The sequence below is a fragment of the Streptomyces sp. NPDC048001 genome (genome assembly GCF_043203115.1).
In the GTDB taxonomy this organism is placed as follows: domain Bacteria; phylum Actinomycetota; class Actinomycetes; order Streptomycetales; family Streptomycetaceae; genus Streptomyces; species Streptomyces sanyensis.
This window is the reverse complement of record NZ_JBIDBN010000012.1, coordinates 56,923-114,010: the sequence shown is the minus strand read 5'-3', so window position 1 is coordinate 114,010 and position 57,088 is coordinate 56,923. Positions and strand designations below refer to the sequence as shown.

Genomic DNA, 57,088 nt, shown 5'->3' with positions numbered 1-57,088 from the left:
ACCCGACGGACGGAGCGGTACCGCGGCCGGCTCCCCCGGAGCCCGGGCGCCCCGCCCCACGGGCGGACCGGTCCGGTCCGGCGGCGGTGCGGCACGGTGGGCGGGCGTACGGGCCGGGGCGGCGGCCGGTCGCCCCGCGGCGGGTGGTGCGGAGCCGAGGCGGCGGAGCTCCTCGGCGGGGGTACCGCACCCGGCGCAGGCCAGAGCTCCGTTGAGGTGCCGTCCGCACGGGTGGCAGTAGTCCATGGCCCTCGGAGACTAGGCGGACCCCCGGAGCGAAACGGCGGGACCGCGGTGAGGATCCTGTGTGGAATCCGGGCCTTTCTGCGCAGCCCCGCGGCCCGCTGGATCCCCGCGTCCGCCTCCGGCGTCCGGCCACGGCCGGGCAGGATGTCGTGCATGGACCACAGCGCCCCCTTCGGACCGCTCGACTTCCAGCTCGTCCTGCTGCGCCGCATGGCCGACCACCGGCCGGAGCTGGTCGAGGAGGCCCGCCGCGCGCTCGGCGCGGACGCCGCGCGGATGCGCGAGGCCAACCGCCGCTGGCAGGCCATGGCCCGCTCTCCCCGCGGCCGCGGCACCCTGGCCCGCTACCGCTCGGCGCTGGGACCGCCGCCGGAGGTGGAGCCGCGCCGCATCGGCGACCTCGCCTGCGAGGCCCTGCGCTGGCCGGTGCCGCTCTGGCCCGGCCTCCGTTTCGAGGTGCTCGCCTCCGCGGGCGGCGGGCCGGGCGGCAGGGCGGTGTGGAACGAGTGGCTGGTACGCGCCCCCGGTGAACCCGGCCCGGTACTGGACGGCGCCGCGGACCTCACGCCCTGGTCGGCGACGGTCGACGAGGTGGCCCGCGCCTTCGCGCCCGCCAGGCCCCTTCCGGGCACGGCACCGAGCAGGATGCGCCTGGCCTTCACCGACCCCGCCGACGGCGCGGAGCGCGTCGCCGACTTCACCTGGGGGCTGCTCCAGCAGGTGGACTGACGGCAGCGCCGGGCGGGGGCGGCAGACCGGGGAAGGGAGACCGCGGCGGGGACGGGAGACCGGAGGGAGGAGGGAAGGGCCGCCCGGGGCCGCGCGAGCCCGGCGCGGGCCGCGCGCCGTCTCCTCGGCCCCGCGACACCGCGGCCCGCGCCGGGTTCCGGATAGTGGATCGACCACCCGGTTTCGGGCAAGGTGTGCACAACTGTCCCCCACCGTCCCCCGGAGTCCGTGCGCCCCGGCAGGGCCTCCCGGCCCCGACCGCGCCCGTCCGCCGAGCGCCGGACGGGTCCACAGCACTGGAGTCGATGGTGCAGCCGCGTGCGACGTTCTGCGGCGTCTACGGCCTGGTGCAGGCCACCGTCCTGCTGGCGGCCCTGCACTCCGAGGGAGAGGTGTACACGCCCTTCGCCGACGCGGCGTGGATCCTGGTCACGGCCCTCGCCTCGGTGCTGGCCCACGGCTACGCACACCACATGGCCGCCCAGAGGGAGCGGGGTGACGCGGTGTCCGACCTCTGGCGGGGGCTGGGCGTCGCGGTCAGGGGGGAGTGGCCCATGGCCGCGGCGTGCCTCCCCACGGTGCTCCTGCTGGTCCTGGCGGGACTCGGCGACTGGCCGGAGCCGGTCACCACGGCCACGGGGCTGGGCATGAACACCCTGATCCTCTTCGCCTGGGGCGCCCGGACCGCGCTCTCCGTGGGGTACCGCCGCACCTCCGCCCTGCTCGCGGGCGCGGGCGACGCCGCCATCGGCGTGCTGATCGCCCTCGCCAACGCGGTGCTCAAGTAGCGGACCCGTCCGGGGCGACGGCACCCCGCGGGGCCCGCCCGGCCCGCGCCCGGGTGGCTCAAGCGGGCGCCCGCCCGGCTCAGCCCAGCGCGCGCGCGGCCGCCCGCGGCCGGACGATGCCAGGAGGTACCGCACTCGGGAGGACTCGCCATGACCGTCAGCCTTGAGCAGCTGCGCCGCTGCCATGTGGCCGTCGACCTCGGAGCCGCGCGCACGCGCGTGTTCGTCAAGGGCGCCGGACTCGTCGTCGACGAGCCGAGCGTCGCCGCCGTGAACACCCGGACCGGCGCGCTCATCGCCGTCGGCGCACTGGCCGAGCAGATGACCGGCCGCACGCCCGACTACATCCGGGTCGCCCGCCCCGTCTCCGGGGGCACCGTCGTGGACATCGAGATGGCCCAGCGGATGCTGCGCCATCTGCTCGGCGAGAAGCTCCGCCGCCAGCTGCGCCGGAAGCCCCGGCTCCGGGCAGCCGCCAGCACCCCGCACGACAGCGATCCGCTCGCCCAGCGGGCCACCGTGGAGACGCTGGTGGGGCTCGGGGCCCGCCGGGTCGAGCTGGTCGACACCCTGATCGCGGCGGCCGTGGGCTGCGGACTGCCGGTCGAGCAGCCGACCGCGACCATGATCATGGTGTGCGGTGCGGCGACCACGCAGATCGCCGTCCTCTCCCTCGGGTCCATCGTCACCGCCGAGCGCATCCCGATCGGCGGCAACGCCATCGACTACGCCGTCATCCAGCACCTGCGCCACCAGCACGAGCTGCTGCTGCCCAGCCAGTCGGTGCGCCCCCTGCAACTGGCCCTGCGGGGCAACGGCCTGAACGCCCAGGGCCCGGACGTGACCGAGATCCACGGCCGCGACGTGGCGACCGGGCTGGCCCGCTCGGTGCGGGTGGACACGGCCGCCGTCCGGGACGCGATCCACACCCCGCTGACCTCCGTCATGGACGGCATCGGCAAGGTGCTGCGGGTCTGCCCGCCCGACCTGGTCGCGGACCTGGTGGACCGCGGGATCATGATGGTCGGCGGGAGCGCCCTGCTGCCGGGGCTCGACCAGATGCTCCGCGACGCCACCGGGATGCCGGTGCAGATCGCCGAACGCCCGGACGCCTGCACGATCCTGGGGCTCGGGGCGATGCTGGAGGGCCGCATCCGCCCGATGACCCTGGACCCGCTCGCCGACTCGATCCCGGACACGGAGCCGGGCGCCCGCTCCGCGTTCCCCGCCGACGCCGGCGGAGAGGTGCCGCTGCCCGCGGCCGCCGACGCGGACGCCGAGGTCCGCTGAACTCCGGCGGGCCCCTCGGAGGCCCCTCCTCTCCGGACGACGGCGCCGGGTCCGGCGCGCCGCCGTCCGAAGCGGCGGGCCTGCTCCGGGCGATGGTCACCGCCGGGAACGCCCCCTCGCTCGGGCCCGCCCTCAGCCGCCTCGCGGACGCCGCCGCCGAACTGGTCGGGGCGCGCTACGCCGTGCTGAGCGTCGTCGACCCCGAGCGGGGGCTGGTCGACGCCCTGTTCACGGCGGGGCCGGGCGCGGAGGAGCTCCGGCGGGCCGCCCGGCGGCCCGCGGCGGGGGCGGGCCTGGCGGGCCAGCTGCTGCGCAATCCCCGCCCCCTGGTCCTCCGTGAGCCGACCGACGACCCCCGGATCTGCGGCCTGCGGGCGGACGCCCCGCGGCCGGGCGGGTTCCTGGGCCTCCCGCTGCGGGTGGCCGAGGAGGTGTTCGGGAACCTGTACCTCGCGCGGACCGAGGGGGGTGCCTTCAGCGGGGACGAGGTGCGGCTGCTGACCGTCCTCGCCGCGCAGGCGGGCATCGCGATCGGCAACGCGCGGCTTCAGGAGACCGCACGGCTGCGGGAGCGGTGGATCGAGGGCGCGGCGGCCGTGACCAACACCCTGCTCGCCGAACGCAGCGCGGCCGATGCGCTGACCACCGTCGCGGAGCAGGCCCGGGTGCTGGCCGACGCGGCCGCGGGGGTGGTGCTGACCCCCACGGGGGACGGCGGCATGGAGATCACCGCCGCGTCCGCCCCCCGGGACCCGGAGGGGCTGGTGGGCACCACGATCCTGCCCGGCTCACCGGTCCTGGTCCAGCTCCTGGGCGGGGAGCCGGTGTTCATCGAGGACTCGGCGACGGACCCGAGGATGACGACGGCGGTGCGCACCCGGTTCGGGCCCTCGATGATGCTGCCGCTGCAGAGCGGCGGGCGGCTGGTCGGCACCCTCGCCCTGCCTCGGCGCCGCTACGGCCGTCCCTACACGGAGCTGGAGCGGCAGTTGGCGGCCCGGTTCGCCTCGCAGGCCGCGCTGGCGCTGGTACTGGCCGGGGCGCGGGCCGATCGCGAGCGGCTCGCCGTCTTCGAGGACCGCGACCGCATCGCCCGGGACCTGCACGACCTGGTCGTCCAGCGGCTGTTCGCGACGGAGATGATGCTGGAGTCCACCCGGCGGCGGGCCACCGAACCGGTCGCCGACGAGCTGCTGGCCCGCGCGGTCGACGAGCTGGACTCCACCGTCCAGGAGGTGCGTACGGCGATCTTCGCGCTCCAGCAGCCTCCCGCCGACGCCTCGGCCACCTTCCGCGGGCGGGTGCTGCGGGAGACCGCCGGTGCCGCGGCGCTGCTGGGCTTCTCGCCCTCCGTCCGCTTCACCGGTGCCGTCGACGCGCTGGTCGGACCCGAGTCGGAGGAGCTGCTTCTCTCCGGGCTGCGCGGCGCACTGGCCGCCGCCCACCGCAGGCCGGGGGTGTCGCGCATCGAGGTGGAGGTCGACGCGACGGCCGCGCTGCCCTCCGGCGGGGCCGGGGTGCGGCTGCGGGTGTACGACGACGGGCTGCGCGAGGACGGCACCCGGGGCACGGAGTCGCTGACGCAGGCACCCCGCGCGGAGCCGCCCGACGGCGTCTGACCCCCGGCCCGGCCCTGTCCCGGCGGGAGGCGCGGGGGCGATGATGCCCCGGGGCCGCGCGGTGGGCGCGGCCCGGTGGCGCCGCCGTGACGCGGCGCACGCGACGCCCGGAGGTCGACCCGTGAGTTCGCTCTTTCCCGCGCTGGCACCGGCCGGCGGCCGCCTCGACCGGACCGCCCTGCGCTTCGGTGACCGGTCCCTGACCTACCGGCGGCTCGCCGGTGCGGCGGGCGCCCTCGCCGGGGAGCTCGCCGGGGAGCTCGCCGGGGAGGCGCCCGGGGCCGAGGGGCCCCGTCCGGTGGCGGTCTGGGCCGTGCCGTCACCGGAGACGGTGGTCGGCACGGTGGCCGGGCTGCTGGCGGGGCGCCCGGTGGTGCCGCTCAACCCCAAGGCGGGGAGCCGGGAGCTGGCGCACGTCCTCGGTGACAGCGACCCGTCGGCCGTGCTGACCGCCCCCGGCGAGGCACTGCCCGGTCCGGCGGACGGACTCCGGCGGACGGACGTCCGCCTCGACGCCGAGGGCCCGCTCCCCGCGCGGGAGCCGGAGCCCGGCGCGGCGGCGCTGATCGTGTACACCTCGGGGACCACCGGGCCGCCGAAGGGGGCTGTGCTCCCGCGCCGGGCGCTCGCCGCCACCCTGGACGCACTGGCGGACGCCTGGGCGTGGACCGACGCGGACGTCCTGGTGCACGGCCTGCCGCTGTTCCATGTGCACGGCCTCGTGCTCGGCGCGCTCGGCCCGCTGCGCCGCGGGGGCGAGCTGCGGCACCTGGGCCGTTTCACACCCGAGGGCGTGGCGCGCGGGCTCGGCGGCGGGGGGACCATGCTCTTCGGGGTGCCGACGATGTACCACCGGCTGGCCGAGTCCCTGGAGACGGAGCCGGGGCTGGTCGGGGCGCTGGCCGGTGCGCGGCTGCTGGTCTCGGGCTCGGCGGCCCTGCCGCTGCCCGTCCACCGGCGGATCGAGGCCGCCACCGGGCGGCGGGTCGTCGAGCGGTACGGCATGACCGAGACGCTGATGAACACCAGCGTGCGGGCCGACGCGACCGGTGGGCCGGGCACCGTGGGAGTACCGCTGCACGGGGTGGACCTGAGGCTCGTCGGGGAGGACGGCGGGGTGCTCACCGGCCGGGACGGCGAGACGATCGGTGAGGTCCAGGTCCGGGGGGAGAACCTGTTCAGCGGCTATCTGAACCGTCCGGACGCCACGGCCGCCGCCTTCGACGGCGACTGGTTCCGCACCGGCGACATGGCGGTACGCGAGCCGGACGGCCGGGTGCGGCTGGTCGGGCGCAGGGCCACCGACCTGATCAAGAGCGGCGGCTACCGCATCGGGGCGGGCGAGGTCGAGAACGCGCTGCTGGACCATCCGCGGGTCCGCGAGGCGGCGGTGACCGGTGAGCCGGACACCGCGCTCGGGGAGCGGGTCGTGGCCTGGGTGGTGGCCGCGGACCCGGCGGCGCCGCCGTCCGCGGCGGAGCTCGCGGACCATGTGGCCCGGGTGCTGTCCCCGCACAAGCGGCCCCGCCGGGTGCGGTTCCTGGACGCCCTGCCGCGCAACGACATGGGCAAGGTGGTGAAGCGGGCGCTGGGCACCGGGTGACGCTCCGAGCCTCCCCGGCGGACCGCCGGGGAGGCTCGCGGCCCCGGGGGCCGGTGCCCCCCGGGGCGGGGGCACCGGCCGTCAGGGTGCGTGGTGTACGGGGCGGAGCGCGGCGGCGCGGTCGGTGCGGCCGAGCGCCGTCGAGCCGGAGTGGGGCGCGGTGGTCGCCCAGGCCTGGCCGGGCGAGTCGTCGCGGACCTTGACCACCAGCGGCGAGCCCGGGTCGGTGGCGGCGGGCAGGACGGCCAGGTTCTCGTTCCAGCGCGGGACGAGCTGCCCCTGGATGGTCAGGTCGTACCGGGTGTCGGGGCCCTCGGGGGCCGTGCGGGCCGTGCAGTTGGTCGCGACAACGATGCCATCGAGCCCGCGGGAGTTCAGGCACAGTCCCGGAGCCTGCGCGCTGCGCAGGCGGCCGTCGGTCTCGTACACCCAGCGCTGGCTGGGCGTGGACGAGCAGGCCGCCATCAGCACGTCCGCGTCGGCGGTGGCCCGGCCTCCGGCGAAGTCGACGCAGAGCTCGGCCTCGACGCCGCGCAGGACGATGGTCAGGGGGCCGGTCTGGCGGCCCGCGGAGGTGGCCGAGGGCCGGGGTTCAGCGGTCCCGGGCGCGGTGGCGGGCGGCTCACCGCCGGGGGCGGCGGAGCCGCCGTGCTCGGAGTCGTCGGAGGACAGCACGGCCACCAGGGCGGCGGCCAGCACCGCGGTGACGGCGACGAGTCCGAGCACCGTGGCACCGGTGCGCTCCACGGCGGCGCGGCGGCCCCGGTCCACCAGGCCGGGCACGGCGGCGCGGGCGCGGCCGGAGCGCGAGTGGCGCCCGCGGGGGGCGCTCGGGGGTGCCGCTCCGCCGTCCGCCGCGTCGCCCCGGAGCCTGGCCTGGCGCCGCCGCCCGGGCCGGGAGGCGAGGTAGGGGCCGGCCGCCCCGCCCAGCAGGGCCTCGGCGAGGAGGGGGCCGAGGCGTCCGTCGGACTGGCGCAGTTGCTCGGCGGCGTACCGGCAGTAGGCGCACTCGGAAAGGTGCACCTGGATGTCGGGTATCAGGGTTTCGCCGCGCCGCAGGGATATGTCGAGAAGTCGGTTGTAGTGGCGGCAATCCGCGGTGGGCGCGTGCTCGCGGTGAGTGCGGACGCAGGTCTGCCGGAACTGTTCGCGCGCCTGAACGAGTCGGGCGGACGCTTCCCGGGGATCGGCCCCGAGCAGGGCCGCCGGTACGGATATGCCTTCGGCTTCGGTCTCGACGTGCCAGAGCAGGACCTGGTCCTCGACGGGCATGGCCTGGAACGCCCAGGAGGCCAGCTGCCTTTCCTCGGAGGGTGGTTCGGGGGCCGACAGGCCGGGGACCAGGGCGGCGGCACGGGGGTCGCTCGACCACGCGCCGGCGAGGTGGCGGGCCGCCACGAGCAGGTGGGGGCGGACCGCTCCCGCGGCTCCGCCCCGCGCGAGGCGGTCCGTGAGCTGGGCGAAGGCCGCCGTGGCCAGCATCGACGCCGCCTGCGCGGAGGGTGCGCACAGGGCCGCGTAGTCGAAGAGCGGCTGCCAGTGCCGGGACAGCAGTGCGGCGACGGGATAGGTCGCCGGCCGGTCGGCGGCTGCCGTCTGCAGGGCTGCGGCAAGCTCGGCGTCGGAGGGTCCCGACGCGCTTCCCGCCTGCTCGTGGGGCACGCTCACGGGCGTGCTGGGGTGCTGCATAGACGTCTTTCCATCCATGGCATTGCGGGTGGGGGGTTACTGACGGGCCATCGGCTCCGTTCGGCAGAGCCGGCCGCCGACGGAAAGGTGCGCGACTATTGGTACACACCTTTCTGCGGGCGACGCCGGTCCCCTTGTGGAGGGCTTCACCCGAAATTCGAACGATTGATCAGCTTGCATCTGTTCGGTAACGAGGAGCCTCACCCTGGCACAACTGGCCTGCCATGAACAAGAGTTCCGGAACCCGCACCATTGACAGGGTCCAGGTCAAGCCATGCCATGATCGGGAAAGCGCTTACTGCAGCACGAGTAAGAACAACAATGCGAAGTCATCGGAAGCGGACTCCTTGACGCTCGCCCGAAAGGCCTTCACCCGCCGCCGGGTTACCGCGCGAAACCTGCGCACCGAATACCCCCGCCTCCGGGAGCACACGACAGGGGGGCGCACCACACGCGCCCCGCCCCCCTCCGGAGGCCGGACCGCCCCCTTCCGGGGAACCCGGCACGAGGGCACCCCTCCACCCTCCGGGGCACCGCATCCGGCCGCCGCATCCGGCACCGCACGCCGGTCCACCGGGAACCGCCGAGCAGACCGTAAGGTGCAATTCCGGCATATCTCGCGAAAGGAACCTGTGGTGGCCACTCGGCTCAACCCGTACCTCAGCTTCGACGGCGACGCGAAGCAGGCGATGGAGTTCTACCGCGACGTCTTCGGCGGCACCCTGGCCACTCACACCTACGGCGAGTACGGGGCCGACCAGGACGGCGCGCACGCCGACCGGATCATGCACGCCCTGCTGGAGACACGCGCGGGCCTCACACTCATGGGCGCCGACGCCCGACCGGGCACGGAGCACGCCCCGGGGAACGCCTACGCGGTCAGCCTCAGCGGGGACGACGACACCGAACTGCGCGGCTACTGGGAGAAGCTGTCCTCCGGCAGCACCGTGGAGGTGCCGCTGGAGAAGCAGATGTGGGGCGATGTCTTCGGGATGTGCCGGGACCGCTTCGGCGTCTCGTGGATGGTCAACATCACGGCGCCGCAGAACTGAGCGGGCCGCCGCGGCGCCCGGCGACACGGCGGCCGGGTGCCGCCCCGCGGCGGCACCCGGCACCCCCGCTCGCTCACACGGCAGCCACGGCGTCCAGCCGTCCGGCCTTCGCCTCCTCGACCAGGGAGGCGAACTGGTCGGCGCTCATCTCGACCTTCTGGCCGAAGTCGTCGGTGATCACGACCCTGCGCTCGGCGGGGGCGCTCTCGTCGACGAAGAGCTGCGGGCATCCGCAGTCGCACTTGCCGCAGAAGGTCGCCAGGGGTTCGAGGGAACCGGGAACGGTCATCGCATTCACTCTCCTGAGAGTTGGCCCTGCGGGCCGGTCCGGTCTCCGGCCCGACGCCTTCGGTCTGCCCCGCCCGCCCCCATCGCAAGCACCCGGGGCGCCGCCCCCTGGCGCAGGGGTCGGCCCGCACGTGCACCCGATGCCCCCGGACGCGGCCGGCACACGGGAACCCCCGGCACCCCCCGGACGACGGCGGGGCGGGCGGCAGGCGCACCGGGCAGGGACTCCGCCGGCGGAATTCCGTTCACGGCCCCGGCATCGCACGGCATGGTTTTCCGCCACTTTTCTCGGTGTTGCCGAGACACCGCAGGCAGACCGTTCCCGGGGCACCACGCCCTTTCCCTCTGCAATTCCCGGATCCGCGCCCCGTCCGCCCGCCGTGCGCCGGTCGCCCCTGCCGGCCGGCCCGGGTGCGGCGCCCCCGGGCACCGCCCCGCACCGTCGGGGCCGCCCCTCCCCCACCGTCCCCTTCCGGCACCGTCCCCTTCCGGCAGCGAACATGACGGCACCGCAGCTTCGGGCGGAGCCTCGCTCACGGCGCGGTGATCACACCCGGTAGGCTCACCGTGCGCTGTCGGCCTGCCTGACCCTGCGGACTCACGCCGAGCGCCACACCGTTCACACCGTGAGATCGCCTGCGTGGATTCGGCCGGCCGGGGGGCACCGACATTGACGGGTTCAACCGATTTCCGCTGTCGGCTCCGCGTACCCCTGTGGCTCCTTCCCTTCCTGTGGACCGTTGCGCTCGGCCTGTGGGGGCTTTCGCGTGAGGACAGCGTCTGGCGGGACGAGGCGGCGACCTGGCAGGTCGCCCTCCGGTCCACCGGCGACATCACGCGCATGCTGGAGAACGTCGACGTCGTCCACGCCCTCTACTACCTGTTCGTGCACGCGTTGTTCGAGTGCTTCGGTCCCTCGACCACCGTGCTGCGGCTGCCGTCGGTCCTCGCGACCGCCGTGGGGGCGGCATGTGTGGCGGAGCTCGGCCGGCGGCTCTGCGGGACGTCGGCGGCCCTGGGCGGGGGGTTCGCGTTCGGGCTGCTGCCCGCGGTGCAGTTCTACCTTCAGGAGGGCCGTCCCTACGCCCTGGTCGCGGCGGGCTCCGGACTCTCGACGCTCGTGCTCGTGGCACTGCTGCAGGGGCGGCGGAAGCGGTGGGCGTACTGGACGGCCTACGGCTGCACGGTCCTCGTATGCGGCCTCCTGAACTGGCTCTCGCTGCTGATACTGCCCGCGCACCTGGCGACCCTGGTGTGGGCGGGAGCCGAGCGCGGGACATGGGCTCGCTGGGCCGCGGTGTCCACCGCGGCCGCAGCAGGCGCGGCGCCGCTGGTCCTCTTCAGCAGCGCCCAGTCGGGTCAGGTGTCCTGGATACCGCCACTGGCCTGGCACATGCTGATCGGACCGGCGGTCCTGCTCGTGATAGCGGGCATCGGGACCCTGGTGGAACCTCCCCCCGCGGGGCGCCTCCCGGCCGCGGCGGTCGGGCTGCCGCTGCTCGCGGTGCCGCAACTCGCCCTTCTCGGCATCTCGCTGGTCAAGCCCCTCTTCGTCGACCGGTACGTGCTGTTCAGCCTGCTCGGTGAGGCCCTGCTGATCGGTGTGCTCCTCAGCGCCTTCGCGAGGGCCGTGCGCCGGCGGTCGTGGAGGGCCGCCCGCTGGGTCCTTCCCGTCGCCGTCCTCCTCGCCTCGGTCGCCCTGGCACCGCAGGCGCTCGCGAAGCGCTCGCCGGGGAGCCGCGTGGACGACGTCATGGCAGCCGCGGCGCAGGTGGAGCGGGTGACGCACTCGGGAGACGCCGTGCTGTTCGTCCCGGCGGCGCGGCGGGACACCAGGCTGGTCTCGCCCCACGCCTTCACGGGCCTGCGGGACATCGCGCTCAGGGAGTCCCCGGAATCCTCCGGCACCCTGAAGGGCGTGGAATGGCATGCCGCGCGGATACGGGCCGAGTTGCTCGCCCTGGACCGCGTCGTGCTCGTCACCGACGCGGGGGAGGTGTCCAGGCCCTTGCGTTCGGCGCGGGACCGGACCAAGATCTCCACGCTTCGGGAGCACTTCCGCCCGGTGGCCGACGCACAGCTCCGCGGCCGGAGGGTGACCGTGTACGAGAGGCGACCGCCGGGTCGGCCGTCGCGGCCCCCGGCCCCGGGGCCCGGCGGCCTCCTCGCGGCCCCGCCCGTGCGGCAGGATGCCGCTGCACGGGACGTCGCGGTTCCGCGGACCGCACCGCGCCCGCGCCACGGCGCGCACCATCCGGGTGGTGCCCGGTGTGTCGCTGCGGAACCCCGGTTCGGCCCGGGTGCATCGTGGGGCAGTCGAAAGCCCGCGGGTGCGGGGCGTTCCTCCCTGCTGCCACGGGCTGTTGTGGGGCGGGTGGGACTCGAACCCACGGCCGACGGATTATGAGTCCGCTGCTCTAACCGGCTGAGCTACCGCCCCTCACGGCGCGTCGCGCACATATGTGCGCGCCGTCTGCCGCAGCATAGCCGGTCATACGATCTCCCGCCTCGCCTGGTCGGCAACGCCTGACCATGAGGACTCCGCTGGTCGCCGCATGGTTCCGCCTCCGTGCAGAACGCACGAAATGTCGCACGGCACACGCGAAGAGGGCCCCCGCCGGGGGCCCTCTTCGCTCTGCTCCCCCGGCTGGACTCGAACCAGCAACCCTCCGGTTAACAGCCGAATGCTCTGCCAATTGAGCTACAGGGGACTGCGCTCCCCCGACTGGACTCGAACCAGTAACCTGCCGGTTAACAGCCGGCTGCTCTGCCAATTGAGCTACAGGGGATTGCTGCATGTGCACCGAACGTACCTACCGAGGGCTCCCCGGAGGGCGTGTGCTCGCTGCGACACATACATTAGCGCAAGCAGGGGGGTGCTCCGCCAATCGGTTCGGTGCCGGGTGATCACGCCACCCGGAGGGTAGGCGGGCAGCACCGACGCAACGGAAGGTGACACCCATGCGGTACAAGCTCACGTTCGTCGCCGGGCTGGCCCTCGGCTTCGTGCTCGGCGCACGGGCCGGGCGCGAGCGGTACGAGCAGCTCAAGAAGTCGGCACGCGAGATCTCGCAGAACCCCGCGGTGCGCAACGCGGCGGAGTCCGCCGCGCACAACGGACGGGAGGCCGCCGGCAAGGCGTTCCACGCCGTGAGCGACAGGATGGGAGAGCACGTGCCGGACTCGGTCGCCGAACGGGTCCGGGCCCTGCGCGAGCGCGGTCCCGCGGTGGAGGACGACTGGGGAACCAGCAACACCTGACGCGGCCCCCGTGCCCGTGCGGCAGAATTCCGGGCATGGGGATTGTCGCCGGATTGGACAGCTCGTCCGAGTACACACGCATCGTCGTCTGCGACGCCGACACGGGCGCGGTGCTGCGCCAGGGCTATGCGCAGCATCCCGTCGAGCCGAAGGCCACCGAGGTGGACCCGCAGTCCTGGCTGCTGTCCCTCGGCGAGGCCGCCGGTTCGGGCCTGCTGGAGGGCGTGGAGGCCATCGGCGTGTCCGCGCAGCCCCACGGGATGATCCCGCTCGACGCCCAGGGCGGGCTGGTGCGCCCGGCCCTGGTCGGCAACGACAGGCGCGCCCAGGTGGCGGCGGCGGACCTGGTGGACGCGCTCGGCGGGCGCCAGGCGTGGGCCGAGGCGGTCGGCTCGGTGCCGGGGGCCGCGCAGCCCGTCGCGAAGCTGCGGTGGCTCGCCCGGAGCGAACCCGAGGCCGCGCAGCAGGTGGCCGCCGTGCTCCAGCCGCACGACTGGCTGGTGTGGCAGCTCCTCGGACGGCCCGCCCGCCGCACGACGGACCGGGGTGCGGCCTCCGCCACCGGCTACTGGTCCGCCGCCACCGGCACCTACCGGCCCGACCTCGTGGAGATCGCCCTCGGTCACCGCTGCGCCCTGCCGGAGGTGCTCGGCCCGGCCGAGGCCGCCGGCACCACTCCCGAGGGGCTGCTGATCTCGGCCGGTACCGGGGAGACGATGGCCGCCGCCTTCGGCCTCGGGGTCGGCGTCGGGGACGCCGTGGTCTCGCTCGGGGCGTCCGGCTCGGTGATGGCGGTCCACCACGAGGCGCTGGCCGACCCGAGCGGGATGATCACCTCGTTCGCCGACGCCACCGGGATGCACCTGCCGGTGGTGCACACCCTCAACGCCGTCCGGGCGCTGCGCGGCACGGCCGAGATGCTGGGCGCCGGGGAGCTCGCGGAGCTCTCGGCGCTCGCCCTGGCGTCGACGCCCGGCGCCTCCGGACTGGTGCTCCTCCCCTATCTGGAGGGTGAGCGCACCCCCATGCTCCCGCACACCGCCGGCACCCTCAGCGGGCTGCGCCGCGAGTCGATGAAGCCCGAGCACCTGGCGCGGGCCGCCTTCGAGGGGATGCTCTGCTCCCTGGCCGACGCGCTCGACGTGCTGCGCGGGCGGGGCGTGTCCGTCGGGCGGGTCTTCCTGCTGGGGGCGGCCGCGGAGCTGCCCGCCGTGCAGGCGATCGCTCCCTCCGTCTTCGGGGCGCAGGTCGTGGTGCCGCAGCCCGCCGACTACGCGGCGCTCGGCGCCGCCCGGCAGGCGGCCTGGGCGCTGGGGGCCGCCCGGGGCACCCACTCCCCCGCGGCACCGCCCCGCTGGCAGGGCGCGGCGGCCCAGGTGTTCGAGGCGGGTGAGGAGGCGGCCGTCGGCAGCGCGGTGCGCCAGCAGTACGCGGCGACCCGCGAGCAGGTGCACCCGGGGGCCTTCCCGCCGGTGTCCTGAGTGCGGGCCCCGGCCGGGGCCGGCACCGGGCCGGGCCGCCGCCGCGGGGCGGCGGGGGCGCTCCGGTCCGGCCGTGTGCACCGGTGCGTGCGCACTCTTGACCCGGGCTTGGGAAAACCCTTGGGTGTCCGGTCCCCCGGTGGCGCAAGATGAGGTGACCCCCGATCTTCGCCGACCCCGAGAGACCGCACGTGCTGATACGACTGCTCCGGACCTATCTGGGCCCGTACAGACGCCCCATCGCCCTGCTGGTGGTGCTGCAACTGCTGCAGACCAGCGCCACCCTCTACCTGCCGAACCTGAACGCGGACATCATCGACCACGGTGTCGTGAAGGGTGACACGGGCTACATCCTCTCCCTCGGGGCGCTGATGATCGGCATCAGCGTCGTGCAGGTGCTCGGCAACATCGGCGCCGTGTACTACGGGGCGCGCACCGCCTCGGCCGTCGCAAGGGACATCCGTGCCGACGTCTTCGCCGGGGTCCAGGGCTTCTCGGCCCGCGAGCTCGGGCAGTTCGGCGCCCCCTCGCTGATCACCCGGACGACCAACGACGTCCAGCAGGTCCAGATGCTGGTGCTGATGGCCTTCACCCTGATGGTCTCCGCCCCGATCATGTGCGTCGGCGGCATCGTGATGGCGCTCGGCCAGGACGTGCCGCTGTCCGGGGTGCTGCTGGCCGTGGTGCCCGTGCTGGGCATCTCCGTGTCGCTGATCGTGAAGCGGATGCGGCCGCTGTTCCGCACGATGCAGGAGCGTCTGGACACGGTCAACCGGGTGCTGCGCGAGCAGATCACCGGCAACCGCGTGATCCGCGCCTTCGTCCGCGACGGCCACGAGCGGGAGCGCTTCCGGACGGCGAACCGGGAGCTCACCGACGTCTCCCTGGCCACGGGACGGCTGATGGCGCTGATGTTCCCCACCGTGATGACGGTGGTGAACGTCTCCTCGATCGCCGTGGTGTGGTTCGGCGCCCGGCGGATCGACAGCGGCGACATCGAGATCGGCGCCCTGACCGCCTTCCTCGCCTATCTGATGCAGATCGTGATGGCCGTGATGATGGCCACCTTCATGTTCATGATGGTGCCGCGGGCCGAGGTGTGCGCGGAGCGCATCCAGGAGGTGCTGGACACCGAGTCCAGCGTCCCCCCGCCCGACGCCCCCGTGCGGGAGCTGGGCGGGCGGGGCGTGCTGGAGATCCGGGAGGCGGACTTCCGCTACCCCGGCGCGGAGGAGCCGGTGCTGCGCGGGGTCTCGCTCACGGCGCTGCCGGGCCGGACCACGGCGGTCATCGGCTCGACGGGCAGCGGCAAGTCGACCCTGCTCGGGCTGGTCCCGCGGCTGTTCGACGTCACCGGCGGGCAGGTGCTGGTGAACGGCGTGGACGTGCGCGAGCTGGACCCGGCGGTGTCGGCCCGCACGGTGGGGCTGGTGCCGCAGAAGCCCTACCTGTTCGCGGGCACCGTGGCGAGCAACCTGCGCTACGGCAACCCGGAGGCGTCCGACGAGGAGCTGTGGCGGGCCCTGGAGGTGGCGCAGGCCGCCGACTTCGTCCGCGGCCTGGACGCCGGGCTGGAGGCGCCGATCTCCCAGGGCGGCACCAACGTCTCGGGCGGGCAGCGCCAGCGGCTGGCGATCGCCCGCACCCTGGTGCAGCGCCCGGAGGTCTACCTCTTCGACGACTCCTTCTCCGCCCTGGACTACGCGACCGACGCGGCGCTTCGGTCCGCCCTGGCCGAGGAGACCTCCGAGGCGACTGTGGTCATCGTCGCCCAGCGGGTCTCCACCATCCGCGACGCGGACCGGATCGTGGTCCTGGACGAGGGCCGGGTGGTGGGAGCGGGCACCCATGACGAACTGATGGCCGGCAACGGAACCTACCGGGAGATCGTGCTCTCCCAGCTGACGGAGGCTGAGGCGGCGTGAGCGGGCCGGGTGTCGGTGGACGGATGGCGGGCGGGGCCCCCACGGACCGTTCGATGGATTTCACGGGGTCGGGCAGGCGCCTGCTGCGCCGGCTCGCCCCGGAGCGGGCCGCGCTGTGGCCGATGCTGGCGGCCGCGGTGCTGAGCGTCGGGCTGTCGGTCGTCGGGCCGAAGATCCTGGGCATGGCGACCGACCTGGTCTTCGCCGGGGTGGTCGGCCGGCAGACGGCGGAGGGGGCCTCCAAGGAGCAGGTCGTCGCCTCGCTGCGCGAGCAGGGCGACGGCGGGCTCGCGGACATGCTCGCGGGCGTGGACTTCATCCCCGGTCAGGGGATCGATTTCACGGCGGTGGGCCGGGTGCTGCTCGCGGCCCTGGCGGTCTACGTGGGCGCGGGGCTGCTGATGCTGGTCGCCACGCGCCTGTCGACCGTGGTGATCAACCGGACCGTGTACCGGATGCGCGAGGACGTCCAGGGCAAGCTGGCCCGGCTGCCGCTGTCCTACTTCGACAGGGCGCAGCGCGGCGAGGTGCTCAGCCGGGCCACCAACGACCTCGACAACATCTCGCAGACCCTCCAGCAGACGATGGGGCAGCTGATCAACTCGCTGCTGACCATCGTGGGAGTGCTGGCGATGATGTTCTGGATCTCCCCGCTGCTGGCGCTGGTCGCGCTGGTGACGGTGCCGCTGTCGGTGGTCGTGGCGGCGAGGGTCGGCAAGCGCTCGCAGCCGCACTTCGTCCGGCAGTGGGCGTCGACGGGTTCGCTCAACGCCCATGTCGAGGAGATGTACACCGGCCACACGCTGGTGAGGGTCTTCGGGCGGCAGGAGGAGTCCGCGCGGCAGTTCGCCGAGCACAACGAGGCCCTGTACGAGGCGGGGTTCCGGGCGCAGTTCACCAGCGGCATGATGCAGCCGCTGATGTTCTTCGTCTCCAACCTGAACTACGTGCTGGTGGCGGTCGTCGGCGGGCTCCGGGTCGCCTCGGGCTCGCTGTCGATCGGCGACGTGCAGGCGTTCATCCAGTACTCCCGGCAGTTCTCGATGCCGCTGACGCAGGTGGCGTCGATGGCGAACCTGCTGCAGTCCGGCGTCGCCTCGGCGGAGCGGGTCTTCGAGCTGCTCGACGCCGAGGAGCAGGAGCCGGACGCGCCCCGGCAGGAGGGCCGGACGGCGGCCGGGCGGCCGGCGGGCCGGGTGGACCTGGAGAAGGTGTCCTTCCGCTACGAGCCGGACAGGCCGCTGATCGAGGGCCTGTCGCTGTCCGTCGAGCCGGGCCACACGGTCGCGATCGTGGGCCCGACGGGCGCGGGCAAGACCACGCTGGTGAACCTGCTGATGCGGTTCTACGAGGTGACCGGCGGGCGGATCACCCTGGACGGGACGGACATCGCCTCGATGCCGCGCGACGAACTGCGCGCGGACATCGGCATGGTGCTCCAGGACACCTGGCTGTTCGGCGGCACGATCGCGGACAACATCGCCTACGGTGCCGCGCGGGAGGTCAGCCGCGAGGAGGTCGAGGAGGCGGCGCGGGCCGCGCACGCCGACCGCTTCATCCGCACCCTGCCCGAGGGCTACGACACGGTGATCGACGACGAGGGCTCGGGCGTCAGTGCGGGGGAGAAGCAGCTGATCACCATCGCGCGGGCGTTCCTGTCCGACCCGGTGATCCTGGTCCTCGACGAGGCCACCAGCTCGGTCGACACCCGGACCGAGGTGCTGATCCAGCAGGCCATGGCCCGCCTGTCCCACGGCCGGACGAGCTTCGTCATCGCGCACCGGCTCTCCACCATCCGGGACGCCGACGTGATCCTGGTCATGGAGGACGGCGCGATCGTGGAGCAGGGCACCCACACCGAGCTGCTCGGGGCCCGGGGGGCGTACGCGCGGCTGTACGACGCGCAGTTCGCCCAGGCGGCGGTCGAGGTGGAGTGACCGCCTTCCGGGGGTGCCGCCCGGCGCGGCGCCCCCGGGGGCGAGCCCGCTCAGTCCAGGTAGCCGCGGAGCTGGTCGGCGAAGGCGTGGTCGCGGAGCCTGCCGAGGGTCTTGGACTCGATCTGGCGGATCCGCTCCCGGGTCACGCCGAAGAGCCTGCCGATCTCCTCCAGGGTGCGGGGTCTGCCGTCGACCAGTCCGTACCGCAGCTGGACCACCTTGCGCTCCCGCTCCCCGAGCGTGGACAGCACGGCCTCCAGGTGCTCGCGCAGCAGCAGGAAGGCCGCCGACTCCACGGGGGAGGCCGCGTCGCCGTCCTCGATGAGGTCGCCGAGGGCCACGTCCTCCTCCTCGCCGACGGGGGTGTGCAGCGAGATGGGCTCCTGGGCGAGCCGCAGCACCTCGCCCACGCGCTCGACCGGCAGGTCCAGCCGGGCCGCGACCTCCTCGGGCGTGGGCTCGTAGCCCAGCTCCTGGAGCATGCCCCGCTGGACGCGGACGACCCGGTTGATCAGCTCGACCACATGGACGGGCACCCGGATGGTGCGGGCCTGGTCCGCCAGCGCGCGGGACATCGCCTGGCGTATCCACCACGTGGCGTAGGTGGAGAACTTGTAGCCGCGGGCGTAGTCGAACTTCTCCACCGCCCGGATCAGCCCGAGGTTGCCCTCCTGGACGAGGTCGAGCATGGTCAGGCCGCGGCCCACGTAGCGCTTGGCCACGGAGACCACGAGCCGGAGGTTGGCCTCGATCAGGCGCCGCTTGGCGAGGCGGCCCATGACGACCAGGCGGTCCAGGTCCGCGGCGAGGCGGGAGTCGGGGTCGGTGCGGGCCAGCCGCTCCTCGGCGAACAGGCCCGCCTCGACCCGCCGGGCGAGCTCGACCTCCTCCTCCGCGCTGAGCAGCGGTATGCGGCCTATCTCGCGCAGGTACTGGCGGAACAGGTCGGACGAGGGGCCGGAGGGCTCGACCCTGCGGGGCGGCCCGGGCGGGCCGGCCTCCTCCGGCGGCCCGCCGGGGAGCGGTTCCGGCAGCACCTCGGGGTGGCCGGTGGGCGGCCCCTGGCCGGGCACCTGTCCGACCGGGGCGACGGCGAGGGCCGTCGCTGACGTGTTCGCGGTCTCGGTCAGGGTCCGGGTCTGCACGAGGGCGACCTCCAGGGTGATCGCTGCCGGTCGGGGGCGTTCGGCAACTCCGAGGGCTCAGGCACCGCCCCCCAGTGTGGGGTACGGCACATCGCCGCCACGAGGGGCGTGCGGGCACTTTCTGGAACCCGTTGTGACCGGACGGTTACGCGGATGCCCCCTTGTGTGCCGGTCTGGCGGGGTCGGCACAGGAGTCCGGAGCGGGTGGTGGAGCCGGCGGTCCCGCGGGGCGGCGACCGGGCCAGGGCCCCTCCGGCACAGGGCGTCGTTCGCCCGGAGGGCGGCCCGGCCGGGAGCGGCAGGGAGCGGCCGGACAGCCCTCAGAGGGCCGCGGCGCCCTGGTTGCGCAGGGCCTGGCCGTACTGCTGGAGCACCCAGAGGTCGCCCGCGACGGCCGCGTAGTGCTCCGGGTCCGCGGTGGTGCCGAGGCGGGACAGCTGGCCCTGGATGTCGCGCACCCGGCGGTCGACGGCGCGCAGGCGGACCGCCACCAGCTGCTCGCCCGCATAGATCTCGTCGACCGTCCGGCGCAGGATGGCCTCGACCGCGAGTTCGGTGACCATGGCGCGCACCCGGTCGTCGGGGGCGGCCTCGCGGACGGCGACCAGGTACGCCTGGGGGTCGGCGACGCCGCGCTCGGCACCGCCCGCCTCCATGATCGCCTGGCGGACGGCGGCGTAGGGGGCGGCGGTGAACTCGTCCGCGCCGTAGGCGTCGAAGGCCGGGGAGACCAGTTCGGGGTGCTGGAGGGCCAGCTTCAGCAGCTCGCGCTCGGTGGTGTGCACGGGGTTGCGCAGATGGAGCGCCGCGCCGCCGGAGCGGGGGGCGGCCGGGGCGTACTCCTCGCGGCCGGGTGCGCGGGGCGGCCCGGACGGCGGGCCGCCGCCCTGCCGTCCGCGCTCACGGGCCCAGCGGGCCAGCTGCGCCACCCGCTTGACGACGAACTGGGTGTCCAGGATGCCCAGGATGCCCGCGAGCTGGACGGCGGACTCGTGCTGGATGGCCACGTTCTTGATGCCCGCGACGATGGGGGCGGCCTCGTCGAGCGCGGCCGCGCGCCCGGCCGGGGTCTCCAGGTTGTGGCGGGCGACCGTGTGCCGGAGGGCGAACTCGAAGAGCGGGGTGCGCGTGTCGACCAGCTTCTGCACCGCCGCGTCGCCCTCGGCCAGGCGCAGCTCGCACGGGTCCATGCCGCCGGGGGTGATCGCGATGGAGGTCTCGGCGGCGAACTTCTGGTCGTCCTCGAAGGCCCGCAGGGCGGCCTTCTGGCCCGCCGCGTCGCCGTCGAAGGTGAAGATCACCTCCGCGGTGGCGTTGTCCATCAGCAGGCGGCGGAGGATCTTGATGTGGTCGCCGCCGAAGGCGGTGCCGCAGGTCGCGATGGCGGTGGTGACCCCGGCGAGATGGCAGGCCATGACGTCGGTGTACCCCTCGACCACGACGGCGCGGCTGGTGCGGGCGATCTCCTTCTTGGCGAGGTCGATCCCGTAGAGCACCTGCGACTTCCGGTAGATCGCGGTCTCGGGGGTGTTGAGGTACTTGGGGCCGTTGTCGTCCTCGCGGAGCTTGCGGGCGCCGAAGCCGACGACCTCGCCGGTGATGTCCCGGATCGGCCACATCAGACGGCCGCGGAAGCGGTCGATCGGGCCCCGGCGGCCCTCCTGGGACAGGCCGGAGAGGAGCAGTTCCTTGTCGGTGAAGCCCTTCCCGCGCAGGTAACGGGTGAGGTGGTCCCAGCCGGCCGGGCTGTAGCCGATGCCGAAGTGCTCGGCGGCGGACTGGGCGAAGCCGCGCTCGGCCAGGAACCTGCGGCCGATCTCCGCCTCCGGGGAGTCGAGCTGCTCCGTGTAGAAGGCGGCGGCGACGCGGTGCGCCTCGACCAGCCGGATCCGCTCCCCGCGCTGGTGGGCCGGGTTGTAGCCGCCCTCCTCGTAGCGCAGGGTGATGCCCGCCTGGGCGGCGAGGCGCTCGACCGTCTCGGAGAACGAGAGGTGGTCGATCTTCATCACGAAGGCGATCGTGTCGCCGCCCTCCTGGCAGCCGAAGCAGTGGAACAGGCCCTTGCTGGGGCTGACCTGGAAGGAGGGGGACTTCTCGTCGTGGAAGGGGCACAGGCCCTTGAGATTGCCGCCGCCGGCGCTGCGCAGCTGGAGGTACTCGGACACGACGGCGTCGATCGGGACCGCGTCCCGGACCGCCTTCACGTCGTCATCGTTGATCCTGCCTGCCACGCGTGAATTCTACGGGGGAGCACCGACGGTCTCCGCCGCCGTGTGCCCTCCGCGGCGGGGTGCTCAGCCGGCCAGTTCGGCGAGCGGCACACCCGGGTCGCCCAGCGCCTGGGCGTCCACCCGGGCCCCGGACCGGATCATGCGCTGGATCGGCTCGGTGACATCCCACACGTTCACGTTCATCCCGGCGAGGACGCGGCCCCCGTCGAGCCAGAAGGCGATGAACTCCCGCTTGCCGGCGTCCCCGCGGAGGACCACCTGGTCGTAGGAGCCGGGGGGTGCCCAGCCCGAGTACTCCAGGCCCAGGTCGTACTGGTCGGAGAAGAAGTAGGGGACGCGGTCGTAGGAGACGTCCCGGCCGAGCATGGCCCGGGCCGCGGCGGGCCCGCCGTTCAGGGCGTTGGCCCAGTGCTCGACGCGGAAGCGCTCCCCGATGAGGGGGTGCCGCTGCGCGGCGACGTCGCCGGCGGCGTAGATGTCGGGGTCCGAGGTGCGCAGGGCGGCGTCGACGGCGATCCCGCCGCCGTCCGCCCGGTCGGCGAGCTCCAGCCCCGCGCTCTCCGCGAGCGCGGTGCGGGGGGCGGCGCCGATGGCGGCCAGCACCTCGTGGGCGGGGTGCTCCTCGCCGTCGTCGGTGCGGGCCGCGAGGACCATCCCGTCCTGGCCGGTGATCTCGGTGAGGCGGGCGCCGAAGTGGAAGCGGACGCCGTGCTCGCTGTGGAGGTCGGCGAAGACCTGGCCGAGTTCCGGGCCGACGACCCGCTGCAGCGGGGTGGCCTCCGGCTCGACGACGGTGACCTCGGCACCGTATCCGCGGGCCGCGGCCGCCACCTCCAGGCCGATCCAGCCGGCCCCCGCGATGACCAGGTGGCCGTTGTCCCGGCCGAGTGCCCCCAGCACCCGGCGCAGGCGGTCGGCGTGGGAGAGGCGCCGCAGATGGTGGACGCCCGCCAGGTCGGTGCCGGGGATGTCGAGGCGGCGGGGCTCGGCCCCCGTGGCGATCAGCAGCTTGTCGTAGTGGAGGACGGACCCGTCGCCGAGGTGGACCGCCTTCGCCGCCCGGTCGATGGAGACGGCCGTCTGGCCGAGGTGCAGCTCGACGTCCGCCCGGGCGTACCAGGCGGGCTCGTGGACGAAGACGCCGTCGCGCTCCTCCTTGCCGGTCAGGAGCCCCTTCGACAGCGGGGGACGCTCGTAGGGGCGGTCGCGCTCGTCGCCGACGAGGATCACCCGCCCGGTGAACCCCTCGGCGCGAAGCGTCTCGGCGGCCTTGGCCCCGGCCAGTCCACCGCCGACGATGACGAAGGTCCTATCTGCGTCGACCACGTGATGCCTCCTCTGATTCCCAGCGCTGCTCGGCCATCAGCGAGCGTCCCGCACTGAGCGTGATGGCGGAAGAGGGGATGCCCTCTCTTCGGTGCCCTGCCCGACGACACACGAACGATCACCGTAGTCGCTGAGTGCCGTGCCGGCCGTCAGCGGCGGGTCGTCAGCCGCGGGAGGGCAGTCCGGCGTGGAGCGTACGGGCCGAGGCGTCGGTGAGGGACGCGATCTGGTCGACCACCACCCGCTTGCGGGCACGGTCGTCGGGCGCCGCGTCGAACAGGGCGCGGAACTGCGGCTCCAGGCCCTCGGGGGCGCCTGCGGCGAGCGCCTCGGCGAGTTCGGTGAGGACCACCCGCTGGTCGGCGCGGAGTTCCTCCTGCTCGGCGCGCTGCATCACATAGCGGTCGGCCACCGCCTTGAGCACGGCGCACTCGGCGCGGGTGGCGCGGGGGACGACCAGCTCGGCGCCGTAGCGGGTCAGCCGGCCGCCGCCGTAGGCCTCCCGTGTGGCCCGCTCGGCCGCGAGGGCGAAGCGGCCGATGAGCTGGCTGGTGGCGTCCTTCAGCATGGCCTGGGCGGGTGCGGAGCCGTCGTAGCGGTGCGGCCACCACGGCTGCCCGGTGAGCCGGCCCAGCGCCTCGTCCAGTTCCGCCGGGTCGGTGCCGTGGGGGACGTAGCGGCCGACGGCGACCGACCACACGGACTCCCGCTCGGCCGGCGACCGCAGGCGGTCGGCGTCGATGTGCCCGGCGTGGAGGCCGTCCTCGAAGTCGTGGACCGAGTACGCCACATCGTCCGACCAGTCCATCACCTGCGCCTCGAAGCAGGTGCGGTGCTCCGGTGCCCCGCGCCGCAGCCAGGCGAAGACCGGCAGGTCGTCCTCGTAGACGCCGAACTTGGCCGAGGACGGGTCGGCGGGGTTGCCGCCGCGCGGCCAGGGGTACTTGGTGGCGGCGTCCAGGGCGGCGCGGGTGAGGTTCAGGCCCACGCTGACGGCCTCGCCGGTCCCCGGGGCGGGGGCGAAGCGCTTGGGCTCGATCCGGGTGAGCAGGCGCAGGGACTGCGCGTTGCCCTCGAAGCCGCCGCAGTCCGCGGCGAACTCGTCGAGCACCTGCTCACCGTTGTGCCCGAACGGCGGATGCCCGAGGTCGTGGGCGAGGCAGGCCGCCTCCACCAGGTCGGGGTCGCAGCCGAGCGCGGCGCCCAGTTCGCGGCCGATCTGGGCGCACTCCAGCGAGTGGGTCAGCCGGGTGCGGGGGCTGGCGTCCCAGGTGTGCCCGCGGGTGCCGGGGGTGACGACCTGCGTCTTCCCGGCGAGGCGGCGCAGCGCCGAGGAGTGCAGCACGCGGGCCCGGTCGCGCTGGAAGGCGGTGCGGCCGGGGCGCTTGTCCGGTTCGGGGGCGAAGCGCTCGGCGGAGGCGTCGTCGTAGGGCCCCGCCCCCCGGTGGGCGCCGGAGCCGAGAGCCGGTGCCTCGGGGTCGTGGGGCCACACCGCCCCCGGCGCATGGGGCGGGTAGAGCTCGCGGCCGCGGTCGTGGGGCCAGGTGGTGCCTTCGGTGCCGGTGGTGCCAGTGCCGTCCATGCGTACGACGGTAGCCGCCCGTACCGACGCCGGGCAGCGCGGCAGCCGGTCAGGCCGCGAGGAGTTCCGTCCCCCGGACGCTCCCGGCGTGGTCCGGGCGGGCGAGGGCCTCGTCGTAGCGGCGCAGCAGCAGGCGGGCGAGGGCGGGGTGGGCGCCGAGCGGCTCGGCCGCGATCCAGGGCGCGGCGGCGGCGCAGCGGGCGGAGAAGAGGCCGGGGGCGGTGAAGTGCGACGCGAGGGCGATCCGGTGGCGTCCGCGGGCGGCGAGCGCGCGCACGGCGGCGGGCACGCCGGGGGCGGGGGTGGAGGCGTAGGCGGCGACGACGGGCACCCCGAGCCGCTCGGCGAGCAGCCCGGCGGTGCGGCGGGCGTCGACCGCGGAGTCGGGGTCGCGCGAGCCCGCGGAGGCCAGGACCACGGCGGCCCCGCGGCTGCCGCTCTCCCGGTCCGACCAGCCCGCCTCGGCCAGCCGTGCGCACAGCGCCTCCACCAGGAGCGGGTGCGGTCCGAGGGGCGCGGCGATCCGCAGGGGGGCGCTCGCCGCGGCGGCGGCGCGCGGCAGGTCGTGCCTGACGTGGTGGCCGCGCCCGAGGAGCAGGGGCACCAGCACCCCGGGGGCGCCGTCCAGCCCGGTGAGGGTGTCGGGCAGGAGCGGGGTGTTCAGCTCGATGTGGCCGAGGCGGACGTCCAGTCCGGGCCGGAGTTCGCGTACCAGGTCGAGGAGCCCGCGCACGGTGCCGAGCGCGCGGGGGTCGCGGCTGCCGTGGGCTACGGCGACAAGGGCGGGCCGGCGGGGTGCTGGGGGCATGGGCGGCGGGTTCCGTTCGGTCGGACGCGGCTCAGCTGGGCTCCGAGCTGGGCCGTGATGCGGGTGAGGAGGTAGGCGGTGGTGGTGAACTCGGCCGCTGGGGAGAAGGCGGGACCGGGCGGGTCACCGGGGCCGGGGTCCGTTCCGGGGTCGGCGGGCGCGCCGCGTTCCGCGGGGTGCGGGCCGGGGGTCCCGGCGGGAGGGGGCGGGGACTCAGGAAGGTGTTCCTGCACCGTCATGGACCGATGGTGCCGCCCGCAGGTTGCCGGGGTGTTGCGCAGGGGTGACGGGTGTTTGCGCCCTGCTCACGCACGGTGCCGCGGCGGTGTGCGGCAGGGCGGGGCACGGGTGCCCGGGGGCGTGGGCGGCGCACGGGTGCCCGGGGGCGTGGGCGGGGCACGGGTGCCCGGGCGGGCGGCAGGCGCCGGATGAACCGTTTCGGCTCCCGGGGCGTCCCCCTGTGCGGGAGGGATCATGACGACGCAGAGCGGCCCGGACCCCGCAGGGGCCCCGGGGGACGGCGGACGGACCCGCGGCGGCACCCGCGGGCGGCGGCGGGCGGTGCAGGCGGTGATGCTCGGCTGCGCCCTGGCCCTGGCCCCCGCGACCTGGGTGCACGCGAGGGCGGACGCGCGGGTGCACACCGCGGACGAGGCGCCCGCCCGGCCGGTGGCCGTCGTCTTCGGCGCCGGTCTGCGCGACGGGGACCCCTCGCCGTACCTGGCGCACCGCCTGGACACCGCGGCCGGGCTGTACCGGACGGGGCGGGTGGAGGTCCTCCTCGTCACCGGGGACAACAGCCGCAGCGACTACGACGAGCCCGGGGCGATGCGCTCCTACCTCACCCGGCAGGGCGTGCCGGACGAACGGATCGTCAGCGACTACGCCGGTTTCGACACCTGGGACTCGTGCGTCCGCGCCAAGGAGGTCTTCGGCGTGGACCGGGCGGTGCTGGTCACCCAGGGCTTCCACGTCCGCCGGGCCGTCGCCCTGTGCCGCTCCGCGGGGGTGGACGCCCACGGTGTGGGCGTCCCCGAGCCGCGCGACGCGACCTGGTACTACGGAAGCGTCCGGGAACTGCTCGCGGCGGGCAAGGCCTCGCTGGACGCGGCGCTGCGTCCCGACCCGGTCTTCCCCGGCCCCCGCGAGCCCGGGGTGCGCGAGGCGCTCCGGGCCGCGGGCACGGCCCGCCCGGTGCCCGGCTGACCGGCCGCGCCCCGGCGCCCGCGGCCTCACCGTCCGGCGGGCCGGACGCGGAGGCCGGTGTACCCCGGACGTAATGCGCGGCGCCCGCCCGTGTAACACGGGCGATGCACGCTGGGCCCATGCGCGACGACACCACCCCCACCCACTGCCCCTACTGCGCCCTGCAGTGCGGGATGAACCTCCGCCGCGTCCCGGCGGGCGCCGCCGGGACCGGGCGGGGCACGGTGCCTGTCGAGGTGGTCGAGCGCACCGACTTCCCCGTCAACCGGGGGGCGCTGTGCGGCAAGGGCCGCACGGCGCCCGAGCTGCTCTCCTCCCGGGTGCGCCTGACCGGGCCGCTGATCCGATCCCACGCCACCGGCCGGCTCGCACCGGCCACCTGGGAGGAGGCCCTGCGGGCGACCGCCGAGGGCCTGGCCCGCAGCCGCACGGACCACGGCCCCGACGCGGTGGGCGTCTTCGGCGGCGGCGGCCTGACCAACGAGAAGGCGTACACGCTGGGCAAGTTCGCCCGTGTGGTGCTCGGCACCTCGCAGATCGACTACAACGGCCGCTTCTGCATGTCCTCCGCCGCCGCCGCCCACAACCGGGCCTTCGGGCTGGACCGGGGGCTCCCCTTCCCGCTGGAGGACATCCCGCGGACCGGGTGCGTCGTCCTGGTCGGCTCCAACCTGGCGGAGACCATGCCGCCCGCCCTGCGCTACCTGACCGAACTGCGGGAGAACGGCGGCAGGCTGATCGTCGTGGACCCCCGGCGCACCAGGACCGCCGAGCAGGCCGATCTGCACCTGGCCCCGCGCCCGGGGACCGACCTCGCCCTCGCCCTCGGCATGCTGCACCTGGCCGTCGCCGAGGGGCGCACGGACGAGGAGTTCATCGCCTCGCGCACCAGCGGCTGGCCCGAGGCACGGGCCGCGGCGATGGCGCACTGGCCCGAGTGGGTGGAGCGGATCACCGGCGTGGGCGTGCCCCGGCTGCGCGAGGCCGTCGCGATGTTCTGCGACGCGCCGACCGGCATGGTGCTCACCGCCCGCGGTCCCGAGCAGCAGTCCAAGGGCACCGACACGGTCGGCGCCTGGATCAACCTGTGCCTGGCGACCGGCCGCGCCGGGCGCCCGCTGTCCGGGTACGGCTGCCTGACGGGGCAGGGCAACGGGCAGGGGGGCCGGGAGCACGGGCAGAAGGCGGACCAGCTGCCCGGCTACCGCAGCCTGGAGGACCCCGCGGCCCGTGCCCACGTCGCCCGGGTGTGGGGCGTGGCACCGGACTCGCTCCCCGGTCCGGGGCGCAGCGCCTACGAACTGCTCGACGCGCTCGGCGGCCCGGTGCGGTCGCTGCTGCTGATGGGCTCCAACCCGGTGGTCTCCGCGCCGCGTGCCGCCCATGTGGAGGAGCGGCTGCGGTCGCTGGACTTCCTCGCGGTGGCCGACGTGGTGCTGTCGGAGACGGCCGCGCTGGCGGACGTCGTGCTGCCGGTGACCCAGTGGGCCGAGGAGACGGGCACCACGACCAGCCTGGAGGGGCGGGTGCTGCTCCGCCGCCGCGCCCTCACCGCGCCGCCGGGGGTGCGCAGCGACCTGGAGGTGCTGCACGGCCTCGCGGAGCTGCTGGGCCACGAGAAGGGCTTCCCCACCGATCCGGAGGAGGTCTTCGAGGAACTGCGCAGGGCCACGGCGGGCGGGCCCGCCGACTACTCGGGCATCACCTACCGCCGGATCGCGGAGGAGGGCGGCGTGTTCTGGCCCTGCCCCGAACCCGTCGGCGACGCGGCGCGGCAGGAGGCCGGAGGGGCCGTCCACCCGGGCACGCCCCGGCTGTTCCTGGACGGGTTCGCCACCCCGGACGGGCGTGCGCGGTTCGTCCCGGTCGCCCACCGGCCCGCCGCCGAGGAGCCCGACGCGGAGTACCCGGTGCTGCTGACGACGGGCCGGGTCGTGGCCCAGTACCAGTCGGGGGCGCAGACGCGCCGGGTGGCGGAGCTGAACAAGGCGGCGCCCGGTCCGTTCGTGGAGATGCACCCGCGGCTCGCCGAGGCGCTGCGGGTGGCCGAGGGCGAGACGGTGGCGGTGGTGTCGCGGCGCGGGCGGGCCGAGGGCCCCGCCCGGGTGACCGCGGCCATCAGGGCCGACACCGTGTTCATGCCCTTCCACTGGCCGGGCTCCGGGCGGGCCAACACCGTGACCAACCCGGCACTGGACCCCACCTCGCGGATGCCCGAGTTCAAGGTCTGCGCGGTACGGGTGGAGGCCGTGCGGGAGGAGGGGCCGGACGGGGGCACCCCGCCGGGGTGACGCGCCGTCGGGCTCCCCGCCGGGGCGGCGCCCCGCCCGGCTCAGGCCGGCGGGCGCGTCCGGCACCTCCAGTCGCCGCCCGGGACCGTCCGCCCGTGCGCCGCGAGCTCGCGGGCGACCCGCCCGGCGGCCAGGTACACCCAGGCCCGCCGGGTGCCGCCGTCCGGCCGGCGCACCTCCCGGACCACCCGCTCGTACAGGTTGCGCGGGTGTCCGGGCGCCAGGTACTCCTCCAGCCGGTCGAGCTCCGCCAGCAGGCGGTCGTGCTCCCCCGGCGCGGCGGTGACCGCCTCGCCCGCGACCCGGCCCTCCCCCGTCGGGTCGTCGACCGCGTAGGGGTGGCCCGGGCCCTCGTAGAGCAGCGCCCCGGGCAGCACCGCGGCCTCCTCGGCGGCGGTACGGCCCGCGAGGAGGAGGTCGTGGTTGCGTTCGCCCGGACGGAGGGTGCCGTAGACGAAGAAGGGCAGCCCGCCGGTCACGGCGCCGGGGGCGTCGTCTGCGCACGCGTCCAGTCCGTGTACGCGGCGGAGGCGCGGACGACGGGGGTCGCGATGATCTCCGGGGTGTCGTAGTCGTGGGCCTCGGTCAGGTGCGCCTCCAGGGCGTCGTAGCGGTCGGCGGTCGTCTTGAAGAGCACCTGCCACTCGGTCGCGGTCTCCAGCGCTCCCTGCCAGCGGTAGACGGAGGTCACGGGCGCGGAGATCTGCGCACAGGCCGCGAGCCGCGCGTCGACGGCGCCCCGGGCCAGGGACTGCGCCCTGTCGGCGCTGTCGGTGGTGGTCGTCACGGTCAGCAGGGGCGGGGCCGCCAGCGGCTGGTCCATCGCGGTGTCCTCTCCGGGGGGTGCGGGGTCGGTGGTTCCGGTGGATTCCGCGGGCCACCGTACGCACCGGTGCCCCGGCATGGGGCCGGCACCCCGCGGACCGGACCCGGCCGGGCCGCTCGCGCGGTGGGGCCGCCGCTCGGCCGGGCGGAGCGCAGCCGGGCGCGTTCACCGTCTGTCACCCGTTCGCCACAGCGCGCATCCTCCGTCGACACGCCGTAGGAAGACGCCTCCGACCTGCGACGATGCCCTCTGTCCAGCGCGACACGCATCCGCAGGCGGGGGAAACTGACGCCGAATCAGCAGGCAGGCGACCCGCCGGGACTCTTCCCTCGTAAGGAGACGCAGCCCGCACCACCCGCGCTCCCCGGAGGATCCCCATGCGCACCACCGCCCGCCTCCTGACCGGCTCCGCGCTGGTCGTCGCCTCGATAGGACTGGGCGCCCAGGCGTCCTACGCCGGGGACCCGGGTTCCCTGGAGATCCACCCGCGGACCGTCGCCCCGGGCGACTCGGTCACGGTCAGCACCCAGGCGTGCGGCAAGGACGGCCGGGGCGTCGGCGACGCCGGCTCGCTCGGCGCCGGGGAGTTCACGCTGCGCCCCGGCACCCACAAGGACTTCGCGGTGGGCGAGTTCACGGTTCCCGCGCACACGCGCTCCGGGACGTACGGGATCAGCGTGTTCTGCAAGAACGGCAAGGAGGCCACCGGGGACGTGACGGTCCGCGGCCACCACGCCCCGAGCGGGCACGTGAAGACGGGTGTCGGCGGCAGCGTCGGCCCGGACACCACCCAGATCGCGGCGGGCGTGGCGGTTCTCTCCGCGGCCGCCGTCGGCGGGGTCCTGCTCCTGCGTCGCCGGGCGAGCGGCACGCAGGGCGGGTGACGGGGCGGCTGGTCCGCCCCGTCTCCGCCGGATCCCCCGCCCCCGCCCGGTCCCGAACCGGCGGGGGCGGGGCGCCGTCGGCCCCGGCCGCGCCGGGGCCGGAGTCCCCCCGGCCCGGATCCCCCGGCCCGACCCCGAGGAGCGCGATGACCTCCAAGGCCAAGACCTGGGCCCTGGTACTCGCCGTGTGCGCAGGACTGTGGCTGGTCCGCAACGGCTCGCAGGACGTCACCCCGCCGATCCCCTCCGCCGCGGAGGCCTTCGCCGCGGGCCCGAACGCGTACACCGAGGCCGCGGCGGACCCGCTGCCCCCGTCCGACCCGGTGCGGCTGCGGATCCCCGGGATCGGCGTCGACGCACCGGTGACGGGCCTGGGGCTGACGGGTGACGGCGGGCTGGAGGTGCCCCCCGCCGAGGACGGCAACCTGGCCGGCTGGTTCCGCGAGGGCACCGCACCGGGCGCGGCGGGCACGGCGATCACGGCCGGGCACGTCGACAACGCGGAGGGCCCGGCGGTCTTCTACGCCCTGGGAGCCCTGCGGAAGGGCGACCGGATCGAGGTCGAGCGCGAGGACGGCCGCACCGCCGTGTTCACCGTCGACGCGGTCGAGGTGTACGAGGCCGAGGCCTTCCCCGACGAGAAGGTGTACGGCCCGAGCGAGCGGGCCGAGCTGCGGGTGATCACCTGCGGGGGCGGCTTCTCCGCCAGGACGGGGTACCGGGGCAACGTGGTGGCCTTCGGGCACCTGATCGGGGTCCGGGGCGGGCCCGGCGGGGCCTGAGGGCCCAGCCGGGCATCCGGGACGGCGCGCCGGGCGGCGGTCAGGGCCGTGCGCCCGGCCCGCCGCGGCCCCTCAGGCCCACTGGTCGAAGCCGAGCTTGGCCACCAGCGAGAAGACGACGACCAGGAGCACTCCGCGGACGAACTCGCTGCCCTTGCGCAGCGCCATCCGCGCGCCGATCATCGCGCCGGCCAGGTTGAACACGGCCATCAGCGCGGCGAGCTGCCACAGCACGGTGCCCTGGTAGGCGAACATGGCGAGCGCGCCCGCGTTGGTGCACACGTTGACGATCTTGGCGGTGGCCGAGGCGCTCACCAGGTCCAGGTGGAGCACCGCGGTGAGCGCCAGCACCAGGAAGGTCCCGGTGCCGGGGCCGAAGAGGCCGTCGTAGAAGCCGATGCCCCCGCCGACGAGCACCACGGCGGCGACCGCCCGGGTGCGGGTGACCTTCCGCCGCTCCGACGGGGAGGCCGTGCCGAAGGACGGCTTCAGCAGGACGAAGGCGGCCACGGCGAGCAGCACCACCATGATCACCGGGCGCAGCACCTCGCTGCTGATCCCGGCGGCGAAGAAGGCGCCGCCCATGGAGCCCGCCAGGGCGGCCAGGCCGATCCGGACGGCGGTGCCGACCTGCACCGGCGCCTTGCGGACGTAGGTGACCGCGGCGCCGGTCGTTCCGACGATGGCGACGGCCTTGTTGGTGCCGAGCACATGGGCCGCGCCGGTCCCCGGCAGCCCGAGGAGGAGAGCGGGGAGGAGCAGCAGTCCGCCGCCTCCGACGACGGCGTCGATCCAGCCGGCCACAGCGGCCGCGAGACACAGGAAGACCAGTGTGGTCAGTGATATGTCGGGCACTCCTGTGACCCTACGGAGCGGAAAGGTGGCCCGTCCAACGATCCGGGCGGACTTGAGCGGGCTCTGAGGTTCCCTCCCGGCCCGCCGCCGCATACGACCCGGTCCGTACCGGTCCCTCCCCTCACACCCGCCCTCCCCCTCCGCTGAGCGCACGGTTCCCCGCGGGAAACAGAAGGGAACCTGCCGGGTAACACCCGCGACGCACGCTGTACGGCATGACTTCGCAGATCGTGGTGATCGGTGCCGGGACGGCGGGCGCGCGGCTCGCGGGCCGGCTGGCGCCCGGGGCCGCCGTCACCGTCGTCGGCGAGGAGAACCACGCGCCCTACAACCGCGTGCTGCTCGCCGAGGTCCTGGCCGGCCGGTACGCGCCGGAGGTGATCGCGCTGCCGGAGGTCCCCGTCCGCCGGGGCGTCCGGGCGACCTCGATCGACCGCGCCCGCCGACTGGTCCACCTCTCGGACGGCCCGCCCCTCCCCTACGACCGGCTGGTCCTCGCCACCGGCTCCAACCCCGTGCTGCCGCCCCTGCGCGGCATCGGCCCCGGGCTCCCCGAAGGGGTGCACCCCTTCCGGACCCTGGACGACTGCGCGGCCCTCGCCGCCGCCACCGGCCCCGGCACCCGTGCGGTCGTGGTCGGCGGCGGGCTGCTGGGCGTCGGCGCGGCGCGCGCCCTGGCCGCCCGCGGTGCGACCGTGGTGCTGGCCCAGCAGGGCGAGCACCTGATGGAGCGGCAGCTCGACGCCTCCGCCTCCGCGCTGCTCCGGGGGCACCTGGAGTCCCTGGGCATCGAGGTGCACACCGAGTGCCGGGTCCGGGGGCTGCGGACCTCCGAGGACGGCGCGGTGCGCGCCGTGGTGCTCGCGGACGGCTTCACCCTGGAGGCCGAGGCGGTCGTGCTGGCCTGCGGCGTCCGGCCCCGGGTCGGACTGGCCGCGGACGCCGGGCTGGAGGTCCGCCGCGGCATCGTCGTCGACGACGAGCTGCGGACCTCCGACCCGCTCATCCACGCGATCGGCGACTGCGCCGAGCACGGCGGCCTGGTCCACGGCCTGGCCGGTCCGGCCGTCGAGCAGGCCGACGTGCTGGCCCGCCTGCTCACCGGCCGGGCGGCGGGCCCGGCACCCGGCGACGACCCGGCGCCCCCGCGCTACACCGGGACCCGGGCGCTGACCCGGCTCACCCTGGCGTCCGCGCACCGGGCGGGCGGCCTCGACCTGGCCGCCTTCGGCGACCCCTCGCCCCTGCCGGGGGACGACGTCGTCCAGCTCGCCGACGCCACCCGGGGGGCCTACCGCAAGGTCGTGGTGCGCGGCGACCGGCTGGTGGGCGGCGTGCTGCTGGGCGACCTCGCCTCGGTCGGCGCGCTCGCCCGCGCCTGGGAGGGCGACGAGGCCCTGCCCGGCTCCCGCCCCCTGCTCCACCTGCTCACCGATGATGGAGGCCTCTGAGATGGCTGCGACCCCCGCGACGCCCACCCCCGCGAACCGCCCCACGATCGTGGTCGTCGGCCACGGCATGGTCGCCCAGCGCTTCCTGGAGGCGCTGGCCGAAGGCGGCACCACCGCGCGGGCGCGGATCGTCGTGTTCGGCGAGGAGCCCCGCCCGGCCTACGACCGCGTCCGGCTCACCTCGTACTTCTCCGGCAGCACGCCCGAGGACCTGTCGATGGTCGAGGACGGCTTCCTGGAGCGGCACGGCATCGAGCTGCGCCTGGGCACCCCGGTCGTCTCGATCGACACCGCGGCGCGCACGGTCGCCGCGGAGGACGGGCAGGTCCTCGCCTACGACACCCTGGTCCTGGCGACCGGCTCCTACCCCTTCGTCCCGCCGGTGCCCGGCAGCACGACCCCGGGCTGCTTCGTCTACCGCACCATCGAGGACCTGCTGGCGATCGAAGAGTACGCCCGGGGCGCCCGCGTCGGAGCGGTCGTCGGCGGCGGCCTGCTGGGGCTGGAGGCGGCGGGGGCGCTGAAGGGGCTCGGGCTGGAGACCCACATCGTGGAGTTCGCCCCCCGGCTGATGCCCGTGCAGGTCGACGAGGGCGGCGGCGCCGCGCTGCTGCGGACCGTCGAGGGCATGGGGCTGACGGTGCACACGGGCGTGGGCACCCAGGAGATCACGGCCGGCGACGCCGGCACCGTCGAGGCCATGCGCCTCTCGGACGGCTCCGCTCTCGCCACCGACCTGGTGGTCTTCTCCGCGGGTGTGCGCCCCCGGGACCAGCTGGCCCGGGACGCGGGGCTCGCGGTGGGCGAGCGGGGCGGCATCGTCGTCGACGAGCAGTGCCGCACCTCCGACCCCGATGTGTTCGCGATCGGTGAGTGCGCGCTGGCGGCCGACGGCCGGGTGTACGGCCTGGTGGCGCCGGGGTACGAGATGGCCGAGACCGCGGCGGCCGCGCTCGCGGGCGAGGCGGCCTCCTTCACGGGCGCCGACCTGTCCACCAAGCTGAAGCTGCTGGGCGTCGACGTGGCCTCCTTCGGCGACGCGCACGGGACGACCGGCGGCTGCCTCGACGTCGTCTACTCCGACTCGCGCTCCGGGCTGTACAAGAAGCTGGTCGTCGGCGCCGACGGGACCCTGCTCGGCGGCATCCTGGTCGGCGACGCCGAGCAGTACGGCACGCTGAGGGCCTTCACCGGTTCGACGCCGCCCGTCTCCGCCGAGCAGCTGGTGCTCCCCGCGGGGGCCGGTGCGCCCGCCGCGCTCGGCCCGGCCGCCCTGCCGGACGAGGCCGTGGTGTGCTCCTGCCACAACGTCACCAAGGGGGCCGTCCGCGGGGCGGTGGCCGAGCACGGCTGCACGAGCGTCCCCGAGGTCAAGAAGTGCACCAGGGCGGGCACCGGGTGCGGCAGCTGCGTCAAGGTCCTCGGGCAGCTGGTCAACGCCGAGCTGGAGGCGTCCGGTGTCGAGATCGACACCGGTCTGTGCGGCTGCTTCGGGCAGACCCGCCAGGAGCTGTACGAGATCGTGCACGCCCTGCGCCTGACCTCCTACCGGCGCCTGCTCGACGGCTACGGCCGCGAGGCGGCCCGCGGGGGCAACGGCTGCGAGGTCTGCAAGCCCGCCGTGGGGTCCATCATCGCCTCGCTGGCGCCCACGATCGGGGCCAGCGGCTACGTCCTGGAGGGCGAGCAGGCGGCCCTGCAGGACACCAACGACCACTTCCTGGCGAACCTCCAGCGCAACGGCTCCTACTCGGTGGTGCCGCGGATCCCGGGCGGTGAGATCACCCCGGAGAAGCTGATCGTGATCGGCGAGGTGGCCCGCGAGTTCGGCCTCTACACCAAGATCACGGGCGGGCAGCGGATCGACCTGTTCGGCGCCCGGGTGGACCAGCTCCCGCAGATCTGGGGGCGCCTGGTGGACGCGGGCTTCGAGTCGGGCCACGCCTACGGCAAGGCGCTGCGGACGGTGAAGTCCTGCGTGGGCGAGACGTGGTGCCGCTACGGGGTGCAGGACTCGGTCCGCATGGCGATCGACCTGGAGCTGCGCTACCGGGGCCTGCGCTCCCCGCACAAGCTCAAGTCGGCCGTCTCCGGCTGCCAGCGCGAGTGCGCCGAGGCGCAGTCGAAGGACTTCGGCGTGATCGCCACGGCCAAGGGCTGGAACCTGTACGTCGGCGGCAACGGCGGGGCCACCCCGCGCCACGCCGACCTCCTCGCCCAGGACCTGGGGGACGAGGAGCTGGTCCGCCTGATCGACCGCTTCCTGATGTTCTACATCCGCACCGCCGACCGCCTGGAGCGCACCTCCGCCTGGCTGGAGCGGATCGAGGGCGGGCTGGACCATGTGCGCGACGTGGTGGTGCGCGACTCCCTGGGGATCTGCGCGGAGCTGGAGTCGCTGATGGCCGACCACGTCGCGGGCTACCGCGACGAGTGGGCCGAGACGCTGGACGACCCCGAGCGGCTGATGCGCTTCGTGTCCTTCGTCAACGCCCCGGGCGTGCCCGACCCCACGGTGCGCTTCGTGCCCGAGCGGGACCAGGTCAAGCCCGATCTGCCCCTGCTGACCATCCGCCCCCTGGACGACGCCCTGGAAGGGACCGCACAGCGATGACCCTCGCCCCCGACAAGCCCCTCGCCCCCGCGGACGCCGAGCTCCAGCTCCGGCTGGACGGCGCCTGGCTGGCCCTGTGCCCGCTGGCCCGGCTGACCCCCGGCCGGGGCGTGGCCGCCCTGCTGCCGGGCGGACGGCAGGCCGCGCTGTTCCTGGACCGCGACGGCGTGCCGTACGCGATCGACAACCGCGACCCCTTCACCGGCGCCCGGGTGCTGTCCCGGGGCCTGGTGGGAACCGCCGAGGGCCGCCCGTTCGTCGCCTCCCCGCTGCTCAAGCAGCGCTTCGACCTCGCCACCGGGCACTGCCTGGACGAGGACGGGGTGGCGGTGCGGGCCTACGAGGTGCGGCTGCACCGGGGCTGAGCCGCCCGCCCGGCCCGGGGATACGGGGCCCCGGGCCGGATCCGCGCCCCGCCCGCGCGCCGCGCCGTCACTGCCCTGGCCCCGCGGGGCGCGCGGGCGGCCCCTCGTGCCCCGCGGAGCCCGGCTCCGCGGGGCACCCGGGTTCAGCCGCCCTGGGCCGCCGCCTCGGCGTCCATCCACATGACCTCCCAGTGGTGGTGGTCCACGTCCTCGAAGCCCCTGCCGTACATGAAGCCCATGTCCTGGGTCTCCCCGGCCGGGCTGCCCCCGGCGGCGAGCGCCGCGTCGACCAGGGCGTCGACGGCCTCGCGGCTGTCCGCGCTGAGGCAGATCAGGGCCTCGGTGGCGGTGGCCGCGTCCGCGATCTCCTTGGCGGTGAAGGTCTTGAAGTAGGGCTCCGTCAGCAGCATCGCGAAGATGGTGTCGCTGAAGACGAGGCAGGCGGCGTTCTCGTCGGTGAACTGCGGGTTGAAGGAGTAGCCCAGCTTGGTCCAGAAGGCCTTGCTGGCCTCCAGGTCCTTGACCGGCAGGTTCACGAAGATCATCTGGGGCATGGTGTGCTCGCTCTCGTCTCGGGGTGCGTGCCGCGCGGTGCGCGGAAGGCCGTGCGGTGCTTCTCGCAGGGGTAGACGGCAGCCGCCCGGGGAACTCATCGGTGCGGGGGAGACGACTTTCCCCGGTCCGCCACCCCCCTTCTCGCCGTCACCCTGCGTTGATATCCCGTCAACTCCGTGCTTCTAGGGTCTGCCACCGCGCGACCCCGCGGTGCCGCCCGGCACCGCGGGGCGGTCGTCATCTGATGGAGAGACACGTGGAACGTCGCAGCTTCCTGCGCGGTGCGGTCGTCGGCACCTCCGCCGCGGCCTTCGGATTCACCCTCTGGCAGGGCGCCGCGTCCGCGGCCCCCGCCCAGCCCGGACCCGGCCCCTACGGCGCACTCGGCCCCGCGGACTCCAACGGCATCCTGCTGCCCTCGGGATTCACCAGCCGGGTGATCGCCCGCTCCGGCCAGAAGGTCGGATCCACCTCCCACACCTGGCACAAGGCCCCCGACGGCGGCGCCTGCTTCGCCGACGGCCCGGGCTGGATCTACGTCTCCAACTCGGAGATCAACCCCGGCGGCGGCGCCGGCGCGGTCCGCTTCTCCTCCTCGGGAGCGATCACCGGCGCCTACGGTGTGCTGTCGGGCACCCGGCAGAACTGCGCGGGCGGCAGCACCCCGTGGAACACCTGGCTCTCCTGCGAGGAGGTCAGCCGCGGCTATGTGTACGAGGCGGACCCCTACGGGGTGCAGTCCGCGGTCCGCCGCTCGGCGATGGGGCGCTTCAAGCACGAGGCGGCGGCCGCGGACCCGGTGCGCCGGGCGGTCTACCTGACCGAGGACGAGTCCGACGGCTGCCTCTACCGCTTCCTGCCCGCCACCTGGGGCGACCTGTCCTCGGGCACCCTCCAGGTGCTGAAGGCGGGCTCGGGCACCTCGGGCTCCTTCACCTGGGGAACCGTCCCCGACCCGGACGGCTCCCCCACCCACACCCGCAACCAGGTCTCGGGCGCCAAGCGCTTCAACGGCGGCGAGGGCTGCCACTACGCGAACGACACGGTCTGGTTCACCACCAAGGGCGACAACCGCCTGTGGCAGCTGAACCTGGCCTCGAACACCTATGAACTCGCCTATGACGACTCGCTCGTGGCGGGCGGCTCCGCGCCGCTGACGGGAGTGGACAACGTCACCGGTTCGGCCTCCGGCGACCTGTTCGTCGCCGAGGACGGCGGGAACATGGAGATCTGCGTGATCACCCCGGACGACGTCGTCGCGCCGTTCCTGCGGATCAGCGGCCAGTCCGGTTCCGAGATCACCGGACCGGCCTTCTCGCCCGACGGCAGCAGGCTCTACTTCTCCAGCCAGCGCGGCACCTCGGGCAGTTCCTCGGGCGGCATCACCTACGAGGTCACCGGGCCGTTCCGGGCGTAGCTCCGCGGTCTGGTCCACGGCTCCGGGACGGCGCCGCCGCGCAGCAGGGCGGCGCCCAGCGGGGTGAGGGTGTGCAGGACCGCGTTGCCGTGGCGCAGGGTGACCACCAGCCCCGCGTCGCGGAGCACGGCCGCGTGCTGGCTCGCCGAGGCGAGGGACACCCCCGCCCGGCGGGCCAGTTCGCTCGTGGTGCAGCCGTGCCGGATCGCCTGGAGCACCGCGGAGCGGGTGTGGCCGACGAGCCGGCCGAGCGAAGGGCCCGCGGCGTCCGCGATGGCGGACTCGCTGCCGTGCTGCACGGGGTAGACCAGCACCGGCGGCAGCTGCGGGTCGCGCAGCACCACCGGGGTGCCGCGGCAGAAGAACGAGGGCAGGAGCAGCAGCCCCCGGCCGCCCAGGTGCAGTTCGCGGTCGACGGGGTAGTCGGCCTCCAGCACCGGGGCCCGCCAGCGCAGCACGGGCGGCAGCGAGGCGAGCAGTTCGCCGGCGCCGCCGTCGAGCAGCGCCCTCCCGCGGGCCGCACGGTCCGCCTCCACTCTCGCCTGCACATGGGGCCAGTACGGTTCCAGGGCGGCGAGGAAGTAGGCGCGGAGCGTGTCGGCGAGCCGCCCCAGGGCCTCGCCGCGGCCCTCGGCGATCGCCAGCAGCCGGGCGGGCAGCGTGCGCAGCGGAGAGCGGTGCGCGGCCACCAGGGCGAGCTCGGCGCGCAGCCGGGGCGCCGGGGTCGCCCGGAGGGCCTCCAGGCCCGCCTCCAGGCCGTCACGGCCCTCGGAGGGGGTGAGGAAGTCGGGGAAATACCCGCGCGGCGGCACCAGTTGGGCCAGCAGCCGTGTTTCACCCTTCAACCTCACGCGCACCTCGGAGCGCCATTCGCCGAAGACGTGGGCGCCCCTGCGGTCCCGCAATCGATGGAAGCTCAGAATCGATTCCCACAAGGGATCGGGACCGGCAGCCATCCTTACTCGCGCCAGGTCGTCCGCCTGGAAATGAATACGAAGCACCGAACCCCCACCTGTTGCACCCGCAATCGCCCCCATCACTGAGTATGCATGCCATCACAGGTTGTTACCACGGTGTTTCAGCCACAATTGAAACGCCTCGCGGGAGCACGGGGGCAACCGAAAGGCTGTACGACGTCGGGCATGAAACCTACTTCACCGATGTGACGTGGCAAGGACCGTGGGGGGCCTACACGTCCGGCGGCGGTGATGGAGGTTGCGGCTCCGTGTCCGGCACGGGTAATGGAGTGCGGCCGGCGGGTGGGGATCCGTCGGTCGCACTCCGCCGAGTCTTTGCTCCGGGAATGGCGGGAAGGCGATTCCCGTTGGACGTACGAAATTCAACTGAACGACGGATCAGCAGGGCAGCGGCATGCTATGCGCCCCCTGAACCCTCCCAGTCTGCCGCACGCGGCACGGCGAAGGGCGGGCACCCCCCTGGGGGGTGCCCGCCCTTCGCCGTGTGGTGCCGGGGCCGCCACCGGGTCGCCGGTGAGGGCCGGGCCGCGCTCCGGGCTCTGCCCCGGAGGCCGGGATGACGGCCCCGGACGTCTCGGGCGGCGGACGGCCGGCACCGCCGGGCCCGGGGGCCGGGGGCGGGCCGGACGCCGGCGCCGCTCCCGCCCGCGGGCGGGAGCGGCGCCCGCCGCGTCAGCGGGAGTCGCTGCCGGAGGACTGGGCGGCCGCGCGGCCCGCCTCCAGCCGGGCGACCGGGATCCGGAACGGGGAGCAGGAGACGTAGTCCAGGCCCACCTCGTGGAAGAAGTGCACCGACTCCGGGTCGCCTCCGTGCTCTCCGCAGATGCCCAGCTTGAGGTCGGGGCGGGTGGCCCGGCCCGCGACCACGGCGCTGCGCACCAGCGAGCCCACGCCGTCCTTGTCGATGGTCTCGAAGGGGCTGACGCCGAAGATGCCCTTCTCCAGGTACGCCGTGAAGAAGCTCGCCTCCACGTCGTCGCGGGAGAAGCCCCACACGGTCTGGGTGAGGTCGTTGGTGCCGAAGGAGAAGAACTGGGCGGCCTCGGCGATCTGGCCGGCGGTGAGCGCGGCTCGGGGCAGCTCGATCATGGTCCCGAGCGCCAGCTTGAGTTCGACCCCGGTCTGGCGCTGGACCTCGGCGATGACCTGCTCGGCCTCGTCGCGCACGATCTCCAGCTCCTGGACGGTGCCCACCAGCGGAATCATGATCTCCGCACGCGGATCGCCCTTGGCCTCGATGCGCTGGGCCGCCGCCTCGGCGATCGCGCGCACCTGCATGGTGAACAGGCCGGGGATGACCAGACCGAGCCGTACGCCCCGCAGACCCAGCATCGGGTTCTGCTCGTGCAGCCGGTGCACCGCCTGGAGCAGGCGCAGGTCGTTCTCGTTGTGGTCCTTGCGGGCCTCGGCGAGGGCGACGCGGACCGACAGCTCGGTGATGTCGGGAAGGAACTCGTGCAGCGGCGGGTCGAGCAGCCGCACCGTCACCGGCAGGCCGTCCATCGCCTCGAAGAGCTCGACGAAGTCCTTCTTCTGGAGCGGCAGCAGCTCCTTGAGGGCCTCTTCGCGCTCCCCGTCGGTGTCGGCGAGGATCAGCTTCTCGACCATCTCGCGGCGCTCGCCGAGGAACATGTGCTCGGTGCGGCACAGACCGATGCCCTGGGCGCCGAAGCGGCGGGCCCGCAGCGCGTCCTCGGCGTTGTCGGCGTTGGCGCGGACCCGCAGCCGACGCACCCGGTCCGCGTAGGCCATGACCCGGTGCACGGCCTGCACCAGCTCGTCGGCGTCGTCGGCGCCCGCGTGCATCCGGCCCTCGAAGTACTCGACCACCGGGGAGGGCACGACGGGGACCTCGCCGAGGTACACCTTGCCGGTCGAGCCGTCGATGGAGACGACGTCGCCCTCCTCGATGACGGTGCCGCCCACGGTGAGGCGGCGGCGCTTGGTGTCCACCTCCAGCTCCTCGGCACCGCAGACGCAGGTCTTGCCCATGCCGCGGGCCACCACGGCCGCATGGGAGGTCTTGCCGCCGCGCGAGGTCAGGATGCCCTCGGCGGCGATCATGCCGTCCAGGTCGTCCGGGTTCGTCTCGCGGCGGATGAGGATCACCTTCTCGCCCGAGCGCGACCACTTGACGGCCGTGTAGGAGTCGAAGACGGCCTTGCCGACGGCGGCGCCCGGCGAGGCCGCGATGCCGCGCCCGAGCAGCTCCGTCCTGGCGTTCTCGTCGAAGCGGGGGAACATCAGCTGGGCGAGCTGCGCGCCGTTGACCCGCTGGAGCGCCTCGGCCTCGTCGATGAGGCCCTGGTCCACGAGCTGGGTGGCGATACGGAAGGCGGCGCCCGCGGTGCGCTTGCCGACACGGGTCTGGAGCATCCACAGCTGCCCGCGCTCGATGGTGAACTCGATGTCGCACAGGTCCTTGTAGTGCGTCTCGAGGGTCTCCATGATCTGCATCAGCCGGTCGTAGGACGCCTTGTCGATCGACTCCAGCTCCGCGAGCGGCACCGTGTTGCGGATGCCGGCGACCACGTCCTCGCCCTGGGCGTTCTGGAGGTAGTCGCCGTAGACGCCCTGGTGGCCGGAGGCGGGGTCGCGGGTGAAGGCGACGCCGGTGCCGGAGTCCGGGCCGAGGTTGCCGAAGACCATCGAGCAGACGTTGACGGCGGTGCCGAGGTCGTGCGGGATGCGCTCCTGGCGGCGGTAGAGCTTGGCGCGGTCGCCGTTCCAGGAGTCGAAGACCGCGTGGATGGCGAGGTCCATCTGCTCGCGCGGGTCCTGCGGGAAGTCGCGCCCGGCCTCGGTCTTGACGATCTTCTTGAACTGCTTGACGAGCTTCTTCAGGTCGGCGGCGTCGAGGTCGGTGTCGACGGTGACCTTCTTGGCCTCCTTGGCCTCGTCGAGCGCGTCCTCGAAGAGTTCGCCGTCGACGCCCAGCACGGTCCTGCCGAACATCTGGATAAGCCGCCGGTAGGAGTCCCAGGCGAAGCGCTCGTCGCCGGCCTGGGCGGCGAGCCCGGTGACCGACGCGTCGGAGAGGCCGATGTTGAGGACCGTGTCCATCATGCCCGGCATCGAGAACTTGGCACCGGAGCGTACGGACACGAGGAGGGGGTCGTCCGCCTGGCCGAGCCGCTTGCCCATGGCCTGCTCCAGGGCGTCGAGGTGCGCACTCACCTCGTCGCGGAGGGCCGGCGGCTCCTCGCCGCTGTCGAGGTAGACCTTGCACGCCTCGGTGGTGATCGTGAAGCCCGGAGGAACCGGGAGGCCGAGGTTGGTCATCTCGGCGAGGTTCGCGCCCTTCCCGCCGAGCAGGTCCTTGAGGTCCTTGTTGCCCTCGGTGAAGTCGTAGACGAACTTCTGATCTTTGTTTTCCGACACGGGTCTCGACTCCTCGAGGACTCGGTGGCTGCCCTGACGGCGAGGAACATACCCAGATCAAAGGCTCCTGGGTACGTCCACTTGCGCGTCATACGGCCTTAACCACTCGTCCGCCAGCAGATCGAAAGTGCCCACGGTGCACGACGACCACGAGGACCTTCTTCAACACTTGAAGGGAGCAATCCAGCGCGTGATCGTTGATCGATCATCGGTCACCGTGGGTCGCGAAACCCGTCGGAAGATGAAGACCACAGGGATGGCACTGAGTGCCACCCTTTGGAAGGTGCAGCCGTCCGAATATCGCTCATCTGAGCGCACCCCCTATCAAGGGTGGTGAGGATCACGCCGCCCGAGGTGCCGGAATTCCACGATCCGGACCGGCGGGCGGACGGCCGGGCATGCCGCCCGTCCGGGCCCGGCCGCACGCCCGGCGGCGCCCGGGGCCCGGCTCCCCGGCGGCCCGGCCTCAGCCACCGGAGGTGTCCAGTTCCGCGTCCTCGCCGACACCCGCGCAGTCGTAGGGGTCCCTGAGCCAGCCGTCCGGCAGCACCACCCGGTTGTTGCCGGAGGTGCGGCCACGGGGCCCGTCCGCACCCTGCGGCCACGGCTGGTCCAGCTCCAGCTCGCTCAACTGAGCGCGCAACTCGTCCAGGGAGGAGGTGACGGCCAGGCGCCCGCGCATGGCGGACCCCACGGCGAAGCCCTTGAGGTACCAGGCCACGTGCTTGCGGAAGTCGACGACCCCGCGGGACTCGTCGCCGATCCACTCCCCCAGCAGCGCGGCGTGCCGCACCATCACGTCGGCCACCTCGCGCAGCGCGGGCCGCCGGAAGTCGCTCCGGCCCTCGAAGGCCGCCACGAGGTCGGCGAAGAGCCAGGGGCGGCCCAGGCAGCCGCGCCCCACGACCACTCCGTCGCAGCCCGTCTCACGCACCATCCGCAGGGCGTCCCCGGCCGACCAGATGTCGCCGTTGCCGAGCACCGGGATCTCCGGGACGTGCTCCTTCAGCCGGGCGATCGCCTCCCAGTCGGCCGTGCCTCCGTAGTGCTGGGCGGCGGTGCGGCCGTGCAGGGCGATCGCCGTGACGCCCTCGTCCACCGCGATCCGGCCCGCGTCCAGGTAGGTGATGTGGTCGTCGTCGATGCCCTTGCGCATCTTCATGGTGACGGGCAGGCCCCCGGAGTTGCCGACGGCCTCCCGGAGGATGGCCCGCAGCAGGTTCCGCTTGTAGGGCAGGGCCGAGCCGCCGCCCTTGCGGGTGACCTTGGGCACCGGGCAGCCGAAGTTCAGGTCGATGTGGTCGGCCAGCCCCTCGTCCACGATCATGCGGACGGCTTTGCCCACCGTGACCGGGTCCACGCCGTACAACTGGATCGAGCGCGGTGTCTCGGTCTCGTCGAAGTGGATGAGCTGCATGGTCTTCTCGTTGCGCTCGACCAGCGCCCGGGTCGTGATCATCTCGCTGACGAACAGGCCCTTGCCCCCGCTGAACTCGCGGCACAGGGTGCGGAAGGGGGCGTTGGTGATCCCTGCCATCGGGGCGAGCACCACGGGCGGCTGCACCGTGTGGGGACCGATCCTGAGCGGCTGGGCGGCGGGGGCGAGCGTGGTCATCCGCCCATTGTCGCGCATGGCGCACCCCTCCCCCATCGGCCTGTGGAACATGCGTTGGCTCACACTTCGACCTATTTTGATCGCGATGCCCTCCCCCTCCCGGGCCACCGTGAGGCCCGGTGCCGCAGATCGGAGACACCGTGCCCTCCTCCCGCCGCCTCGCCCCCGCACTGGTGGCCGCACCGCTGCTCGCCCTCGCCCTGGCCGCCTGCGGCTCCGACGGCGACGGGAGCGGCGGCTCGGCCACCCCGACCACGGTCACCCCGACGTCCGAGGCACCCGGCACGCCCTCGGCCACCGACACCCCCTCGCCGCCCACCCAGCAGGACCTGGAGGAGTCCGTCTCGGCCGAGACGGAGCGCATCCGGTCCTCCGCCTCCGCCCAGCTCGAGGACGCCGAGGGCCAGGGCGACGCGATGGACGACGTGTCCGTGCAGGGCGTGCCCACGGCCGACACGGGCGACCTGCGCACCGGACTGGTCCGCGTCACCAACCCGACGGACGAGGCCGCCTTCTACGCGGTGCAGGTCGACTTCGTGGCGGGCGACGGCACCGTGGTCGACACCGTCGTCGCCGGCTTCCCCGACGTCGGGCCGGGGGAGCAGGTGGAGCGCTACGTCTCCAGCCGCACCGCGGGCGGGTCCGACACCCCGACGACGCCGCGTATCGCCAAGGCCGAACGCAGCTGAGCCGCGCAGGGCGCCCGCCCGGCCGCGATGCGCCCCGCCCGGTCGCGGCGGCATGACGAGGGGCCGCCTCCCGCCGCGCGGCGGGAGGCGGCCCCTCGGGCCGTGCGGGTCAGCCGGCGCCGTCGGGGCGCCCGCCGTCGGCGGGCGGCGCACCGTCCTCGGAACGCGGCCCGTCCGGGGCCTCGGCGGCGGCGCGTGTGCGCTCCCGCATCCTGCGCAGCAGTTCCTGCTTCTGGTCGGCGGCGGGGCTGCCGGCGTGGTGCGCCGGCCCGTTCCCCTGCCGGTCGGTCCGGGACAGCTTCCTGCGCTGCCCGCCGACGCCGAGGAGGTTGTTGCGGCTCTTGGCCATGGGGTTCTCCCGTCGAGTCGAGATGTGGCTGCCGGTACGTGGCGCGTGGGCGGAGGGACCGCCGCGCTCTCACTCGTAGATCTGGAAGAACGAGGACATGCAGCGAAAGTAGCGCCGCGGGGCGGGCGCGGTCACCCGGTTTTCCCCCGCCCCGCGCGCGGCGCGCCCCGGCCGCCCCATCCGAGGGAATGACAGATATTGAAATCTGTCAGCCGTCATGCCATGGTTGGCGTACGGCAACGACCACCACACCGGGAGCACGCCATGACCACCACCGCATCCGCCGGGCACACCGCCCTCCCCGCCGTCCGGCCGCTCGGGGCGGCCGGCCCCCGCGTCTTTCCCCTCGGCCTCGGCTGCATGGGCATGTCCGCCCTCTACGGCGAGGCGGACCGGGGGGAGTCGCTCGCGACGATCCACGCGGCCCTGGAGGCGGGCGTCACCCTCCTCGACACGGGCGACTTCTACGGCATGGGCCACAACGAACTGCTGATCGGCGAAGCGCTCCGCAGCGCCTCCGGGGCCGCCCGCGAGCGAGCGCTCGTCTCGGTGAAGTTCGGCGCCCTGCGCACCGTGGAGGGCGGCTTCACGGGCTACGACGGCCGGCCCGACGCCGTGCGGAACTTCGCCGCCTACAGCCTTCAGCGGCTCGGCCGGGAGCACATCGACGTCTACCGCATCGCCCGGGTCGACCCGGCCGTCCCGATCGAGGAGACCGTCGGCGCCATCGCCGAACTCGTCCAGGCGGGGCATGTGCGGCACATCGGACTCTCCGAGGTCGGGCCCGAGACCATCCGCCGTGCCGCCTCGGTGGCCCCCATCGCCGACCTCCAGATCGAGTACTCCCTGCTGTCACGGGGCATCGAGAGCGCCATCCTGCCGACGGTGCGCGAGCTGGGCATCGGCGTCACGGCGTACGGGGTGCTCTCCAGGGGGCTGCTCAGCGGCCACTTCACACGCGACCGCCGACTCGACGCCGGCGACTTCCGCGGGATGAGCCCCCGGTTCCAGGGCGGGAACCTGCACCGCAACCTCGATCTCGTCGAGCGGCTGCGGCAGGTGGCGGAGGCGCGGGGCACCAGCGTCGCGCGAGCGGCCATCGCCTGGGTGCTCTCCCGGGGCGAGGACATCGTGCCGCTGGTCGGCGCCCGCACCCGGGCCCGGCTGTCCGAGGCGCTCGGTGCCCTGGAGGTGCGGCTGACGGCGGACGACCTGGCCGCGATCGAGCGCGCGATACCGGCCGGTGCGGCCTCCGGGGAACGCTACCCGGCCGCGCAGATGGCACATCTGGACAGCGAGCACTGAGGGCGGGCGGCCCCCGGGTACTGTCGGCACCATGGCCACCGAGACCCTGACCGCCGAGCGCATCCTCGAAGTCACCGAGGAGGTGCTGCGCCGCTACGGTCCGGCCAAGGCGACCGTGGTCGACGTGGCGCGCGCGCTGGGCGTCAGCCACGGCAGCGTCTACCGGCACTTCCGGACCAAGGCGGCACTGCGCGAGGCGGTGACGCACCGCTGGCTGGGACGCACCGAGCAGGCGCTGGAGGAGCTCACCGCGGCGCCGGGGCCCGCACCGGGCAAGCTGCACGACTGGCTGGCGACGCTCTTCGAGGCCAAGCGGCACAAGGCCGGGGACGACCCGGAGCTGTTCGCCACCTACAACGTGCTGATCGACGAGAGCAGCGATGTCGTCGACCAGCATCTGACGGTGCTGGAGGACCAGGTGCGCCGGATCCTGGAGGAGGGCGTGTCCGCCGGGGAGTTCGCCGCCCCGGACCCGGCGGCCTCCGCCCGGGCCGTGTTCACCGCCACCGCGCGCTTCCACGACCCCTCGTACGCCCCCACCTGGGAGTCCGAGACGGCCGAGGAGGAGTTCGAGCAGGTCGTGGGCCTGCTGCTGCGCGGACTGCGCCCCTGAGCGCTCGCCCCCGCGCACGGCGAAGGCCCCCGGGCTCCGCTCGGGGCGGAGCGGGACCGGGGGCCTTCGCGGCCGGAGTCGGGGTGTCAGCAGCCGAGCAGGCGGCTGCCGAGGTAGCCCTGGATCTGGTCCAGGGACACGCGCTCCTGCTTCATCGAGTCGCGCTCGCGGACGGTCACGGCGTTGTCGTCGAGGGTGTCGAAGTCGACGGTGACGCAGTACGGGGTGCCGATCTCGTCCTGGCGGCGGTAGCGGCGGCCGATGGCACCCGCGTCGTCGAACTCGATGTTCCAGTTCTGCCGGAGGTCGGCGGCGAGCCCCTTGGCCTTCGGCGAGAGCTGGGGGTTGCGGCTCAGCGGCAGGACGGCGACCTTTACCGGGGCGAGGCGCGGGTCGAGGCGCATCACGGCGCGCTTCTCCATGACGCCCTTGGCGTTCGGGGCCTCGTCCTCGTTGTAGGCGTCGAGCAGGAAGGCGAGCATGGTGCGGCCGACACCGGCGGCGGGCTCGATGACATAGGGGGTCCAGCGCTCGCCGGCCTCCTGGTCGAAGTACGACAGGTCGGTGCCGGAGGCCTTGGCGTGGGCCGACAGGTCGTAGTCGGTGCGGTTGGCCACGCCCTCCAGCTCGCCCCACTCACCGCCGCCGAACTGGAAGCGGTACTCGATGTCGGCGGTGCGCTTGGAGTAGTGGGAGAGCTTCTCCGCCGGGTGGTCGTACCAGCGCATGTTCTCCTCGCGGAGACCCAGGCCGGTGTACCAGTTCCAGCGCTGCTCCATCCAGTACTCGTGCCACTGCTCGTCCTCGCCGGGCTTGACGAAGAACTCCATCTCCATCTGCTCGAACTCGCGGGTGCGGAAGATGAAGTTGCCGGGCGTGATCTCGTTCCGGAAGGACTTGCCCATCTGCGCGATGCCGAAGGGCGGCTTCTTGCGGGAGGTCTGCTGCACCTGGCCGAAGTTGGTGAAGATGCCCTGGGCGGTCTCGGGGCGCAGATAGGCCACGGACCCGGAGTCCTGCGTCGGGCCGAGGTGGGTGGAGAGCAGCCCGGAGAACTGCTTGGGCTCGGTGAAGGTGCCCTTGTTGCCGCAGTTCGGGCAGTTGAGGTCCGCCAGGCCGTTCTCGGGGAGGCGGCCGTGCTTCTCCTCGTACGCCTCCTCCAGGTGGTCGGCGCGGTAGCGCTTGTGGCAGGAGGTGCACTCGGTGAGCGGGTCCGTGAAGGTGGCCACGTGCCCGGAGGCCTCCCACACCTCGGTGGCCAGGATCACCGACGAGTCGAGACCGACGACGTCCTCCCGCGAGGTGACCATGTAGCGCCACCACTGGCGCTTGATGTTCTCCTTCAGCTCGACACCCAGCGGCCCGTAGTCCCAGGCGGCCCGCTGTCCGCCGTAGATCTCACTGCACGGGTAGACGAAGCCACGGCGCTTGCTCAGGTTGACGATCGTGTCGATCTTGTCGGCGGCCACGGTGCTCTCTTCATGACGAGGACGAACGGAGAATGACTCAGGTTACCGGCGGCCGGGGGCCCCGGATCAAATCGGATCCGAGTGCGGTCCGGGTGAAGAGTCGCACACGGAGGTTTATTGACAATCGTTTCCGTTTTTGTTGAAAATGACTGTCATGAACGTACGACGCCTCATACCCGCCACCGCCGTCGCCGGAGCCGGCGCCCTGGGCCTCATGGCCGTCTCCGCCTGCACCGCCTCGGGCGCCGCCGAGCGCACGGACGACGGCAGGCTCCAGGTGGTGGCGTCCTTCTACCCCATGCAGTACCTCGCCGAGCGCATAGGCGGGGACCACGTCGCCGTCACCACGCTGACCAAGCCCGGCGTCGAGCCGCACGACCTGGAGCTCAAGCCCCGCCAGACCGCCGAACTGAACGACGCCGGGCTGATCGTCTCCCTCAGGGGCGTCCAGCCGGCCGTGGACAAGGCGATCGAGCAGGCCGCGGCACCGCACAAGGTGGACGCAGCCGACCTCACCGAGCTGCGGCACTTCGACGGCGGCGGCCACGACCACGACCACGGCGGCCACGAGGGCGAGACGGAGGCCGAGCACGCGGAGCACGCGGAGCACGCGGACGAGCCGGGGCACGAGGAGCACGAGGACGGTACCGGCGACGAGGCGGCCGATCCGCACCTCTGGCTGGACCCGGTGAAGTACGCCGAGGTCGCCGAGGGCGTCGGCGCCGGGTTCGAGAAGGCGGACCCCGCCCACGCCGACGACTACCGCAAGAACACCGAGGCGCTGGTCGCCGAGCTGACCGCCCTCGACGCCGAGTTCGAGAAGGGCCTGGAGAAGGCCTCCACCCGGACCTTCATCACCACCCACTCCGCCTTCGGCTACCTCGCCGCCCGCTACGGCCTGGAGCAGGAGGGCATCTCCGGCGTCGGCCCGGAGAGCGAGCCCAGCCCGGCCCGGATCAAGGAGCTCCAGGAGATCGCGAAGAAGGACAGGGTCACCACCGTCTTCTTCGAGACCCTGGCCAGCGACCGCACGGCCAGGACCCTGGCCGACGACACCGGCCTCGCGACCGACGTCCTGGACCCGCTGGAGGGCATCACGGACAAGTCCCGCGGCGACGACTACCTCCAGGTCATGCGCGCGAACCTCGCCGCCCTGCAGAAGGCCCTCGGCACATCGTGACCCTCCCCCCGAAAGGCGGCCGCCCGTGAACACCGAGCAGGTCATATCCGTCCGGGGCGCCCGGGCCGTCCTCGGCTCGCGCCCCGTGCTGCGCGGCGTCGACCTCACCGTCCGACGCGGTGAGGTCGTGGCCCTGCTCGGCGCCAACGGCTCCGGCAAGTCCACCGCCGTGCGCTCGGTGATCGGCCAGGTGCCGCTGACCGAGGGCCGCATCGAGCTCTTCGGCACGGAGCTGCGCCGCTTCCGCCGGTGGCAGCGCCTCGGCTACGTCCCGCAGCGCACCACGGCCGCGAGCGGCGTCCCGGCGACGGTCCGGGAGGTCGTGGCCGCGGGCCGGCTGGCACGCAGCCGGTTCGGGCTGCCGTCCCGCGGCGACCGCGAGGCCGTCCACCGCGCCATAGGACTGGTCGGGCTCGCCGACCGCGCCGGGGACTCCGTCGGCGCCCTCTCCGGCGGCCAGCACCAGCGGGTGCTGATCGCACGGGCCCTCGCCTCCGAGCCCGAGCTGCTGATCATGGACGAGCCGATGGCGGGTGTCGACCTCGCCAGCCAGGAGGTGCTCGCCGGGACCCTGCGCGAGCAGGTCGCCGCCGGCACCACCGTGCTGCTGGTGCTGCACGAACTCGGGCCGCTGGAGCCCCTGATCGACCGCGCCGTCGTACTCCGCGAGGGCTGCGTCGTGCACGACGGACCGCCGCCCGAGGCCGTCGGCCAGCATGCGCTGCCCGGCCACGACCACGTACATCCGCACGCGGCCGACGAGCCGCTCCGCACGGGACTGCTCACATGATGCTCGAGATGCTGCAATCGCCGTTCATGCAGAGGGCGCTGCTCGCGGCCCTGCTGGTCGGCATCACCGCGCCCGCCGTCGGCATCTACCTGGTGCAGCGCCGCCAGGCCCTGATGGGCGACGGTATCGGCCATGTCGCGATGACCGGCGTGGGGCTGGGCTTCCTGATGTCGGCCAACCCGATCTGGATGGCGACCCTGGTGTCCGTGCTCGGCGCCGTCACGATGGAGCTGATCCGCACCTACGGGCGCACCCGCGGCGACATCGCCCTCGCGATGCTGTTCTACGGCGGCATGGCCGGCGGCGTGCTGCTGATCGAACTCTCCGGGACGGGGACGACGGCCAACCTCACCACCTACCTCTTCGGCTCCCTGTCCACCGTCTCCGACAGCGACCTCGCGGCCATCCTGCTGCTCGCGGCCTTCGTCGTGCTGGTCTCGCTCGGGCTGCGCAGGCAGCTGTTCGCCGTCAGCCAGGACGAGGAGTTCGCGCGCGTGACCGGCCTGCCGGTGCGCGCGCTGAACCTGCTGGTGGCCGTGACCGCGGCGGTCACCGTCAGCGTCGCCATGCGGGTGGTGGGCCTGCTCCTGGTCAGCGCCCTGATGGTGGTGCCCGTGGCGGCGGCGCAGCAGCTCACCCGCTCGTTCCGGGCCACGTACGCGCTGTCGGTCGGGATCGGCGTCGTGGTGGCCCTCGCCGGCACCACCACGTCCTACTACCAGGATGTCCCGCCGGGAGCGACCATAGTGATGCTGGCGATCGCCGCGTTCATCGCCCTGACCGCGCTCGCCGCGCCCCTGGCGCGGCGCAGGGCCCGGGCGGCGGAGGCGGCGACGGCGGCGGAGGCCGCGTGCGGTGCCGCCCCGGGGAGCGGGCGTCCTCCCGCCGACGACGTGAAGGTCTGAGGCGGGGGCCGCTCCCCGGGCGGCCCGCCCCGGGGGGGCGGCATCGCGTCCCGGCGCGTGGCCGGGGACGGCCCGGCAGGACCGTCGCCGGGCGCGGGCCTGGCACAATGGCCCGACGTATCTGCGGGCGAAGCGAGGAGGCTCCTGTGACCACGGCGCCAACCGGCGGGAACACCGCCCCGGTGCGAGGCCGGTCCACCCGGCAGCGCGCCGCTGTGGCGGCGGCGCTCGACGAGGTGGACGAGTTCCGCAGTGCGCAGGAGCTGCACGACATGCTCAAGCACCGCGGCGACTCGGTCGGGCTGACCACGGTCTACCGCACCCTTCAGTCGCTGGCCGACGCCGGCGAGGTGGATGTGCTGCGCACGAGCGACGGGGAGTCCGTCTACCGGCGCTGCTCCACCGACGACCACCACCACCATCTGGTCTGCCGGCTCTGCGGAAAGGCCGTCGAGGTCGAGGGCCCGGCGGTGGAGCAGTGGGCGGAGTCCGTCGCCGCGCAGCACGGCTATGTCAACGTGGCGCACACCGTCGAGATCTTCGGCACCTGCTCGGAGTGCGCCGCCAAGGCGGAGTGAGCTCCGCCGCACGGCAACCGGAGGTGCCCGGCCGCGGTGGGTGAGCGGCCGGGCACCGTCGCGTCCGGGGAGCGAGCGGGCCTCAGGCGCCCGGCGCGTCGGGACGGCCCCGCATGGCGAGCAGTTCCTCGTTGGGGATCGCGCCGCCGAAGCGCCGGTCGCGCTGGGCGTACTCCAGACAGGCCCGCCACAGGTCACGGCGGTCGAAGTCGGGCCAGAGGACGTCCTGGAAGACCATCTCGGCGTAGCTGGACTGCCAGATCAGGTAGTTGGACGTGCGCTGCTCGCCGCTGGGCCGCAGGAACAGGTCGACGTCCGGCATGTCCGGGTAGTACAGGTACTTCTGGAAGGTCTTCTCGTTGACCTTGGAGGGGTCGAGCCGCCCGGCCGCCACGTCCCGCGCGATGGCCTGCGCGGCGTCCGCGATCTCCGCCCGGCCGCCGTAGTTGACGCAGAAGTACAGCGTCATGGCGTCGTTGCCGACGGTCTGCTCCTGGGCGATCTGCAGTTCCTGGACGACCGACTTCCACATCTTGGGCATCCGGCCGACCCAGCGGATGCGGATGCCCAGTTCGTCCATCTCGTCGCGGCGGCGCCGGATGACGTCCCGGTTGAAGTTCATCAGGAAGCGGACCTCCTCCGGCGAGCGCTTCCAGTTCTCGGTGGAGAAGGCGTACAGGGAGAGGTTCTTGACCCCCATCTCCAGGCACCCCTTGAGCACGTCGAGGACGACGCCCTCACCGACCTTGTGGCCCTCGGTGCGCGGCAGGCCGCGCTCCTTGGCCCAGCGGCCGTTGCCGTCCATCACGCAGGCCACGTGCTGCGGCACCAGCTCGGCAGGGATCTTGGGCGGCCTCGCGCCGGACGGGTGCGGCTCGGGGACCTTGTACTCGCGGCGGGACCGCCCCAGGATTCCGCGTCGTGCCATGCGGTTCACAACTCCTCGCTCGGTGACTTCTCGGCGGCTTCTCGGCGTGCGACGTCCTCGTCCTGCGGCGTCGCGCTACTTCTCCACGTACCGCAGCGAGCGCAGCCCGCGCTCCAGGTGCCAGTGCAGGTACGCGGACACGAGCCCGCTGCCCTCGCGGACGTGGCGCGCCTCGCAGGCGTCCGCCGCGGCCCAGTCGCCGGTGAGCAGCGCGCTGAGCAGGCCGATGGCCTCCGCAGAGGGTACGACGCTCCCGGGCACCCGGCAGTCCCCGCACAGGGCCCCACCGGCCCCGACGGAGAAGAAGCGGTTGGGGCCGGGCAGGCCGCAGCGGGCGCAGTCGTCGAAGCTGGGGGCGTAGCCGTTGACGGCGAGGGAGCGGAGCAGGAAGGCGTCGAGCACCAGGTTCGGGGCGTGCTCCCCGCGGGAGAGGGTGCGCAGCGCCCCCACCAGCAGCAGGTACTGCTGGACGGCGGGCTCGCCCTCGTGGTCGGTGAACCGCTCGGCGGTCTCCAGCATGGCGGTGCCGGCGGTGTAGCGGGCGTAGTCGGTGACGATGCCCCCGCCGTAGGCGGCGATGGTCTCGGACTGGGTGCACAGGGGCAGGCCGCGGCCCACCAGTTCACTGCCGCGCGCGAAGAACTGCACGTCGACGTGGGAGAACGGCTCCAGGCGCGCACCGAACTTGGACTTGGTGCGCCGGACTCCCCGGGCGACCGCGCGCACCCGGCCGTGACCGCGGGTGAGCAGTGTGATGATGCGGTCCGCCTCGCCCAGCTTCTGGGTGCGCAGGACGACGCCGTCGTCACGGAACAGGCTCATGCCGCCATTCTCGCGCACCGCGGGGCTCTCCCGGGCCGGGGGCCGGGACGACCTCCGGGGCGGCACCGGGGCGGGCGCTGGGGGCCGGGACGACCTCCGGGGCGGGCGCCGGGGGCCGGGGGCCGGGGCCCGGGCGCTCAGGTCACCTCGCCGCGGCTCCGGGCGTTGACGTAGGCGGTGGTGGCGCTGATGCGCTCCGCGGAGGTGGCGGGACGCACCGCCTCGGGGTCGCACTCCCACTCCCGCCCCCCGCCGACCGGTCTCAGCGCCAGGAAGGGACCGGCCGCCCCCATGTACCGGCCGACCCGGCCCGTGCGGGTGTCGACGACATACGTACCGATGGGCAGGGTCATGTCGTGCGACCCCCTTCCCTGGGCAGAGCTGCGGCGATCAGACGGCCAGTGTCCATCGGGCGACGCCCCGATTCGACGAGCGGGCCCGGCGTGTCCCGGGCGTATGGGGACGGTTCACCGCACAACGGTGCAGGGGCGGCCCCGAGACGTCGCCGGGCCGGGCTCAAGGGGTTCACGGCGTCCTCCGCATCCTGCGCACGCACGCTCGCGCGTCCGCGTCCTCCGCATCGCGCGTCATTGTTTCCCGGCCCCTCCCGGATTCACGTTTCGTGTGACATGCGTAACACTGCGCGAGTACGCTGAGGCCAGGTGTGCCTGCGGCACATGCACACCGCGGGGCCGGGGGCGGGCCGCACCCACCGGGACGGACGCCCCCCGCCATGGCCCGTGAAGCCGCTCCGCCGGGGCCGCCAGGGGCCGTTCGCCCCGGGGGGAGCCGACGTGCGGACCGGAGGGCGCCGCCCTACCGGAACCCCCGGAGGGCACCCATCAAGCATCCCTTTGGGTTGCCATAAGATCACCTTATGAGCTCATAGAGTGGGACCGGGTACTGACTTAGGCTTGCCTTTGTTTAGGGTTGCCGTCGAGCCTCCTGTCGCCGCTCGAAGGGAACCTGCCATGCCCCGCCCCCTGCGGGTAGCCATTGTCGGAGCCGGCCCCGCCGGGATCTACGCCGCCGATGCGCTGCTGAAGTCCGAGGCGGCCGCCGCCGAGCCCGGCGTGTCGATCGACCTCTTCGAGCGGATGCCGGCGCCTTTCGGGCTGATCCGCTACGGCGTCGCACCCGACCACCCGCGGATCAAGGGCATCATCACCGCCCTGCACCAGGTGCTCGACAAGCCGCAGATCCGCCTCTTCGGCAACGTCGACTACGGGCGGGACATCACCCTCGACGACCTGCGCACCTTCTACGACGCCGTGGTCTTCTCCACCGGCGCCACGGCCGACCGGGCACTCGACGTGCCGGGCATCGAGCTGGACGGCTCCTACGGCGCCGCCGACTTCGTGGCCTGGTACGACGGCCACCCGGACTGGCCCCGCACCTGGCCCCTGGAGGCCGAGAAGGTCGCCGTGCTCGGCGTCGGCAACGTGGCCCTGGACATCGCCCGCATCCTCGCCAAGACGGCCGACGAGCTGCTGCCGACGGAGATCCCCCCGAACGTCTACGACGGACTCAGGGCCAACCGCGCCAAGGAGATCCACGTCTTCGGGCGCCGGGGCCCGGCACAGGCGAAGTTCAGCCCCATGGAACTCCGCGAGCTGGACCACTCCCCCACCATCGAGGTCATCGTCGACCCCGAGGACATCGACTACGACAAGGGCTCGATCGAGACCCGCCGCTCCAACAAGCAGGCGGACATGGTCGCCAAGACCCTGGAGAACTGGGCGATCCGCGACACGGGCGACCGCCCGCACAAGCTCTTCCTGCACTTCTTCGAGTCCCCGACGGAGATCCTCGGCGAGGACGGCAGGGTCGTGGGGCTGCGCACCGAGCGCACGGCTCTGGACGGCACCGGAAACGTCGAGGGCACCGGCGCGTTCACCGACTGGGACGTCTCGGCGGTCTACCGGGCCGTGGGCTACCTCTCCGACGAACTGCCCAAGCTGCCCTGGGACGTGGCCACGGGCACCGTCCCGGACGAGGGCGGCCGGGTCATCGAGGAGTCGGGGGAGCACCTGGACTCCACCTATGTGACGGGCTGGATCCGCCGCGGCCCGGTGGGCCTCATCGGCCACACCAAGGGCGACGCCAACGAGGCGATCGCCAACCTCCTCCAGGACCACGCGGCCGGCCGGCTGCAGACCCCCGGGTCCCCGGAGCCCGAGGCCGTGGACGCCTTCCTCTCCGGCAAGGACGTGCGCTGGACCACCTGGGAGGGCTGGTACCGGCTGGACGCCGCGGAGAAGGCGCTGGGCGAGCCCCAGGGCCGGGAGCGCGTGAAGATCGTCGAACGCGAGGACATGCTCCGCGCCAGCGGCGCCTGAGACGACGGGCGGGCGGGCGGCCGGGAACCGCGCCCCGCCGCCCGCCCCGCCGCCCGCACGGCCTCCGCGGCCCACGGCCGGGGAGGCGGACCGGTCAGGAAGGGGTGCGGGCCGTCTCCAGCAGGCGGGCGGTCGCGTCCTCGGACAGCCGCAGCGCCACGCCGACGGTCGCCAGGACCTCACGCTCGGCCTGCGTGTACGGGCCGTCGGCCAGGGCGATACGGGCCCCCTGGAGGACGATCGACTCCCGCCCGGCGGGGGCGAGGTGCGGCGCCAGGGGCTCCAGGGCCTCGTGCAGCTCGATGGCGAGCGCCGCACCGTAGGGGGTGGTGTCCGCGACATAGCGCCCCGTGTCGGCGGCGAGCGCCTCGATCAGCGAGGTGAGCTGGTCCTCCGTGCAGTCCGCGAGCCCGGCGGCACGCACCGTGTGCACGGCGGTCCTGCGCACCGCGCGCGAGGAGGTGCCTCCCGAGACCAGAACGGCCAGCGCGACCGTGTGCACGGCGTCCTTGAGCATGGCCGAGAAGCGCGCCGTCGTCGGCTGGTCGAGCGCCTCGGGGCCGAAACGGGTGCGGCAGGCCGCGCACTCGACCACCGGTCCGGCGGCCCCCCGGCCCAGCAGGGGCACCCCGAGCAGGGTGAAGCGGCGGCGGCCGGTGCGGTGCCGGTAGTTGCGGTCCCCTCCGCACCCGGGGCAGAAGAACTCCCCGTCCCCGATCGTGGTCCATGACGTGCGGATACCGCAGACCCGCGCATTCCGGCCGAACAGTCCCCGGGCTTGCAGCACGTCACACCTCCGTCATGCTGCGGCAACATTGCCGCGTGGACGTGATGTTAACCACACCGTTGATGTCGCGTCAGCACCTCCGCGGGAGGCGGTCCCGGAGGTGGCCGGATCCCGA

Annotated in this window: 45 protein-coding genes, 3 tRNA genes and 2 pseudogenes; 27 read left to right on the top strand and 23 right to left on the bottom strand. The window is 74.0% G+C overall.

Translation table 11 applies throughout. From position 1 onward, the window contains the following. Nucleotides 1-399: 399 nt before the first annotated feature. From ACGF15_RS22580 to ACGF15_RS22560, 5 genes are all read left to right on the top strand, one after another. The gene (locus ACGF15_RS22580) at nt 400-975 is read left to right on the top strand and encodes a hypothetical protein (protein ID WP_362607579.1); all 576 of its coding nucleotides are present in this window, start codon (nt 400-402) and stop codon (nt 973-975) included. Nucleotides 976-1,280: 305 nt separating this feature from the next. After that, nucleotides 1,281-1,763, top strand: coding sequence for a hypothetical protein (locus ACGF15_RS22575; RefSeq protein ID WP_345610309.1), 483 nt, complete (start codon nt 1,281-1,283; stop codon nt 1,761-1,763). A 150-nt stretch (nt 1,764-1,913) separates the two neighbouring features. After that, nucleotides 1,914-3,053, top strand: a complete 1,140-nt coding sequence (locus ACGF15_RS22570; RefSeq protein WP_345610311.1) for a rod shape-determining protein — start codon at nt 1,914-1,916, stop codon at nt 3,051-3,053. Between the two features lie 92 nt (nt 3,054-3,145). Further along, complete coding sequence (locus ACGF15_RS22565; RefSeq protein ID WP_392801391.1) at nt 3,146-4,672, top strand: GAF domain-containing protein; 1,527 nt, start codon at nt 3,146-3,148, stop codon at nt 4,670-4,672. A 121-nt stretch (nt 4,673-4,793) separates the two neighbouring features. Further along, complete coding sequence (locus tag ACGF15_RS22560; RefSeq protein WP_392801388.1) at nt 4,794-6,275, top strand: AMP-binding protein; 1,482 nt, start codon at nt 4,794-4,796, stop codon at nt 6,273-6,275. An 81-nt stretch (nt 6,276-6,356) separates the two neighbouring features. Here ACGF15_RS22560 and ACGF15_RS22555 read toward each other — a convergent pair whose 3' ends face one another. Then, nucleotides 6,357-7,964 (bottom strand): ricin-type beta-trefoil lectin domain protein, encoded by a 1,608-nt coding sequence (locus ACGF15_RS22555; RefSeq protein ID WP_392801385.1) that lies wholly within the window; start codon nt 7,962-7,964, stop codon nt 6,357-6,359. A 635-nt stretch (nt 7,965-8,599) separates the two neighbouring features. Between ACGF15_RS22555 and ACGF15_RS22550 the strand changes: the two genes are divergently transcribed. Further along, nucleotides 8,600-9,016 carry a VOC family protein gene (locus ACGF15_RS22550; RefSeq protein WP_345610319.1) on the top strand — a complete coding sequence of 139 codons (417 nt, stop codon included), beginning with the start codon at nt 8,600-8,602 and terminating at the stop codon, nt 9,014-9,016. Nucleotides 9,017-9,089: 73 nt separating this feature from the next. Here ACGF15_RS22550 and ACGF15_RS22545 read toward each other — a convergent pair whose 3' ends face one another. Next, complete coding sequence (locus ACGF15_RS22545) at nt 9,090-9,305, bottom strand: hypothetical protein (protein WP_256523928.1); 216 nt, start codon at nt 9,303-9,305, stop codon at nt 9,090-9,092. 669 nt (nt 9,306-9,974) lie between these two features. Here ACGF15_RS22545 and ACGF15_RS22540 point away from each other — a divergent pair. Beyond that, a pseudogene (locus tag ACGF15_RS22540) lies at nt 9,975-11,420 on the top strand (glycosyltransferase family 39 protein); the annotation flags it as partial. A gap of 250 nt (nt 11,421-11,670) precedes the next feature. Here the strand turns inward: ACGF15_RS22540 and ACGF15_RS22535 are convergent. From ACGF15_RS22535 to ACGF15_RS22525, 3 genes are all read right to left on the bottom strand, one after another. Next, nucleotides 11,671-11,744, bottom strand: a tRNA-Ile gene (locus ACGF15_RS22535). A gap of 198 nt (nt 11,745-11,942) precedes the next feature. After that, nucleotides 11,943-12,015, bottom strand: a tRNA-Asn gene (locus ACGF15_RS22530). Between the two features lie 5 nt (nt 12,016-12,020). Beyond that, nucleotides 12,021-12,093, bottom strand: a tRNA-Asn gene (locus tag ACGF15_RS22525). 172 nt (nt 12,094-12,265) lie between these two features. On the opposite strand from ACGF15_RS22525, the gene ACGF15_RS22520 reads away from it, so the two are divergent. From ACGF15_RS22520 to ACGF15_RS22505, 4 genes are all read left to right on the top strand, one after another. After that, on the top strand, nt 12,266-12,565 hold the full coding sequence (locus ACGF15_RS22520) for a YtxH domain-containing protein (protein WP_360652174.1): 300 nt from the start codon (nt 12,266-12,268) through the stop codon (nt 12,563-12,565). 35 nt (nt 12,566-12,600) lie between these two features. Further along, nucleotides 12,601-14,046 (top strand): FGGY family carbohydrate kinase, encoded by a 1,446-nt coding sequence (locus tag ACGF15_RS22515; RefSeq protein ID WP_345610324.1) that lies wholly within the window; start codon nt 12,601-12,603, stop codon nt 14,044-14,046. A gap of 191 nt (nt 14,047-14,237) precedes the next feature. Continuing rightward, the gene (locus ACGF15_RS22510) at nt 14,238-15,971 is read left to right on the top strand and encodes an ABC transporter ATP-binding protein (protein WP_392801379.1); all 1,734 of its coding nucleotides are present in this window, start codon (nt 14,238-14,240) and stop codon (nt 15,969-15,971) included. Further along, on the top strand, nt 15,968-17,908 hold the full coding sequence (locus tag ACGF15_RS22505) for an ABC transporter ATP-binding protein (protein ID WP_392801376.1): 1,941 nt from the start codon (nt 15,968-15,970) through the stop codon (nt 17,906-17,908). Before ACGF15_RS22510 ends, ACGF15_RS22505 begins: the two co-directional genes overlap by 4 nt. A 50-nt stretch (nt 17,909-17,958) precedes the next feature. On the opposite strand, the gene ACGF15_RS22500 is transcribed toward ACGF15_RS22505, so the two are convergent. From ACGF15_RS22500 to ACGF15_RS22480, 5 genes and pseudogenes are all read right to left on the bottom strand, one after another. Continuing rightward, on the bottom strand, nt 17,959-19,038 hold the full coding sequence (locus tag ACGF15_RS22500; RefSeq protein ID WP_376427546.1) for an RNA polymerase sigma factor: 1,080 nt from the start codon (nt 19,036-19,038) through the stop codon (nt 17,959-17,961). A 335-nt stretch (nt 19,039-19,373) separates the two neighbouring features. Then, the gene (gene dnaG, locus ACGF15_RS22495; RefSeq protein WP_392801373.1) at nt 19,374-21,284 is read right to left on the bottom strand and encodes a DNA primase; all 1,911 of its coding nucleotides are present in this window, start codon (nt 21,282-21,284) and stop codon (nt 19,374-19,376) included. A 63-nt stretch (nt 21,285-21,347) separates the two neighbouring features. Beyond that, nucleotides 21,348-22,610 carry an FAD-dependent oxidoreductase gene (locus tag ACGF15_RS22490; protein ID WP_345610332.1) on the bottom strand — a complete coding sequence of 421 codons (1,263 nt, stop codon included), beginning with the start codon at nt 22,608-22,610 and terminating at the stop codon, nt 21,348-21,350. A gap of 163 nt (nt 22,611-22,773) precedes the next feature. Next, nucleotides 22,774-24,192, bottom strand: coding sequence for a deoxyguanosinetriphosphate triphosphohydrolase (locus ACGF15_RS22485; protein ID WP_392801370.1), 1,419 nt, complete (start codon nt 24,190-24,192; stop codon nt 22,774-22,776). A gap of 49 nt (nt 24,193-24,241) precedes the next feature. Continuing rightward, nucleotides 24,242-25,239 (bottom strand): annotated as a pseudogene (locus tag ACGF15_RS22480) (sirohydrochlorin chelatase). Between the two features lie 235 nt (nt 25,240-25,474). On the opposite strand from ACGF15_RS22480, the gene ACGF15_RS22475 reads away from it, so the two are divergent. Continuing rightward, nucleotides 25,475-26,206: a vancomycin high temperature exclusion protein gene (locus ACGF15_RS22475; protein WP_392801367.1), complete on the top strand. Its 732-nt coding sequence runs from the start codon at nt 25,475-25,477 to the stop codon at nt 26,204-26,206. 119 nt (nt 26,207-26,325) lie between these two features. After that, nucleotides 26,326-28,497: a molybdopterin oxidoreductase family protein gene (locus tag ACGF15_RS22470; protein WP_392801364.1), complete on the top strand. Its 2,172-nt coding sequence runs from the start codon at nt 26,326-26,328 to the stop codon at nt 28,495-28,497. A 41-nt stretch (nt 28,498-28,538) separates the two neighbouring features. Here the strand turns inward: ACGF15_RS22470 and ACGF15_RS22465 are convergent, their stop codons facing one another. Together ACGF15_RS22465 and cutA are read right to left on the bottom strand one after the other, a co-directional pair. Beyond that, nucleotides 28,539-28,976, bottom strand: coding sequence for a gamma-glutamylcyclotransferase family protein (locus ACGF15_RS22465; protein ID WP_362608930.1), 438 nt, complete (start codon nt 28,974-28,976; stop codon nt 28,539-28,541). After that, a complete protein-coding gene (gene cutA / locus ACGF15_RS22460) occupies nt 28,973-29,308 on the bottom strand; it encodes a divalent-cation tolerance protein CutA (protein ID WP_376427543.1) in 336 nt (111 codons plus the stop codon). Before cutA ends, ACGF15_RS22465 begins: the two co-directional genes overlap by 4 nt. A gap of 392 nt (nt 29,309-29,700) precedes the next feature. Here cutA and ACGF15_RS22455 point away from each other — a divergent pair, with 392 nt between their 5' ends. Further along, nucleotides 29,701-30,207 carry a hypothetical protein gene (locus tag ACGF15_RS22455; protein WP_345610342.1) on the top strand — a complete coding sequence of 169 codons (507 nt, stop codon included), beginning with the start codon at nt 29,701-29,703 and terminating at the stop codon, nt 30,205-30,207. 146 nt (nt 30,208-30,353) lie between these two features. Next, nucleotides 30,354-30,989, top strand: a complete 636-nt coding sequence (locus ACGF15_RS22450; RefSeq protein WP_392801360.1) for a class F sortase — start codon at nt 30,354-30,356, stop codon at nt 30,987-30,989. Nucleotides 30,990-31,061: 72 nt separating this feature from the next. Here the strand turns inward: ACGF15_RS22450 and ACGF15_RS22445 are convergent, their stop codons facing one another. Continuing rightward, on the bottom strand, nt 31,062-31,844 hold the full coding sequence (locus tag ACGF15_RS22445) for a sulfite exporter TauE/SafE family protein (protein WP_392801357.1): 783 nt from the start codon (nt 31,842-31,844) through the stop codon (nt 31,062-31,064). A gap of 215 nt (nt 31,845-32,059) precedes the next feature. On the opposite strand from ACGF15_RS22445, the gene ACGF15_RS22440 reads away from it, so the two are divergent. Genes ACGF15_RS22440 through nirD form a run of 3 tightly spaced genes read left to right on the top strand, consistent with a single transcriptional unit; the run spans nt 32,060 to nt 36,274 of the window. Beyond that, on the top strand, nt 32,060-33,295 hold the full coding sequence (locus tag ACGF15_RS22440; RefSeq protein WP_392801354.1) for an NAD(P)/FAD-dependent oxidoreductase: 1,236 nt from the start codon (nt 32,060-32,062) through the stop codon (nt 33,293-33,295). A gap of 1 nt (nt 33,296) precedes the next feature. Beyond that, nucleotides 33,297-35,909, top strand: coding sequence for a nitrite reductase large subunit NirB (nirB, locus tag ACGF15_RS22435; protein WP_392801351.1), 2,613 nt, complete (start codon nt 33,297-33,299; stop codon nt 35,907-35,909). Continuing rightward, complete coding sequence (nirD, locus tag ACGF15_RS22430) at nt 35,906-36,274, top strand: nitrite reductase small subunit NirD (protein ID WP_256523951.1); 369 nt, start codon at nt 35,906-35,908, stop codon at nt 36,272-36,274. The genes nirB and nirD overlap by 4 nt, the downstream gene beginning before the upstream one ends. Nucleotides 36,275-36,417: 143 nt before the next feature. On the opposite strand, the gene ACGF15_RS22425 is transcribed toward nirD, so the two are convergent. Then, nucleotides 36,418-36,828, bottom strand: coding sequence for a VOC family protein (locus ACGF15_RS22425; RefSeq protein ID WP_345610358.1), 411 nt, complete (start codon nt 36,826-36,828; stop codon nt 36,418-36,420). Between the two features lie 257 nt (nt 36,829-37,085). Here ACGF15_RS22425 and ACGF15_RS22420 point away from each other — a divergent pair, with 257 nt between their 5' ends. After that, entirely contained in the window at nt 37,086-38,246 is a 1,161-nt protein-coding gene (locus tag ACGF15_RS22420; RefSeq protein ID WP_392801346.1) for a PhoX family protein, read from the top strand. On the opposite strand, the gene ACGF15_RS22415 is transcribed toward ACGF15_RS22420, so the two are convergent. From ACGF15_RS22415 to dusB, 3 genes are all read right to left on the bottom strand, one after another. Beyond that, the gene (locus tag ACGF15_RS22415) at nt 38,216-39,247 is read right to left on the bottom strand and encodes a winged helix-turn-helix domain-containing protein (protein ID WP_362608915.1); all 1,032 of its coding nucleotides are present in this window, start codon (nt 39,245-39,247) and stop codon (nt 38,216-38,218) included. The two genes, ACGF15_RS22420 and ACGF15_RS22415, sit on opposite strands and share 31 nt — an antisense overlap. 648 nt (nt 39,248-39,895) lie before the next feature. Continuing rightward, nucleotides 39,896-42,604 (bottom strand): pyruvate, phosphate dikinase, encoded by a 2,709-nt coding sequence (gene ppdK / locus ACGF15_RS22410; RefSeq protein WP_345610368.1) that lies wholly within the window; start codon nt 42,602-42,604, stop codon nt 39,896-39,898. Between the two features lie 466 nt (nt 42,605-43,070). Next, on the bottom strand, nt 43,071-44,237 hold the full coding sequence (dusB, locus tag ACGF15_RS22405; protein ID WP_376429141.1) for a tRNA dihydrouridine synthase DusB: 1,167 nt from the start codon (nt 44,235-44,237) through the stop codon (nt 43,071-43,073). Nucleotides 44,238-44,338: 101 nt separating this feature from the next. Between dusB and ACGF15_RS22400 the strand changes: the two genes are divergently transcribed. Continuing rightward, nucleotides 44,339-44,908, top strand: a complete 570-nt coding sequence (locus ACGF15_RS22400; protein ID WP_345610373.1) for a hypothetical protein — start codon at nt 44,339-44,341, stop codon at nt 44,906-44,908. A 109-nt stretch (nt 44,909-45,017) separates the two neighbouring features. On the opposite strand, the gene ACGF15_RS22395 is transcribed toward ACGF15_RS22400, so the two are convergent. Beyond that, nucleotides 45,018-45,257, bottom strand: a complete 240-nt coding sequence (locus ACGF15_RS22395) for a DUF6243 family protein (RefSeq protein WP_392801337.1) — start codon at nt 45,255-45,257, stop codon at nt 45,018-45,020. Between the two features lie 264 nt (nt 45,258-45,521). Here ACGF15_RS22395 and ACGF15_RS22390 point away from each other — a divergent pair, with 264 nt between their 5' ends. Then, entirely contained in the window at nt 45,522-46,562 is a 1,041-nt protein-coding gene (locus ACGF15_RS22390; protein ID WP_392801334.1) for an aldo/keto reductase, read from the top strand. A gap of 31 nt (nt 46,563-46,593) precedes the next feature. Continuing rightward, a complete protein-coding gene (locus tag ACGF15_RS22385; protein WP_392801331.1) occupies nt 46,594-47,175 on the top strand; it encodes a TetR family transcriptional regulator in 582 nt (193 codons plus the stop codon). Between the two features lie 86 nt (nt 47,176-47,261). Here the strand turns inward: ACGF15_RS22385 and ACGF15_RS22380 are convergent, their stop codons facing one another. Continuing rightward, nucleotides 47,262-48,644: a glycine--tRNA ligase gene (locus tag ACGF15_RS22380; protein WP_345610383.1), complete on the bottom strand. Its 1,383-nt coding sequence runs from the start codon at nt 48,642-48,644 to the stop codon at nt 47,262-47,264. Between the two features lie 154 nt (nt 48,645-48,798). On the opposite strand from ACGF15_RS22380, the gene ACGF15_RS22375 reads away from it, so the two are divergent. From ACGF15_RS22375 to ACGF15_RS22360, 4 genes are all read left to right on the top strand, one after another. Next, the gene (locus ACGF15_RS22375) at nt 48,799-49,824 is read left to right on the top strand and encodes a metal ABC transporter substrate-binding protein (RefSeq protein WP_392801328.1); all 1,026 of its coding nucleotides are present in this window, start codon (nt 48,799-48,801) and stop codon (nt 49,822-49,824) included. A gap of 25 nt (nt 49,825-49,849) precedes the next feature. Continuing rightward, nucleotides 49,850-50,614, top strand: a complete 765-nt coding sequence (locus tag ACGF15_RS22370; protein WP_345610390.1) for a metal ABC transporter ATP-binding protein — start codon at nt 49,850-49,852, stop codon at nt 50,612-50,614. After that, on the top strand, nt 50,614-51,519 hold the full coding sequence (locus tag ACGF15_RS22365) for a metal ABC transporter permease (RefSeq protein ID WP_376428854.1): 906 nt from the start codon (nt 50,614-50,616) through the stop codon (nt 51,517-51,519). Before ACGF15_RS22370 ends, ACGF15_RS22365 begins: the two co-directional genes overlap by 1 nt. A gap of 146 nt (nt 51,520-51,665) precedes the next feature. Beyond that, entirely contained in the window at nt 51,666-52,097 is a 432-nt protein-coding gene (locus ACGF15_RS22360) for a transcriptional repressor (protein ID WP_256523965.1), read from the top strand. An 82-nt stretch (nt 52,098-52,179) separates the two neighbouring features. Here the strand turns inward: ACGF15_RS22360 and ACGF15_RS22355 are convergent, their stop codons facing one another. From ACGF15_RS22355 to ACGF15_RS22345, 3 genes are all read right to left on the bottom strand, one after another. Then, entirely contained in the window at nt 52,180-53,025 is an 846-nt protein-coding gene (locus tag ACGF15_RS22355) for an isoprenyl transferase (protein ID WP_345610396.1), read from the bottom strand. 75 nt (nt 53,026-53,100) lie between these two features. Next, nucleotides 53,101-53,847, bottom strand: coding sequence for a DNA repair protein RecO (recO, locus tag ACGF15_RS22350; RefSeq protein ID WP_345610398.1), 747 nt, complete (start codon nt 53,845-53,847; stop codon nt 53,101-53,103). A gap of 137 nt (nt 53,848-53,984) precedes the next feature. Next, the gene (locus ACGF15_RS22345; RefSeq protein ID WP_256523968.1) at nt 53,985-54,200 is read right to left on the bottom strand and encodes a hypothetical protein; all 216 of its coding nucleotides are present in this window, start codon (nt 54,198-54,200) and stop codon (nt 53,985-53,987) included. A gap of 618 nt (nt 54,201-54,818) precedes the next feature. On the opposite strand from ACGF15_RS22345, the gene ACGF15_RS22340 reads away from it, so the two are divergent. Further along, nucleotides 54,819-56,186 carry an FAD-dependent oxidoreductase gene (locus tag ACGF15_RS22340; protein ID WP_362615643.1) on the top strand — a complete coding sequence of 456 codons (1,368 nt, stop codon included), beginning with the start codon at nt 54,819-54,821 and terminating at the stop codon, nt 56,184-56,186. Between the two features lie 94 nt (nt 56,187-56,280). Here the strand turns inward: ACGF15_RS22340 and ACGF15_RS22335 are convergent, their stop codons facing one another. Beyond that, nucleotides 56,281-56,973: a TerB family tellurite resistance protein gene (locus tag ACGF15_RS22335; RefSeq protein ID WP_345610406.1), complete on the bottom strand. Its 693-nt coding sequence runs from the start codon at nt 56,971-56,973 to the stop codon at nt 56,281-56,283. Nucleotides 56,974-57,088 lie beyond the last annotated feature (115 nt).

What these genes read in the sequence shown, in the direction of transcription:
- recO (WP_345610398.1), bottom strand. Translation starts at nt 53,847, where the DNA reads ATGAGCCTGTTCCGTGACGACGGCGTCGTCCTGCGCACCCAGAAGCTG.
- ACGF15_RS22450 (WP_392801360.1), top strand. Translation starts at nt 30,354, where the DNA reads ATGACCTCCAAGGCCAAGACCTGGGCCCTGGTACTCGCCGTGTGCGCA.
- ACGF15_RS22340 (WP_362615643.1), top strand. Translation starts at nt 54,819, where the DNA reads ATGCCCCGCCCCCTGCGGGTAGCCATTGTCGGAGCCGGCCCCGCCGGG.
- ACGF15_RS22475 (WP_392801367.1), top strand. Translation starts at nt 25,475, where the DNA reads ATGACGACGCAGAGCGGCCCGGACCCCGCAGGGGCCCCGGGGGACGGC.
- ACGF15_RS22570 (WP_345610311.1), top strand. Translation starts at nt 1,914, where the DNA reads ATGACCGTCAGCCTTGAGCAGCTGCGCCGCTGCCATGTGGCCGTCGAC.
- ACGF15_RS22470 (WP_392801364.1), top strand. Translation starts at nt 26,326, where the DNA reads ATGCGCGACGACACCACCCCCACCCACTGCCCCTACTGCGCCCTGCAG.
- ACGF15_RS22565 (WP_392801391.1), top strand. Translation starts at nt 3,146, where the DNA reads ATGGTCACCGCCGGGAACGCCCCCTCGCTCGGGCCCGCCCTCAGCCGC.
- ACGF15_RS22580 (WP_362607579.1), top strand. Translation starts at nt 400, where the DNA reads ATGGACCACAGCGCCCCCTTCGGACCGCTCGACTTCCAGCTCGTCCTG.
- nirB (WP_392801351.1), top strand. Translation starts at nt 33,297, where the DNA reads ATGGCTGCGACCCCCGCGACGCCCACCCCCGCGAACCGCCCCACGATC.
- ACGF15_RS22520 (WP_360652174.1), top strand. Translation starts at nt 12,266, where the DNA reads ATGCGGTACAAGCTCACGTTCGTCGCCGGGCTGGCCCTCGGCTTCGTG.
- ACGF15_RS22355 (WP_345610396.1), bottom strand. Translation starts at nt 53,025, where the DNA reads ATGGCACGACGCGGAATCCTGGGGCGGTCCCGCCGCGAGTACAAGGTC.
- ACGF15_RS22425 (WP_345610358.1), bottom strand. Translation starts at nt 36,828, where the DNA reads ATGCCCCAGATGATCTTCGTGAACCTGCCGGTCAAGGACCTGGAGGCC.
- ACGF15_RS22365 (WP_376428854.1), top strand. Translation starts at nt 50,614, where the DNA reads ATGCTCGAGATGCTGCAATCGCCGTTCATGCAGAGGGCGCTGCTCGCG.
- ACGF15_RS22515 (WP_345610324.1), top strand. Translation starts at nt 12,601, where the DNA reads ATGGGGATTGTCGCCGGATTGGACAGCTCGTCCGAGTACACACGCATC.
- ACGF15_RS22375 (WP_392801328.1), top strand. Translation starts at nt 48,799, where the DNA reads ATGAACGTACGACGCCTCATACCCGCCACCGCCGTCGCCGGAGCCGGC.
- ACGF15_RS22575 (WP_345610309.1), top strand. Translation starts at nt 1,281, where the DNA reads ATGGTGCAGCCGCGTGCGACGTTCTGCGGCGTCTACGGCCTGGTGCAG.
- nirD (WP_256523951.1), top strand. Translation starts at nt 35,906, where the DNA reads ATGACCCTCGCCCCCGACAAGCCCCTCGCCCCCGCGGACGCCGAGCTC.
- ACGF15_RS22545 (WP_256523928.1), bottom strand. Translation starts at nt 9,305, where the DNA reads ATGACCGTTCCCGGTTCCCTCGAACCCCTGGCGACCTTCTGCGGCAAG.
- ACGF15_RS22345 (WP_256523968.1), bottom strand. Translation starts at nt 54,200, where the DNA reads ATGACCCTGCCCATCGGTACGTATGTCGTCGACACCCGCACGGGCCGG.
- dusB (WP_376429141.1), bottom strand. Translation starts at nt 44,237, where the DNA reads ATGCGCGACAATGGGCGGATGACCACGCTCGCCCCCGCCGCCCAGCCG.
- ACGF15_RS22455 (WP_345610342.1), top strand. Translation starts at nt 29,701, where the DNA reads ATGCGCACCACCGCCCGCCTCCTGACCGGCTCCGCGCTGGTCGTCGCC.
- ACGF15_RS22385 (WP_392801331.1), top strand. Translation starts at nt 46,594, where the DNA reads ATGGCCACCGAGACCCTGACCGCCGAGCGCATCCTCGAAGTCACCGAG.
- ACGF15_RS22555 (WP_392801385.1), bottom strand. Translation starts at nt 7,964, where the DNA reads ATGCAGCACCCCAGCACGCCCGTGAGCGTGCCCCACGAGCAGGCGGGA.
- ACGF15_RS22395 (WP_392801337.1), bottom strand. Translation starts at nt 45,257, where the DNA reads ATGGCCAAGAGCCGCAACAACCTCCTCGGCGTCGGCGGGCAGCGCAGG.
- ACGF15_RS22485 (WP_392801370.1), bottom strand. Translation starts at nt 24,192, where the DNA reads ATGGACGGCACTGGCACCACCGGCACCGAAGGCACCACCTGGCCCCAC.
- ACGF15_RS22390 (WP_392801334.1), top strand. Translation starts at nt 45,522, where the DNA reads ATGACCACCACCGCATCCGCCGGGCACACCGCCCTCCCCGCCGTCCGG.
- ACGF15_RS22440 (WP_392801354.1), top strand. Translation starts at nt 32,060, where the DNA reads ATGACTTCGCAGATCGTGGTGATCGGTGCCGGGACGGCGGGCGCGCGG.